Below are 55,443 nucleotides of genomic sequence, written 5' to 3' on the forward strand. Positions count from 1 at the left end.
TGTTCCAGTCGTGCACGTTCGACCCGGTGGGAGAAGTTCCCGTCGGTGCGGTGGAGCCACTATCCAGCTCGTCGTCCATACCCCCATTCTCTCACGAATCGCACCTATATGCGAGGAATTGTCAACAAGAGCTTGAGCAAATATCGAACACAGTTCTGGGCCAAAAGGGACGGGCAGCGACGGTCTCGACACGCTCGACCGACGGGATGGGCGCGCACTCAAGGTAGGCACTCGGGTTCGAATCCGGCATGGTCACCGCGAAATCGACAGGCACGACAAGCGGGGATGGAACACTGCAGCGCCCGACCAGCGCTCGGACCTCGCGCGCGGGCCGACGCCCTAGAGCTTCTTGCCGGGGTTGAGGATCGAGTGCGGGTCGAAGGCGGCCTTCACCCGCAACTGCAGGTCGCGCAGCACCGGGCCGAGCTCGTCATCGAGGTGTGCCCGCTTGAGCACACCGATTCCGTGCTCCCCCGACGCCGACCCGTCGAGCGAGATCGCCAGGTCGATCACCCTGGCGAACGCCGCGTGCGCCTTGTCGATCTCACCCGGTGCATCGGGGTCGTAGCCGATCACCGGGTGCAGGTTGCCGTCGCCGACGTGGCCGCCGGTGCTGATGGGCACGTCGAGTTCCCGGGATATCTCGGCCAGCCCCTGCAGCAGGGCGCCGAGTTGGGAGCGTGGCACCGTGATGTCCTCGTTCAGGCAGCCGCCACGCACGGCCTGCACGGCCGGGTGCAGCAGACGCCGTGCGCTCATCAGCCGCTCGAGCGACTCGGCATCGTGCGCGATGGTGACCTCGCCGGCTCCGGCGGTTCGCAGCACCTCGGCGTAGACCTCGACGTCGTCGTGGGCCTGGCCGATCTGGTCCGACTGAACGAGCAGCAGCGCGCCCGCCCCGGTCGGCAGAGTCGAGGCCGGATCGAACGCGTTGATGGCGGCGATGCAGGCACCGTCGAGGAACTCGACAACGCTCGGCCGGCGGTCGCCGGCAACGATCGTGTTGGCGGCCGCCAGCGCGTCCGCGGTGTTGGCGAAGGTCGCCGCCACGCCGGAGGGGCTGCCGGGTTTGGGCAACAGGCCCACGGTGATCTCGGTGATGATGCCCAGGGTTCCTTCCGAGCCCACCAGCAACGCGGTGAGGTTGTAACCGGCGACGCCCTTGATGGTGCGCTGTCCGGTGCGCACGATCGACCCGTCGGCGAGCACCACGGTGAGTTGGCGCACGAAGTTGCCGGTGACGCCGTACTTGACGCAGAGCATCCCGCCGGCGTTGGTGGCCACATTGCCCCCGATGGTCGAGGCGCGCCACGAGCCGGGGTCCGGCGGGTAGAACAGGTCAACAGCCTCGGCCGCACGGGCCAGCGCGATGGTGCGCACGCCGGCCTGCACCGTGGCGGTCTGGTTTGCAGCATCGACGGCCAAGATCTTCTTGAGCCGGGTGGTGCTCAGCACGATGGCGCCGTCGATGGCGTTCGCCCCGCCGGCCAGCCCGGTGCGAGCTCCCTGCGGCACGATCGGGATGCGGTGGGCGGCTGCGATGGTGACGACTGCCGCGACCTCTTCGGTGCTGGCCGGAAAGACAACGGCCAGCGGCTCGCCGCTGAAGGTTCCTTCGGACTGGTCCCGACGGTTGCTCTCGGTGCTGGGACCCGTCACGATCTGCGCGGCGGTGAGCACGGCGGAGAGCTCGGTGACAACTGTGGACGCGACGTGGGTCTCGGTCATGAATACCTCTGCTGGAATCGCACCGTCGACCGGTGCCTCATCGACGCGCTCACTCGTCAGACCGCGCCCGGGGCCACAATTCTATGCAGGTGATTTCACCGTGACCGGCGCTTTGGCGAAGCCGGTCCGGTAATTCTGGGCGTAGACACCGCTTTGCATATCTCACCCTCGCCGCGGGCGCTAGGGGCCTTGTGCGCGCATTGTGACCCGGGGAACCGGTTCCGTCACACCCCGAGTTCCGCGCGCAGCGCCCAGGCATTCCGCACCGCGTTGCCGTCACCGTCGTTGTTGAAGTAGGCGAACACCTCCCGGCCCTGGGCCGACCACTCGCGGATGCGGTCTGCCCACCACCGCAGGTCGGCATCGGAATACGACCCCGCGTAGAGGGAGTCATGCGCGGGGCCGTGCAGCCGGAGATAGACGACGGGCGCGGTCGCCCGCAGCACGCAGGGCAGCCCCGCCCCGCTCATCACGCAATACGCGGCTCCGTGCCGCTCCAGCAGGGCGAAGACCTCGTCGGTGAGCCAGCTGTCGTGCCGAAACTCCACCGCCACCCGGATCCAGCGCGGAAGGGAGCCGAGGAAGTAGTCCAGGCGCGCGTCGTCGCGGGTCTGGCCCGGGCCCAGTTGCACCAGAAGAACGCCGCGCCGGTCGCCCAGCTCGTGCCAGCCCGCGCCGATCCGTTCTGCCCAGACCTCCGGCGCATACAGCTTCTTCGCGTGGGTCAGGCCCCGGGGTGCCTTCACCGACATCTGAAAGCCCGGGGGCAACCGGCGGTTCCAGCCCGCGAACACCGTCGTGCGGGGCCACCGGTAGAAGCTCGCATTGAGTTCGACGGTGTCGAAGGCGGCCACGTAGTGCGCCAACCGCTTCGCTGCGGGCAGGCCGACGGGATAGAGCACGTTCTCCCAGTGGTCGTAACTCCAGCCCGAGGTACCGATGTGAATCATCGGTCCGGTCATAACACCGGGTCTGTAGTATTTCAAGTCACGGTCCGGCGACACGACCGGCACGTCTACGCAGCGGGGGTGGCTCGGATTTCAGGGGATGTTCGACACACGTCTCGCCCACGCCTGCCACCGGCGCGCTGGGCGACGGGCCACCGCGCCCGGGTGATCGTGGCCGCGATCACCCTCGTGCTGGTGCTGGCTGTCATCCTGGTCGTACGGGCGGTCTCCCTGGCGGCGGCCCAGAGCGAATACGATGCCGCCGCTGCCGCCTTCCAGAGCGATCAGGCCGCGGCCGTGCGAACCGTCACCGATGGCGAGACCGCGCTCGAGGACGCCATCGCCACCCTGGCCGCCAGCGAGGGCAAGGTCTTCACCGAACAACCCAGACTCGAGCTGGCCGACGCCATCGATATCGCGACCACGCGCCTGAGCGCGGCCGCCCAGGAGCTCACGACGGCGGAGAGCACCGCTGCATCGTCGGCCGCCTCGACCACCCTCTTCGAGATGGGCGTCGGGGTGCGCGATGACGCCCGCGCCCTTTCCGCGTTCGACTTCGGTGCCGCGAACGGCGTCGACGGCGTCGCCGAGGACCTCGCCGTGCCGGTGGCGGCCGTCACCGCCGCCATGGCCGAGTGGCAGGCCGAGCAAGACCGGATCCTGCGCGAGAGGTACACCAACAATGTGCACGCCACGGGCTGGACGCCGGAGCTCGACCAGTGCATCGGCTCCGTGGACGTGACCGCGCACTACCAGGACGTTCCCACCATCGCCGAGCATTGGTCGTGCGGCGGCAAGGACTTTCCGGACGACGCCGGCACCGTGATCACCCTCACCGGGGTGCACGCCGGCACCTACCGGGTGGACGGCATCGTGGTCATGCTCAACGCCGACCGGGACAGCACCGCCGACATTCCGCGGGGCTACGACCTGCTCTATCAGACCTGCCAGAACGGGCAATCCTCGACCATGTCGTTCACGGCCCTGACCAAGATCGCCTAGGCCGGACAGGGATCGGTCGGGCTCAGCTGCCCTGTGGAAGCAGGTCGGTGGCGACCATGTCGATGCTGCGTTCCCAGAGCGCCGTCGCGAGGCCGGCATCCGTCGCCTGATGGTTCGTCGAGTGCACCTTGCGCTTCTCGTAGTACTCGCCCGACTGCCAGTCGACGCCGGCGGCCGTGCTCGCCAGCCAGACCAGGGTGTCCGCGCCCTTCTCCGGCGTGATGAGCATGCGCTTGAGCGCGGTCTGGTAGACCAGCCGCATGATGCTCGTGGAGTCGGTGGAGAAGCTCGTGGCGACCACACCCGGGTGGAACGCCGCCGTGACCAGGCCGCGCGAACTGTAGCGCCGGTGCAGTTCGCGGGTGAAGAGGATGTTGGCGAGCTTCGCATCGCCGTAGGCGTTGTTGGGCGAGTACTTGCGGTCGTTCTCGAGGTCGTCGAGGTCGATTCGACCGAACCGGTTGGCGGTGCTCGACGTGTTGATCACCGACGCCCGGCTGGAGAGCAGGCGATCCATCAGCAGAGTGGTCAGCAGGAACGGCGCCAGGTGGTTCACCTGGAAGGTCTTCTCGTGGCCGTCGACGGTGATCTCGCGGTTGCCCATGATGCCGCCGGCGTTGTTGGCGAGCACGTCGATACGCGGATAGCGCTGCAGGAGTTCGGCGGCCAGGGTGCGCACCTCGGCGAGCCGGCCGAAGTCGGCGATGAAGTGGTCTGCACCGAGCTCGGCGGCGATGGCCTCGGTCTTCTGCGGCGAGCGCCCGACAATCACGATGCGCTCACCTGTCGCTGCCAACGCTCGGGCGGCTGCCGCACCGATGCCGTCGCTGGCGCCGGTGATCACAATGGTTCGGTCGGTCATCTGGTGCTCTTCCGCTCATTTCGGGGCGAGGCATCGTCGACTCACAGTGCCTGAACTCTACTGCGGGCGGCCGGGACGCCGTCAAACGAGCCGCAGCCGAACCGCCGCCGAACCCTGTTGAGGTTATTGATGCATTTATCAGCCCGGTTTCTCGGTACGATGAGGGAATGCAGTTATCGGCACACTCCCACCCGGTCGGCTCCTCGGCCGTGGACCGCGCGTACACCCACGTGGCCGAGGCGATCATCTCCGGCGAGCTCGCAGCGAGCGCCCTGATCACCGAGGGTGATGTCGCTGCCTCCCTCGGACTCAGCCGCACCCCGGTCCGAGAGGCCTTTCTCGCACTGGAGTCGGTCGGCCTGCTGCGGCTCTTCCCCAAGAAGGGCGCCATCGTCACCGCGGTCGACGACACCGAGACCGCCGAGCTCCTGCAGGTGCGCATCCTGCTCGAGACCAAGGCCGTGCAGCTCCTCGGCGAGCGCCCCAGCCAGATCGACGCCGTCGACGCCGAGCTGACTGCCCTGATCCAGACGCAAACGGATGCCGCCGCCGCCGGCGACCTCCTGGCCTACGCCCGCGCCGATCACCGCTTCCACGCGCGGATCGTCGACGAGACCCACAACAGTGTCATCGACGGGATCTACGCCCGCCTCGGCCCCCGGCTCGAACGTCTGGTGCACAGGGTGGCCGCCCGTGACCCCGACAGCATCGACAGGCTCATCGCCGAACACCGCCTCCTGGCCGAGCATCTGCGGGTGGGCGACACCGTCGCCTACGACCACGCGCTCCGGGCCCACCTGGAATCCGGGCACCGCCTGCCCCGGATGCTCTAACAACCGGAAAGAACCATGACCAGCCGCCGTACTCCCCGCTCCACTCCCCCGTGGCACCTCGCCGCACCCGCCCTGTTCGTCATGGCCTGGGGCGGAAACCACTTCACCCCGTTGCTGCACATGTACGAGACCCTCGGCAACTACTCCACGGTGACCGCCGATCTGTTCCTCGGCTTCTACGTCGTCGGCCTGGTTCCCGGTCTCCTGCTGGCCGGGGCTCTCTCCGACCGCCACGGACGCAAGCCCCTCATGGTCGCCGGGGTCCTCGCAGGCATCACCGCGAGCATCCTGCTGGGGCTCGGGTTCTCCAGCGAGGTCGTCATCTGCCTGGGCCGGTTCCTCGCCGGCCTGAGCGTGGGCGTGGCAATGTCGGTCGGCACCGCGTGGATCAAGGAACTCTCGAGCGCCCCGTTCGACCTCGTGGCCCGACCGACCGCCGGCGCCCGGCGTCCCGCGCTCACCCTGACCGTCGGCTTCGGCCTGGGCGCCGGGGTGTCCGGCCTCCTGGCACAGTGGGGCCCGATGCCGACGCTGCTCCCCTACGTCGTGCACATCGTGCTGAGCCTGCTGATCCTGCCCCGCCTGCTGCGCACCCCGGAGACCGTGCCGCACAGCCGGGCACACGGGTCGCTGTGGCTCGACCTGCAGGTGCCGTTGGCCGGCCACCGCCGCTTCCTGCGGGTGGTGCTGCCGACGGCGCCGTGGGTGTTCGGCGCCGCCGGCATCGCCTACGCCATGATGCCCAAGCTCGTGGAGTCGCAGCTCGGCGAGCTCAACCTGGCCTTCGCCACCCTCCTGACCGTGGTCACCCTGGGCACCGGAGCCCTGGTGCAGCCTCAGGTCTCCAGGCTCAACTCGATCACCAACGGCCGGGCTCTCCTGGTAGGCATGGGCCTCATGCTCACGGGCATCCTCAGTGCCGTGGGAACAGCAGTCACCCTCTCCCCGCTACTGGCGCTGATCACGGGCATCGTGCTGGGCGCGGCCTACGGCATCACGGTCGTCGCCGGCCTCGTCGAGATCCAGCGGATCTCCACCGCCACCGACCTGGCCGGCATCACCGGCGTCTACTACAGCCTCACCTACCTGGGCTTCCTGCTCCCGGTGGCCTTCGCCAGCCTGACCGAGTTCGCGAACTACCCGACCATGCTCTCGCTGCTAGCCGCCGCGTGCGCCGGCTGCCTGGCGCTGACCGCGGTGGGACTGCGCCGCGCGTAAGCGGTGAGCGCCGGCTTCAGGATGCTGTCAGGGCGTCGGGCGCGCGGTCGTGCCTCGCTTGTCCTTCGCCTCACGCAGGAACACCAGCGGAAGCAGGAGAGTCGCCACGGCCGTGGTCAGCCAGACCACCAGCGCGGCCAGGATCCAGGTCTGCCAGCCCTCGATGGTGAGGCCGCCCGGGAACAGCGAGGCGATCCACAGCGCGACGAACGTCGACAGCAGGCCGATGCCGCCCAGGAACGCCGGCGCTCCCCGCGCGACGACCTTGGCCAGGAATGGCGAGAGCACGCTCTGGGTCACCGCGAAGACGACCACCGCGGTCACGAATCCGCTCGGGGTGACGGTGAGGTCGGGCAGCACCAGCGACGCCACCCACAGGCCCAGGGCCGCCGAAAGCAGAAAGACCAGCGCGCGCAGCAGGATGCGAATCATGCCGCGATGGTAGCGCCGCCACGGGTCCGCGTCATCCCCGGCCGCCCTGTGGCTGCTCTACCTGCTGTGGGAGGCTCCGCACCGCGAAACGGCCGGCCCGCGGGGCCGGCCGTCGCACTGCGGTGAGAGTCTCGGTCAGCGAGGTCCGCCGGCAGCGCCGCCGCCCATGGTGCCCGTCGCGGCCTCGCCGGCCGTGACGGTGGTCGTGTTCGTCGCCGACGCGTAATCACCGTCGGCATAAACGCCCGGGGCGATTTCGCCGGACGCCGTGCCTCCCACGTGGACGCTGTAGGTCTCGCCCGCGACCAGTTCGTCGGAGGAGAACACCACGGACTGGAAGTCCTTGGCCGACTGGTAGGCCACCACCACGTCACCGGCGCTGTCCACGAGCTGCACGACGGTGCCGGCAGCCGGCGTCGAGTCGAGGGCGATCGCCACGAAGGTCTGCGCTGACCCGGCGTCCGGCGACACCGCCATTCCGGCACTGCCCGCGGCCAGCAGGGCGCCGCCGGTGACGGTGAAGCTACCGTTCACGTCGAGTGCCCCGTTGCCGTTGTCGGTCGGCCCGTTCACGACGAGGATGCCGTCGCTCATGGTCGCCGACCCGTTGGAGTCGAACCCGTCTCCGCCGGCGTCGATCGTGGTGGTGCCGCCGCTGATGGTGATGGTCTCCCCGCCGTCGGCGTCCATACCGCCAACGCCCTGTGCCTCGGTGCCGGTCCCGGTGCCGCTGGACGCGTTGATGCCGTCGTCGCTGGCGGTGATCGAGACCGTGCCGCCGCCGATGCTGATGGCGGTGCTCTCCAGGCCCTCATCCGAGGTCGTGATGGTGGTGTCACCGCCGATGACGTCCAGCGCCGTGTCTGCGTGCACACCGTCGTCACCGGCCGCGAGTCTCACCGTTCCGGAGGCGATCCGCACGGTGCCGTCCGAGTGCAGCGCGTCGTCCGCCGCGTCGACGGTGAGGGTGCCGCCGTCGACGACAGTGACCACCCCAGACTTGACGCCCTTCGCCGACGCGTCCTCCGACACCGCGGTGGTGTGGCCGCCGCCGGATTCGACCGTGACGGTGGCCCCGGCGAACACCACATCGGTGAACGCCTGCAGGCCGTCGCCGCCGGCGATCACCTCGACGGCGCCGCCGATGAGAGCGAGGTAGCCGCGGCTGTCGTCCTCGTCATTGTCGGACTTGAGGCCATCGCCGCCGGCGGTCACCCTGACGGTGCCACCGTCAACCACCAGATAGTCCTTGCCCCGGATGCCGTCGTCCACCGCCGTCACAGTGACGGTGCCCGAGCTGATGATCAGGCCATCCGTGCTCGTGATGCCGTCGTTGCCGTTGCCGGTCACCTCGAGCGACCCACTGCCCGTGATCGTGAGATCGGCCGCGCTGTAGAGCGCCGCGTTCGCGTCGGTGTCCTCGGCGTAGGAGTCGGTGTCGGCCAGGGTATTGGCAGACCCGTCGGGGAGAACGATGATCGCTTCGTCGGCCTCGGTCACCACGAGTGCTGCCCCGGTGGAGTTGCTGACCTCGACGCCGTTGAGGATCAGGCGCACGGTGCCCTCGCCCGAGGAGGCGACGACGATCTGACCGTCCTCCAGGGTGCCGCTCAGTTCGTAGGTGCCGGCCGCGGTGATGGTGACCGTGCTGCCGGCGACGGTCACGGCACCGCCTTCTGCCGACACGCTGTCGCCGGCCAGGGTGATCTGCACCACGTCGGCGGCGTCCCACTCGTCGTCGTCGTCGTCGGCGTGGGTCGCCTGGTTGGCGGCCAGCACTTCGGCGGCCGTGGTGGATTCGTCGATCGCGACCGCGGCGGTGCCGGCGGACGTGGTTCCCGTCGAGTCCGTGGTCGCGGTGACGGCCGTACAGCCGGTCAGCAGTGCCGCGGTGACGAGGAACGGCAGCACCCGGTGGGAGGTCCGGGGAGAGGGGGTCTGGGGAGATTTCTTCATGGGGTACTCACAATCGGTGGGGTCGAACAGGATCAAGGAGTGCGGGGCCGGCTAGCGGAAGTACCGGCGAAGCACCGGCGCCCATTTGTTGTCGGGCAGGTCACTGCGGAGGGCGGCCAAGCCGGTGCCGTACTTCGAGATGGTGGCCGGGCGATGGCCGTGGGCCCAGAGAATCCGGTCAACGGCGGATGCCCGGGAGCCGGACTTGGTCTCTACTATCGACAGCCCCGGCCGGTCAAGCCGGAGCTGCGGGGTGCTCCCCCGGCGAACCGTCGACCACGACAGTCCGGTGTCGATGGTGGCGCGACTGCTGGATTCCGGGAGGAACAGGGTCGTCCGCCGATACCTGGTCGTGAGGGTCGGCACGAGGTCCTGCCCCTCGGCGCCGGTGATGTCGGCCTCGTCGAGCACGGTGTCGGTGTACCGGCGCCCCTCGGTGGTGAGCGTTGCCCTGTCGCCGATCGGATACGGCAGGCGGTCCTTGACCGTCACGCCCCGGCCGCCGCGGGTCTTCACCTCGAGGTAGCTCTGGGCCGAGTCGACGTAGGTGCGGGTGCGGATCTTGAAGCGGCGCCGGCGCGGATGCGCCGCCATCAGGAAGCTGGTGAGATCAGGGGTGTCGAAGTACACCGACTCGTAGGCGCTGGAGCGCACCCCGTCGATGTCGAGCACCCGCACACCGGGGTCCAGGTCGCCCAGGACCGCGTCCAGCTCCGAGCGGGGCACCACGTACTTGCGGTCGATGCGGGTGAGCAGACCGGCCCGGTCGGTGAGCTCGGCCAGGCCGATGGTGCCCAGGCCCGCGAGCGGCACGTCCAGCACCACGCCGGTCGGCACGGCACTCATCGGCACGGCACTCATCGGCTCGTCTCCTGCAGAACCGGCGCCGGCGTGGCAGTCGGGGCACGCCCCGCACCCACCTGGTACCGCACGTCGACGAGGGTGGTGTCGTTCACGAGGTCGAGACTGCGTACGTGCACCCCGTGCACCCGGGCGCCGAGCAGCCCCTCGAGGTGAGCGATGAGAGCGGACTCCTCGGCGAACGCGGCATCCAGCACCACGCTCTGCTGCCGGTAGCTGCGGAACAGGCGCGGGTTGTCGCCGACGTAGACCACGGCGAGGATCAGGGTCATCAGCACCACGGTGAGCACCGTCGGTTCGGCGCTGAGGCCGGCGAGCAGGCCCAGGGCCAGCGCCGCGAAGTAGTAGGCCACCTCGTGCTGCTCGATCTCGCTCGAGCGCAGGCGGATGATCGACAGCACGCCGAACAGGCCAAGGCCGAGGCCGACGCCGACGGTGCTGGACGCGAGCACCTGGGCCACGGCCAGCACGCCGACATTGACCACGAGGTACGCGACAACGAGGTCCCGGCGCCGGTGACGCGGAAAATACAGCCCGAACGTGAGCAGGCTGATGAAGAGCAGATCGATCAGGATGATCGTGGCCTGCAGCATGGTGTCCTCCAAATGAACAATCGGTAACGCAACGTTGTCCATCTAGCCGGACACCCCTATGAGTCGGCTATGCGGCGGTTATGAGCCGCAGTTGAGTCGGCCTGCCGGGTCGGTGATCACCCGAAGCGTCATTCGCACCGGAGGCAACCCGATCTCGCATTGTCAGACCCCGAGGAGTAAACTTCGAACATATGTTCTAACTGTTGAGGTGATGTGCCATGAGTCTGATTAACGAAACCGTCGCGGTCTGGGTATCGCCGGAGGGTTCTCCGGTTCGCCTGGTCTGGCGTGCCCGCCGGTTCAGGGTGACCGACACCCCCACGCCGTTGACGGCGTCGGTGTCGCTGCCCAACGAGCTGCTGTACTTCCTCACCCATCCGCCCAAACCGGTGGCCGCCTGGCGCTGCCAGGGCACCGCCGAGGACGGCACCTCGCTCGTCTTCGACATCCAGCACGACGACGGCGGCGGCCGCTGGCAGCTGCTGCGTGCCTATGACTGAGGGTCCGGTCCGGTTTGACGGTCCATTCCGCAGGCCGGATTGCGGCGCTAGGCTCCCACCGACAAGGGAGGCGCCGTGAGCGACAACAACAGCGAAAACCCGGACCCAGGACCCAAGCCGAGCCTGACCGACAGCCGGTGGGAGGCGCGGATCACCTTCCTGCGCAGCCGGGCGGCGGTGGCTCGTGCCGAGGTGTCCGCGATCGAGGCCATGCATCGCGATCCCGACGTTCTCGAGGACCTACTGGCCAACGCCTCCCCGGACGAGGTGGCGATGGCCGAGGCCGTCGAACACCGGATCAGCGAGCGTGTGATCGCGGCCCGGCAGGTCGCCGACGCCGCAGAGGCCGACTACGAACGTGCCGTGCTCGACGGTGCGGATCTGCGTGGCAACGAGGACCTGGACTAGGTTCGCCGCCTGGCCTCGTCAGCCTGGCTTCGTCACCCTGGCGGGTTGGGGCCATTCGCCGGCCGCCCCCGCCGTCTCGGCCTCCTTGATGCGGTGCACGGTCTTGAGGAATGAATCCGGGTTGAGCGAGATCGAGTCGATACCCTCGCCCACCAGGAACTCGGCGAAATCGGGGTAGTTGCTCGGTCCCTGCCCGCAGATACCGATCTTGATGCCGGCCGCGTGAGCCTTGTCTATGGCCTCGCTGATCATCCGCAGCACCGCCTCATTGCGTTCATCGAAGAGCGCCGCCAGGTCGCCGGAGTCCCGGTCGACACCGAGCACCAGCTGGGTGAGGTCGTTGGAGCCGATCGAGAAGCCGTCGAACCTGGTGGCGAACTGCTCGGCCAGAATAACGTTCGCCGGGATCTCGCACATCATGTACACCTGCAGCCCGTTCTCGCCGCGCACCAGGCCGTTCTCCGCCATCACCGCGAGCACCCTGTCGGCTTCGGTGGTGGTGCGGCAGAACGGCACCATCACGATCACATTGCTGAAGCCGATCCGCTCGCGCACGCGCTTGAGCGCCCGGCACTCCAGCGCGAAACCCTCGGCGTACTTGGCGTCGTAGTACCTTGATGCGCCGCGGAAGCCCAGCATGGGGTTCTCCTCCGCCTGCTCGAAGACGTCGCCGCCGATGAGGTGCGCGTACTCGTTCGACTTGAAGTCGCTCAGCCGCACGATCACCGGGTGCGGGTAGTACGGCGCTCCCAGCTTCGCGATACCCAGAGCCAGGGTGTTCACGAAGTACTCGCCGAGGTCGGCGTAACCGCGGGTGAGCTCGGTGATCTGGCGGAGCACGGCCGGGTCGGTGACCCGCTCCGGATGCACCAGCGCCATCGGGTGGATCTTGATGAGGTTGTTGATGATGAATTCCATCCGCGCCAGCCCCACACCGGCGGTGGGCAGTCTCCACCATTCGAAGGCCGCCGCCGGGCTGGCGATGTTCACCATCACCTGGGTGCGGGTGATCGGCACGGCGCCCAGGTCGATCTGTTCGGTCTCAGAGGCCAGGATGCCGGCGTAGACAAATCCTTCGTCGCCCTCGGCGCAGGAGATGGTGATGGGCGAATCCTCGGTGAGTACCTCGGTGGCATTGCGGGTGCCGACCACCGCGGGCACGCCGAGTTCGCGGCTGACGATGGCGGCGTGGCTGGTGGGGCCGCCGTGATCGGTGACGATGCCGGCCGCCCTGGTCATGATCGGCACCCAGTCCGGGTCGGTCATCTCGGTGACAAGGATGGCGCCGTCGCGGAAGTTCTCGATGTCGGCGGGGTCCCGGATGACGCAGGCCGTACCCGACGCGATGCTGTCGCCGATGGCCACGCCGGAGACCAGGAGCGGTCCGGTCTCGGTGAGGCGGCTGACCGAGAACCGGGTCAGGCTCTTCTGCGAGTGCACGGTCTCCGGCCGAGCCTGCACCAGGAACAGCTCACCCGTGAGGCCGTCCTTGGCCCATTCCATGTCCATCGCCCGGCCGTAGTGGTCTTCGACGATGGTCGCCCACCTCCCGAGCTGCACGATCTCGGTGTTGCTGAGCACAAACGCCCGGCGTTCCCGCTCCGGGGTGTCGATGACCCGGGTGCGTGCGCTGCCGCCCTCCGCGTAGGTCATCTTGCGGTCCTTCCGGCCCAGGGTCTTCTCGATGATGGGCTCGTAGTCTTCTTCGTCCAGCAGTGCCTTGAAGACCAGGTACTTGTCGGGGTCGACGGCGCCCTGCACCACCGTTTCGCCCAGGCCCCACGCCGCGCTGATCACGGCGGCGCCGGGAAAACCGGTGTCGGTGTCGATGGAGAACATCACGCCGGAGCCGGCGAGGTCGCTGCGCACCATCCGCTGCACCCCGATCGACAGGGCCACGTCGAGATGGTCGAACTTCTTCACCTCGCGGTAGCTGATGGCCCGGTCGGTGAACAGCGACGCGTAGCAGCGGCGGCAGGCGTCGAGCAGGTCGCGTTCGCCGCTCACGTTCAGGAAGGTCTCCTGCTGGCCCGCGAAGCTGGCGTCGGGCAGGTCCTCGGCGGTGGCGCTGCTGCGCACGGCGACGGGCAGGTTGGGCACCTCGGCGTCCTTGGACAGGGTGCGGTAGTACACCCGGATGTCCTCAGCGATGGCCGCTGGGAACTCGCCGGCCAGGAAGGCCTCGCGCAGGTTCTGGCCGGTTTCGCGGAGTGACGCAGCGCCGGAGTGGTAGCGGTCCAGCTGCTCACGGATCACCGGTTCCAGGCCGTTGGCCTCGATGAACGCGCGGTAGGCATCCGCGGTGGTGGCGAAGCCGTTGGGTACTCGCACGCCGCGCGCCGAGAGCGAGCGCACCATCTCTCCCAGGGAGGCGTTCTTGCCGCCGACCTGCGGGATGTCCGTCAGGCCGATGGAATTGAACCAGACCACTTCGCGACCACGCATGATTCCTCCTGGCATTGGTGCAGCGCCGCACTCCCCAGCCGCAACTTACTGCTCTGCGGCGGATGCGGCTAGAGTGCCGCGGCCTGCGGGGCCGGGCTCAGCGGCACGTACCGGCGACGGCGATCTGCTCGTCGGTGGGGCGGCCGTAGGCCTCGATGCCCGACCCAGGTTCGTCGAAGCCCTGGCTGATCGACCAGGCCGTGGCCCAGGCCTCCTGATCCTGGCTGAAGGCGGAGCCCGAGAAGAGCGGCCAGCAGTTCTCCCGGTAGACCTGGGTGTGCCCCACCTCGTGGGCGACGACCGCGTGGGCGTCCGAGCCCTCGTACCAGACATTCTCGATCGTGTAGTTGAGGCTGATGATCGACCAGCCGCCGTCGGAATCGTAGGTCTCTGCGGTGCCGGAGAGCCAGTCCGCGCCGAGACCGGACACCTCGGGTGCCCAGATGAACTCCAGGGCGATGCCGTTGCTGAGCGAGCGGGCGTACGCTTCGATCTCCCGCCGCACCGCCCAGGCCGGATCGTTGGCCTCGGCCTGGTGGAGGGCCTCCGAGGAACGCACCTGCGCCTCGGCATCCGTCATCGAGGTCAGGAACACGGCGTCCCTGGCGCTCGACATGGCGGGATCCCGCGCGTACTCGATCAGCCGGATGAGCGGAATCTGCACCGAACGATTGGAGAGTGCGTTGTCAACGATCGTCTGCTCGGCCCGGGTCGCGGCCGCGGAGAAATATGCCGCCTCCGCCGCAACGAGGTCGTCCCGGCCGGTCGTGGCCGCCTGAGCCGACGCGCGAAGCCGGTCCTCGGCACTCTCTGAGTGCCCGGTCAGGCCCTCGATGCGCTCGGCCTCTGCCATGACCTGCCAGGGCAGGCTGTGGTCTGCGTCGCTGACGAGGTCGTCGTTCGCCGGGGGTCTGAGTGCTTCGGCGGTGTCGGAGGCCTCGATGACGGGTTCGAGCTCGGCCTGGAGGTCGCGTAGCACGGCGGCTTCGGGGAGTACGTCTGCAGCGAATGCCGGAGTGGCGGCCACAGCGCGGATTCGCTCGGCGAGCCAGGTCAGGTTGCGCGACCTGGCGTCGGAGGCGTTCCTGGCTTCGGTCTCCTCGCCGACTTGGGCGGTGAGCGCAGAGGTTGCCGTCTCGTAGCGGTCCCGAGCGACTGCGCCCCAACCCCAGAATCCGGCACCGCCCACAGCCACGGCGAGCACCACGGCCAGCGTCGTCAGGATGGTGCGGCGCGTTCTGGGACGGGGCGCGGGAAATGAGGACGACTCGACGGCGGGTGCCGCGAGCGTCGGGTCCTGCGTCACGGCTCCCCCTCGCGTCGGGATCAGCGTAGCGCCCGGCCCCCGTGCCCAGCGACCAGAGGAAACATCGATATCGTCAGAGAATGACCCCAACGCTGCCTCCGGTGTCCCTGCGTCCCTTTCTCGACACCGATTCCGCGCAGGTACTCGAGCTCAACAGCGCTGCGGTGCCCGCCGTCAACGACCTCGGTGCCGACGACCTGGCGGCGCTGATCATTGCGAGCCACAGCGCGATCGTCGTCGTGGCGGATGCCGAGCCGGACACTGTGCTCGGCTTCGCGATCCTGTTCGCGGCCGGCGCCGACTATGCCAGCGAGAACTACCGGTATTTCTCCGGCCGCGCCCGCACCTTCCTCTACGTGGACCGCATCGTCGTGGCGGCCGGCCACCGCGGCAGGGGCCTCGGCGCCAGGCTCTACGCGGCGGTCTTCGACACCGCGCGTGCCCTGCCCGCCGATGTGGTGTTCTGTGAGGTCAACCTGAGGCCGGCCAATCCCGAGTCACTGGCCTTTCACGGCCGGCTGGGCTTCACCGAGATCGGGCAGCAGTCCACCAAAAACGACACCGTGGTCGTGTCGCTGCTGAGCGCAGTGGTTCCGAAGGTGCGTTCGGCGTCTGGGCGGTAGCGGGTCCGGCTACGCTGAACCACATGAAGCACGCCAGCGCCGGCACCGGCATCGACCTCACCCCGGCCATCGACGGCTGGGTGGGCGCGCAGCGCTGGTTTGCCGGCAAGGCGCACAGCCCGGTGCTGCGGAGCATCGGCCAGTGGGCGCTGCCGACCGACGAGGCGGGGGTGCGCATCGCCTGCCACCTGGTGCTCGACACGGCCAGCAGGTTCTCCACGCTCTACCAGCTGCCGCTGACCGAGCGCACGGCGCCGATGCCGGACTCGTCGGCGCTCATCGCCCAGACGGTGGGTCGCGACGGGCTCCCCCGCTACGTGTACGACGCCCCGCACGATCCCGCCTACGCCGCCGCGCTGCTCAGGTTCATCACCTCGGCCGCGTCGCTATCGTCCGACGACCCGGGCGGTGTCACCGCGCGGGGTGAGCTGCTGCGGGTGGGGATAGGACCCGACGACGCGACCCTGTACAGCGTCACGGCCAGCCGGGTCATCAGCGGCGAACAGTCGAACACCTCGATCATCGTCGACGTCGCCGACGTCGCCGGCCGGCCCGGCCGCCCGGTGATCTGCAAGGTGTTCAGGGTGGTCGCAGCCGGGTCGAACCCGGATGTCTCGGTGCAGTCGGCCCTGGCCGGCGCCGGATCCAGGTTTGTTCCCGAGCCGATCGGCGCCGTGTCGGGCGAGTGGACGAACCCGCTCTCGGCCGCCCGGCACAGCGGGCACCTCGTGTTCGCTCAGGAGTTCCTGCCCGGGGTCGACGACGCCTGGCGGGTCGCCCTGGCCGCCGCCGCGGCCGGTGACGATTTCAGCGTCCCCGCCCACGCCCTCGGAGTCGCGACCGCCGCGGTACACCGGGACCTCGACAGGGTCTTCCCCACCGTGGCGTCCACCCCGGATGTGATCAACCAGTTGTGCCTGACCATGCGGGAACGGTACCGTCTGGCCGCCCGCGAGGTACCGGAGCTGGCCGCGCACCGCGAGGCCATCGAGGCCGTCTTCGCCAGGGCCAAGGCGGCGCCGTGGCCGCGGCTGCAGCGCATCCACGGCGACTACCACCTCGGCCAGGTGCTTGATGTGCCCGGGCGCGGCTGGGTGCTGATCGACTTCGAGGGCGAACCTCTGCGCCCGCTCGCCGAACGCTCACTGCCGGACATCCCGCTGCGCGACGTGGCCGGCATGCTCCGCTCGTTCGACTACGTGGGCGCGACCATCGCCATGCGGGACCCCGCTGGAGCGCCCGCCGCGATCGAATGGGCCATGACCGCCCGGGCGGCCTTCCTGCTGGGCTACCACGCCGGGGACGGCGACTCCCAGGGCGGGACCGCCCAGGCGGGGCAGGAGGCCCTGTTGGCCGCGTTCGAACTCGACAAGGCCGTCTACGAGAGCATCTACGAGATCCGCAACCGGCCCACCTGGTTGCCGATTCCGCTGCGTGCGGTGCGGCGCCTCGCCCAGGAGGCCCACGCCGCCGCCCACAGCCCGGGCTGACCCTCCGCGAGTTGCCCCGCTAGGACCGCTTTTTCAGCTCGGGGAACTGGTCGTCGCGCCACTCATCGGCCAGACGCACGTTCGCTGCCGCGGCCTCGGTCTCCCGCGCCCGCAGTTCCACCCGGCGGATCTTGCCCGAGTTGGTCTTGGGCAGCTCGAAGAACTCCACCCGGCGCACCCGCATGTACGGCGGCAGGCCGTTGCGAGCGTGCCGCAGCACCGCCAGGGCCGTCTCGGCATCCGGCGCCCAGCCGGCCGCCAGGGCCACATAGGCCTTGGCGATGTTCAGCCGGGTGTCGTCGGGGGCGGGCACGACGGCGGCCTCCATCACGGCGGGGTGCTCGATCAGCACGCTCTCCACCTCGAACGGCGAGACCTTGTAGTCGGAGGACTTGAAGATGTCGTCGGTGCGACCGATGAAGGTAAGGTAGCCGTTTTCGTCGCGGACGGCGACGTCGCCGGTGTGGAAGTACCCGTCGCGCAGCACCTCGGCGCTCCGCACGGTGTCGCCGTGGTAGCCGGACATCAGGTTCGCCGCGGGCGTGCTGAGGTCCAGGCAGATCTCGCCCTCTTCGGTGAGGGCCCCGGTGACCGGGTCGACGAGCACCACGGCAACACCGGGCAGCGGCAGCCCCATCGAACCGGCCTTGAGGACCGAGCCGGGCACGTTGCCCACGATCGCGGTGGTCTCGGTCTGGCCGTAGCCGTCGCGGATGGTCAGACCCCAGGCGCGCTGAATCTGGTTGATAACCTCGGGGTTGAGCGGTTCACCCGCCGAGAGGATCTCGCGCAGGCTGTCCGGCTTGGCGCCGACATCCGCCTGGATCAGCATGCGCCACACCGTCGGCGGCGCGCAGAAGGTGCTGACGGCGGCGCGGTGCAGCTGGTGGGCCAGCGCGGCGGGGTTGAATCGCGAGTAGTTGTAGATGAACACCGTGGCCTCGGCGATCCACGGCGAGAAGAAGCAGCTCCAGGCGTGCTTGCCCCAGCCCGGTGAACTGATGGCCAGGTGCACGTCATCGGGACGGAGGCCCAGCCAGTACATCGTGGTGAGGTGCCCGACCGGGTACGAGGTCTGGCTGTGCACCACCATCTTGGGCTTGCTCGTGGTGCCGGAGGTGAAGTAGATCAGCGACGGGTCGGTGGAGGACACCGCGACGTCGACCTTGTCGGCTTCGGCGCCGTGCGACTCGGCGTAGTCGGTCCAGCCCACTGCCGGCTCGCCGACGCAGATACGGGAGTACTGCCCGGGCACGTCGGCGAACTTGGCGGTGTCCTCGGCGTTGGCGATCACGTGCTGCACGCCGGCGCGCAGCACCCTGTCGGCCAGGTCATGGCTGCCGAGCACCGTCGAGGTGGGCAGGATGACCGCACCGACCTTCAAAATGGCGAGCATGGTCTCCCACAGCTCCACCTGGTTGCCGAGCATGAGCATGACGTGGTCGCCCCGGGTGACGCCGTGCTGCACGAGCCAGGTGGCGACCTGGTCGGAGCGGGTGACCATCGCATCGAAGCTGACCTTCAGTTCGCGGCCGTCTTCCTCGACGATCCACAGGGCGGTCTTGTCATTGCCGGTGGCGATCACGTCGAACCAGTCGGTGGCCCAGTTGAAGCTGTCGCCCACGTCCGGCCAGACGAAGGCGGCGGCGGCGCCCGGGTGGTCGGCCCGCAGCTCGAGGAGCTGGTCGCGGGCGCGGCGGAAGTTGGTCGTACTCGGGCGCTCAGTCATGATTCCATCTTCCTCACCCTGGATGCCTCCACAGGCATGGACACCCATCCGGCTGGGAATATGTGCACGAAGGGGTGTTCGGCCAGGCCGAAGCGGGCCAGACTGCGGGCATGGCAGTCGCAACAGCCGTCTCCCCCATGCTCGCCAGGGCCGTCGACACGGTTCCCGAACCGGACAGCGTGCCCGGCGGGTTGAGCTACGAGCCCAAGTGGGACGGCTTCCGCAGCATCGTCACCTTCGACGGCACCAGCAGCACGATCGCCAGCCGCGGATCCAAGATGCTCACCCGGTACTTCCCCGAACTCACCTATGCGTTCGAAGACCTGCTGCCGGAGCCCTGCGTCCTCGACGGCGAGATCGTGCTGCGCACCGGGGACCCGGGCAGCGAACACCTCTCCTGGGAGCAGCTGTCGCAGCGCATCCACCCGGCGGCCAGCCGGGTGCGTCGGCTCGCCGACGAGACCCCGGCCACCTTCGTCGCCTTCGACCTGCTCTCCCGCAATGGTCACAGCCTGCTCGACACCCCGTTCGTCGACCGCCGGGCGGCCCTCGAAGACCTGGTCGGCGACCTCGGTGACCCCATCCACCTCACCCGCACCACGCGGGACGTCGACCTGGCCCGAAGGTGGCTGGTCGAGTTCGAGGGCGCGGGCCTGGACGGCATCGTCGCCAAGCCGCTCGCGGCCGTGTATGCGCCGGGCAAGCGGTCGATGTTCAAGGTGAAACACCACCGCTCGGCGGATGTCGTGCTGCTGGGCTACCGCACGCACGTGAGCGGCAGCGGTGTGGGATCGCTGCTGCTCGGCCTCTACGGCGACGACGGTGAACTGCACAGCGTCGGCGGCGCATCCGCGTTCAGTGATGCCTCGCGGCTGCGGCTGATCGACGAGTTGGAACCGCTGGTGCGCCGCGACGAGGAGGGCGCCGTGATCACCGGGGAGACCGAACGCAACCGGTTCTCGGCGAACAAGGACACCTCCTTCGTGCGGCTGCAACCCAGCCGGGTGCTCGAGGTGCGGTACGACCACATGGAGGGCGAGAGGTTTCGGCACACCGTGCAGTTCGAGCGCTGGCGCCCGGACCGGGACGCCCGGTCCTGCACCTTCGACCAGCTGGAACGGCCGATCGACTACGACCTCGGCGACGTGTTGGAGTGACGGGCCCGATGACCTGGTGTGACGTGGCCCTGGCGCACCCCAACCGAAGGAGAACCCCGTGAGCACGGTGGTCATGTACAGCTCGGTGTCGGTGGACGGCTTCATCGCCGACGAGAACGACCAGCCCGGACCGCTGTTCGACTGGCTGTCCGGCGGTGACGTCCCGGTGGACGAGAGCGGGGCCGTGACGGTGTCGCAGACGTCCTTCGACTACATCCGGCCCTACTGGGACCAGATCGGGGTGACGATCGTCGGTCGCCACGTCTTCGACATCACGGACGGCTGGGACGGGACGCCTCCGGGCGGGGTCGACCACGTCGTCGTCGTGACGCACCGGCCGCGACCTGCGGGCTGGGATCCCGAGGCGCCGTTCCACTTCGTCGAGGGGGTCGAGGCAGCCGTGGCCATGGCGCGGGAGCTTGCGGGTGACCGTATCGTCGAGGTCGCGGCCGGCGACGTCGGCGGCCAGGTGCTCGCCGCGGGCCTGGTCGACGAGGTACGCATGGACGTCGTCCCCGTCGTGTTCGGGTCCGGCAAACGTTACTTCGGGTCGGTGCACGCCCAGCACCTGTTGGAGGATCCGGACGTGGTCATCCAGGGCACCCGGGTACTCCACCTGCGCTTTCGGGTGCGCCGCTGACCGATCGCCGACGCCGCGGGGTCACGGTCGCTCGCCGGCTAGTCCTTGCGGCCGGCGATGAAGTAGGCGATCGGGCCGGCGTAGTTGATCGAGATCACAGCGGCCCAGACCCCCTTGGGTCCGTTGACCTTCTTTGCCGGCCGGTGCGCCAGGTCGCTCCAGGCGAGGCCGGCCAGAATCAGCTGCACGAGACCGCCGGCGATGACGCCGGATTTCTGGCCTCCGGTCATCTCGCTCCACTTCCGTGATGCCATGGTTTTCTCCCATCGTTACCGCGCAGGCACCGGAACTGGCGGCGCGCGTTAGTCGCATCATGCCACCAGCGCACCGCCCGCGCGACGCGCCGGGAAATTGAGCTGTCGGTGCCGCTTATGCTGGTGTTCCCCTCTCGCGCGCGTAGACGCGGGCGCCCGCGTAAGAAAGCCACCATGATCGCCGATATCGACACCCTTCCCCCGCTCGTGTTCGGTGAGCCGAGTGAGTTCCGCGAGCTGATGGTGGCTCTGGTCATGACCGGGGCGAAGACGGGGTCATCCAACCTGCGGGTCGCCTACGAGATGACCGACGAAGCCCTGCCAACCGTGGGGTCGTTCTACGCTCTGGTCGACTCCGCCAACACCCGCGTCGCCGTGCTCGAAATCCTCGAGGTGGTGGAGACCACGGTTCGTGAGGTCACCCTCGAGCAGGCGCAGCACGAAGCGCCGACGCTCGAGCACTGGCGCACCGTGCACCGCGACTACTGGGAGACCCTGGTTCCGGCCGTCCGCAAGCACCTCGGTGAGCCCGACTGGCAGCTGACGGATGATGAACCCGTGATCAGCAAGGTGTTCAGGGTCGTCTAGCTCGTCGGGCCGGACCTGCGCGCGGTCCTGGGGCATCATCAGCCGGCGCGACGGGAGGCGGCGATGATGCCGGCGACCACGAGCAGGAGCCCGATGCCCACGACGGCCGTGAGAAGCCAGGTGACCAGGTCGAACCCACCCGGCACCAGCTCACGGGCCGCCATGAACGCCGCGAGCGCGAGCATCAGGGCGCCCCAGAGGATGGTCGCGAAGAGCGGTCGTTGCCTGGGCAGCCGGTCCGGCGTTGTCGTGGCCGCGTCAGGCGCCGGTGTGGTCTTCAGCGGCGTGGTCTTCAGCGGCGTGGTTTCGGTGGGGCTGTTCGGGTCGGTCATGGTGTTCTCCTCGCAGGCTGTAAGTAAGCGCAGTGCCGGTTAGCGCAGTGCCGGTTGATCGATGGTGACCTGGCCGAAGAGCGTCCAGACCCGGACCGTCGTGACGCCGGTGCCGCGGCCCTCGGCCACGACGCGGGAGTCGTGGAACAGCACGCCGCCCCGGTCGAGGTCGTCCATTCCCGTGTAATCCACCCCGCCGGCGAGGCTGCTGGCCTCGACGGCCACGGTGCGGTTGTCGGGCAGCAGCAGCTCCACGTCGCCGAATGCGATCCAGACGTCGACGGTGTGGTCGGCGCCGGCCGGCGCGGTGTCGACATCCGTCAGATCGATCACGGGAGCGCCGGCGAACATCGCGAAGCCGTTGGGGCTGCTGGTGCTGTACTGCCAGGTGGGATCGCCGACGGGGACCACGTCGGTTCCCACCGGGATGACGGCGGTCCAGGCCATGGCGCCGGCCAGGACGATACTGAAGAAGTTCAGCCAGCCGCCCTCCTTGCCCCGCACGCCGGCGACCACGATGCCCAGGGCGATCACGGCGAGCGCGGCGGAGGCACCCACCAGGAAGGCGCTGTTCGACCAGGCCCCGTCGGCAACGAAGGATGCCGCGACGGCTCCCGCGCTGAGGGCGAGACCGGCGACGACGGAGATGAAGCCGGCGCCGAGGAGCTTGCGGCGCTGGATCGCCCGGTAGCTGTGCGGGTCGAAGGTGGACGCCGGGGCAGACTGGCCGGGGTCCGTCCCGTAAGGGGCGGCGGACCCGTAGGGCGCTGATCCGTGCGGCGCTGATCCGGCCGCGCTGGTTTTGCCCGTCAGGTCGTCCCAGAGTGACGGGCCGGCGGCGGGCGGCTCCGGCACCGGCGGAATCGGCGGGATGAAGGTCGCGGTGGGGGTCGGCTGGGACGCACCAGCTGACTCGGACTGAGCGGTCGGCTGAGCCGCGGTCGGCTGAGCCGCGCCAGGCTGCGCTGTGCCCGGCTGCGGCGCGGTGCTGGGCTGGTACCCCCCGGCGGTCTTGCCCCCAGCCGGCTGGTTACGCGGCGACGGCACTCGCTTGGCGATGTAGATCACCAGCACGATGATGCCCGCGGTGAGCCCGATGGCCCAGCTGGTGCGCAGCAGCACCTCCAGCCAGCCGGGCATCCCCCAGACCTCCGGCGGTCCCTGCCACCAGATTCCCTGCATCCACGGGACGAAGGTGAGAAACAACAGCACACCGACGGCGATCATGGCAGGTTCGAAGATCTGCCGGGCGGCTTGCTCCACCAGGCTGCGACCGGACTCATCGGGCATCAACGCCCAGCCCACCGCGTACAGGAAGAAGATCGGGCCACCGAGGATGGCGACCACGACGGCGATGCCGCGCACGATCAACGGGTCGAGACCGGTACGTGCCGCGACGGCCCCGCAGACGCCGGCCAGCCAACGATCCTGTCCACGCACGAAGCCGAGGCCACGCACCCAGTCGAAGAACGCGGCGCCGCCAGGGGCCTGGGGCGGCCGGGTGGCGCTTGGAGCGCCGTACGGGGTCGGCGGCGGGTTGCAGGACGGTGTCTCGGTCATGACTCCATCTTGCTGCCGTGCGGCGCGGCCGACCATGGGGGAAGACCCTGATTGCACCCTGACGAAGCGGTTCGGGGTGCGAGCGAGCAGCCCATGGGTGCTTGGATGGTGCTGTGACCGACCTGCGTCCCACCGACACCCGTTTCACCGGGCACCTCGTGCGGCCACGCCTGCGCATCGTGGCCGGCGTGTGCGCGGGGTTCGCCCGGCACTCCGGCCTGCCCGTCACCTTTGTACGCACCGTGACCTTCGTACTGGCCCTCTGCGGCGGCGCCGGGGTGCTGCTCTACGGCTGGCTGTGGGCCACGACCCCCGACGAATCGGCGGATGGCGCGGCCGGCATTGCCCCGCACCGGGACCCCCTGCCCAAGGCCGCGCTCACCGGCTCCACCGTGACCCTGCCCGATGCCCGCACCCCGCCGGGCGCCCCGTCCGCCGGTGCGACGTCGGGTCCGGCCGTAGCAACGGCAGGGCCGGAGGCGGATGCCGGCACCGCGGAGCCCCGTCGCGCGCCGGTCACCGAGATCCTGCTGGGGCTCGCGCTGGTCGGTACGGCCGGCGCGTTGATCGCCAACCGGCTCGGCGCCGACCTGCCGCTGGACGCCATCATCCCCGCGATCGTGGCACTGGCGGGCGCCGGGCTGGCCTGGCGCCAGTTCGCCGAGCTGCGCAGCGGCGCCGGTCCCCGCAGCTCCGGCATGCTGGTGCGAGCCCTCGGGGCGCTGGTCCTGGTGGCGCTGGGCATCCTGCTGTTCTTCGTCACCAGCGAGAACCCCAACGTCTGGACCGTCGTCGTGGCGGCCATGTCGGTGCTCGTCGGGGTCGCCGTGGTCGTGGCCCCCTGGGCGGTGCGGCTCACCCGCGACCTCTCCGACGAGCGGGCGGCACGCGAGAGGGAGGCCGGCCGGGCCGAGATGGCCGCGCACCTGCACGATTCGGTGCTGCAGACCCTTGCTCTCATCCAGCAGAAGGCGGGCCCGCACTCGGATGCCGCCAGGCTCGCCCGCGCCCAGGAACGCGATCTGCGGGACTGGCTGTTCACCGGGGCCGCGAACGGTCCGGTCGACCTGGCCGCGGAGCTGCGCGGTATCGCGACCACCGTCGAACGCGACTATGCGGTACACGTGGACGTCGTCGCGGTCGGCTCCGTCGACCGGGAGGTGCCCGAGGCCCTGCTCGCGGCCGCACGCGAAGCAATCCTCAACGCCGCAAGGCACGCCGGCGGCAGTGTGTCGGTGTACGTGGAGTCGTCGCCGACCGCCATCGAGGTCAGCGTCACCGACCGCGGGCCGGGCTTCACGATCGGTGACATCCCAGCCGACCGCATGGGTGTGCGCGAGTCGATCCTGGCCCGCATGCAGCGGGCCGGCGGCGCCGCCTCGGTAAGCCCAGGCCCGAGTGGTACCGGCACCGAGATCCGGCTCTCCCTCCCCCTCGACATCCAGGAAGACACCCCATGAATGACCTCACCGTCGTGATCGTTGACGACCACTCGATCTTCCGGTCCGGGCTGCGCTCGGAGCTGGACCCGGCGCTGCGGGTGCTCGGCGAGGCGGCGACGGTCGACGAGGCCATCGCGGTGGTCGTCGCCACCCAGCCGCGGGTGGTGCTGCTCGACGTGCACCTGCCCGGTGGCACCGGCGGTGGCGGCGCCGAAGTGATCCGGGCCGCCGCGCCGCTGGCTCCGTCGACGCTGTTCCTGGCCCTGAGCGTGTCGGATGCGGCCGACGACGTCGTCACGGTCATCCGTGCCGGTGCCCGCGGATACATCACCAAGAGCGCGTCAGGGACCGAGGTATCGGAAGCCGCCCGCCGGGTGGCCGGCGGGGACGCCGTCTTCTCGCCGCGCCTGGCCGGTTTTGTGCTGGATGCCTTCGGCGCGGTCGCCGGCGAGACCGCGGCGACCACCGACGAGCTCGACAGGCTTTCGGCCAGAGAGCAAGAGGTGATGCGGCTGATCGCCCGCGGTTACGCCTACAAGGAGGTCGCCAGTGCGCTCTTCATCTCCCCCAAGACCGTGGAGACCCACGTGTCAGCGGTGCTCCGCAAGCTGCAGCTCTCAAGCCGGCACGAGCTCACGGCGTGGGCCACGGCGCGCAAACTGCTCTAATGGGTTAGGCCGTGCCGAACCGCTCCACGAAGGCCTTCATGATGGTGGCCGGCTCGGTCACCGTCGAGGCATCGATGGCGGCGATGACCTCGTCATAGGCATCCGGCTCGAAGTAGCCGTTGTCGTGGTAGACCCGCAGCCTGGTGAGGATGCCGGCCTGGGTGAGTTCCGGGTGGAACTGGGTGGCGTAGACGTTCCGGCCGATCCTGAACGCCTGAACCGGGCAGTCCTCCCCCGTGGCCAGCAGAACCGCACCGGTCGGCAGCACCGTGCAGGCCTCCTTGTGGCCGACGAAGGCTTCGAAGGTCGGGGTGATCCGGCCGAAGAGCTGGTCGGCGCTGCCCTCGGGCGTGAGGCTCACCACGATGGGTCCGGCCACCTCCGACCAGGTGTCGTCGACGACGCCGTCGAGGTAGCTGGTGAGCAGGCCGATGCCGTAGCAGGCGCCGAGGAATGGGAAGTCCTGGGCCACCACGGCGTCGAGCAGGCCGGCGAGTTCACCTTCGACGCGGTGCTGCACCGCCGACTTGGTCTCGTCGGGGTCGCTCGCGTTGAACGGGCTGCCGCCCACGATCACGCCGGAGTAGTCGGCGAGGGTGATCGGCGGCATCGGAGCGGCCTCGAGGCGTACCCTGTGCAGCTGCTCGGGCAGCAGGCCGCCGGCCGCCAGGAAGCCGGCGTATTCGTCGTCGGCGGCTTCATCCTCGGAACGGGTCGCCAGCAGTAGAAAGGGCTTCACGGAGCCATGTTACCGATCATGTGCACCGTACGCGGGACACCACGCATCCAGCGACGACGGAAGCCGCTCCCTGATATGGCGGGGAGCGGCTTCCGTGTGTGGGACGGTGTTCCTAGTACCGTTTCAGCGATCGGCGGCGACCGATGACCAGCAGGACGGCGCCCGCGGCCACCAGAGCGAGCACGGCACCGATCGTGCCAGACGGATCAACGCCGGTAGCCGCGAGGTCCCCGGACCGACTCTTCGTGGTGGCGGCTGTGGGCGTTGCCGACGACGGTGCGGCCGGTGAGGCCGAGGGTGTTGCTGTCGGGGACGGCGGGATGACCGCCGGTGCCGTGGCACCGGGTGTCGGCTCTGGTTCCGTTACCGGATCCGGCCCGTTGTTCTCCACGAGCCCCGCGGCCCGCACGTGGTCCGAATGCATCCCGAAGGAGTCCGCGATGCGCGGAACCCAGCAGGCGTCGTTGTGGCGGCCCTCCGGGTAAAGCGCGTACGTGTGCGTGACCCCCTTGCCGGTGAGGAGCGTGTCGAGGGACCTCGCGGCATTGTCGAAGGCGTAGTCGTCGAATTCGCAGGCGTCGAAGAAGTAGTCGTACCGCGACAGGGCCTCGGTGGACATGCCAGCCACGACGGTCAGCGGGGATGCCGACTGCCCCTGAGGTCCGCCGGGTGAGGTGACGCCCACCTGAGCGGGCGCCAGGTTCAGCGCCCCCATGTGCGAGGCCATCGACGAGAACAGGTCGGGGTAGGCGAGCCCGAGCGAGTACGCTCCGAATCCACCCATCGAGACCCCGGACAGACCCCGGTACTCGCGGGACGCAAGCGTGCGGTACTGCTCGTCTACCTGCGGGATCATCTCGGTGGTGAACATGGTCCGCCAGGGAGTGCCGCCGTCGTTGTCGACGTACCAGAGGGACTCTGCGTCGGGCATGATCACGATCGATTCGGCCAGACCACCCGTCGTGTACAACTCGTCGAGCTTGGTGCCGAAGTCACGCGGCTCCCACTCGCGGCTGCCGCCGTTGAAACCGTGCAGCAGGTAGATCACGGGGAATTCGCGGTCGGGCTGGGTGAAGTACGACGGCGGTAGGTAGGTGATGTACTCGCGACGGGCGTCCTCCACGGTCGACTCCACATAGTCACGGAAGAACCTGGAGTGGTTCCCCTGCTCGGTCCGGGTGTCTCGGTTCAGGGTCAGGAATTCCTGGGTGGTCGGCTGGAAGTCATACGGCTGGCCGTCGCGCATCCCGCTGATCGTGCGGTTGGTGTCGACCACGAGCCGACCGTCGGAGCTCTCCACGATCTCCACGCTGGCGTCGGTCAGGGTCAGACTGCCCGACTGCGCCAACCACTGCCTCAACTCGTCTTCCCGGCGGGCGAGGTCGCGACCGTCGTGCACATAGTCGTCCGACAGCGTGGCGAGGTACGCATCGATATCACCCGACGCGAGCGCGCCGGCCTGTGCGGCCAGCAGGTCTTGGACCCACCCCGTGGAAGCGGGGTCGGCCAGCGGACCCGAGATGCCGAGCACCTCCTGGCGCAGGGCGTCTTTCGAGTAGAGCCCGACGGGGCCCTGGTACCAGCCGCCTCCGCCGGTCATGTCGTACAGGCGCACGGCGAGGGTGTTGCTCCCACCGAACACAGGGAGGTCGGCGGGCACCGGGTAGAGCCTCTGTTCGAACCACTGGCTCTTGGCGTCCGGCGGCAGCGAGCCGGAGCCGTTGATCCGGGTGCCGTTGAGGTAGACCTCGTCGACATCGTCCATGAAGCCCATCGAGGCGACCAGGTTGGTGCCCGCCGCGTCGGTGGGCAGGTCGAACGACAGACGGTACCAGGCGTACCCGTCGTAGTCGTCGAACTCGCGACCACCGCCGACCTCCGGTACGGTCACGGCCGACCAGGCCGAATCGTCGAAGGCCGGGTCGGCCCAGGCGAGATCATCGCCCAGCGTGAACTGCCACTGACCGGTCAGATCGAGATTGACCGAGGCGCCCGTTGCTGCGATGGACGGGGCCGCCGGCGCCAGAGCCAGCAGCGGGGCGGCCGCGATCGCCACGGCGGCGATGGATGCGATGAGCGGGCGGCGGGCGGTGTTCCGCGTCGCCCGGGGATGGGTGAGATTGAGATCCATGCGCTCCAACTTCATTGTTGTGCCAACTTCATTGTCGAGTACGGGAACATGGGTCTGTGCACGTTCCCAGCATCGAAGAATAAGCAGTTGACCAGCTCTTCCCCGACCCCGACAGACGATACTGTGAACGTGCACACAAATCAAGCCTTCTGAGGTCACACCGTTGCGAATCCGCAACACGGCCGATTTCTGCCCCGCGAACCGTTGCTCCGTCAACGGCCGGCACCGGGTAGATTTGATCTGATGAACAGTCAGCCGGACCCTAGCCCGAGCGACGCCGACGCGATCGCGACCCCCTACGAAGACCTGCTGCGCCTGGTGCTGGAAACCGGGGCAAACAAGGCCGACCGCACCGGAACGGGCACCCTCAGCGTGTTCGGCGCCCAGCTGCGCTTCGACCTCAGCCAGGGCTTCCCGCTGATCACCACCAAGCGAGTGCACTTCCCGTCGCTGGCCTACGAGCTGCTCTGGTTCCTGCGCGGTGAGAGCAATGTGGGCTGGCTCAAGGAGCACGGCGTGCGCATCTGGAACGAGTGGGCCGACGAGCAGGGTGAACTCGGCCCGGTCTACGGCGTGCAGTGGCGTTCCTGGCCCACCCCGGCAGGCGGTCACATCGATCAGATCGCCCAGGTCATCGAGACCCTCAAGACCGACCCGGACTCCCGGCGGATCATCGTGTCGGCCTGGAACGTCGCCGACATCCCCGAGATGGCCCTGGCACCGTGCCACGCCCTGTTCCAGTTTTATGTGGCTGACGGCAAGCTCTCCTGCCAGCTCTACCAGCGCAGCGCCGACCTGTTCCTCGGCGTGCCGTTCAACATCGCCAGCTATGCGCTGCTCACCCACCTCGTCGCCGCGCAGACCGGCCTCGAGGTCGGCGACTTCATCTGGACCGGTGGCGACTGCCACATCTACTCCAACCACCTCGAGCAGGTCACCGAGCAGCTCAGCCGCGCTCCGTACCCGGCACCGCAACTGAAGATCACCACCTCGCGTGACAGCATCTTCGACTACGAATTCGAGGACCTCGAGGTCCTCGATTACGTGCACCACCCCGCGATCAAGGCTCCCGTTGCCGTCTGAGGATGCCCGGATCGGGTTGATCTGGGCGCAGGCGGTCACCGGGGTGATCGGTGACGCCGGCGGCATCCCCTGGCGACTGCCCGAGGACCTGGCCCGGTTCAAAGAGCTGACCCTGGACGGCGCGGTCATCATGGGCCGTCGCACCTGGGACTCCCTTCCGGAGCGGTTCCGCCCGCTGGCCGGGCGGCACAACATCGTCATCACCCGGCAGCCGGACTGGGCCGCAGAGGGTGCCACGGTTGTGCACTCCCTGGTTGAGGCGCTGGACGCTGCGGCGCCCGCAGCCGTCTGGATCATCGGCGGTGGCGACATCTACCGGCAGGCGATGCCACTGGCCGACCGACTTGAGGTGACCGAGGTGGACCTCGATACGGCCGGCGACACCGTGGCTCCCGCCGTCGACGCCGCGTTCGGGCAGATCGCCGTCACCGACTGGCTGACTTCCCGCACCGGGCTGCGCTACCGCTTCGTGAGCTACGAGCGCGTCACGGCATAGCGGACGGCATCCCCTGGTGAATGGCCAGTTGACGCTCGCTGGATCCACCTGAACGGGCCGCACGTGTCAACTCGCGAGCTCGTGCGCCAGCATCCGTCTACCGGGGTGCCCGACGCTGCAGGGCCGGCTGAATCCGGAACTGTCCGCTGAGCGCGAGCACCGCGATGACCGCGGCCATCACGATCCAGGCCACCCAGCCCAGCGGGCCGAGCGCCACAGGGTCGGCGGCGGTGCCGTCCACGGCCACCAGGAACAGGAAGCCAGCGGCGGCGTTGAAGGCGCCGTGCGCGAAGACCGCCGGCCACACCGAGGCGGTGCGAAGCCGCAGCCAGCCGATCAGGACGCCGTAGAACATGCAGCCCCCGATCATGAGGGCGACGCCGAGCAGGTTGGGCTGGGCGAAGTTGTAGCCGAGCAGGATCACCGGGCTGTGCCAGAACCCCCAGACCGCGCCGCTGATCAGCAGCGCCGGCCAGGTGCCCAGCGGGCGCAGGGACGGCAGCAGCCAGCCGCGCCAGCCGATCTCTTCGCCCAGCGCGAAGAGACCGTTGAAGATCGCGGCCACTGGGATCGTCAGCAGCTGCAGCAGGACGATGAGCCCGACCGGAATGGACGACGGCGAGGCGGCGGGATTGGCGTTCTGCAGCACCTGCGCGAAGCCGGAGAAGGTCACCAGATCAAGCTGCACGAGCCCGAGCGCCGCGGCGAGGAACACACCCACCATCACCAGCAGAGCACTGCCGAGAAGGCCGAAAACGGTCATCCACAGGGTGCGTTTGAGCGGGCGGAGCGGCCACAGGCCGAGGTACTCCGGGATGGATCGGGGGCGCGGGCGCTGTACCGCGAGCACCACAAAGAGCGCAGCGATGCCGGGAGTGAACATCATGACCGGCAGCAGGAGGGCGGCGAGTGGGTTGGCCAATCCACTGCCGTCCAGCCAGAGCGGGAGGGCCACCAGCCAGGCGAGGCCGCACGCCAGAATCACGAACACCGCCACCGCGGTCCACGGCACCCGACCCGGAAACGGCGGCACCGCCACGGTGGTCGAGGGTTGTGGATCGCTGAGGGTTGGTGTGCTCATGGCTGCAACGCTAGTCAGCATCCGGCCGGTCGGCATCCGTCGCACGGCGGAGCTGCCGGGAGCTGCGCTAGGGGTCGTGCCTGGCCCGGCTGGGCTGCACCCGGGGCGGCTCACCGGGCATCTTGGGATAGTCCGGCGGGAATGGCAGCTCGCCCAACCCCGCGGCCAGGTCGCGTTCCCACCACTCCAGCAGCGTGTCGATGCGGCCCGGCTGCTCGTGCATCCGCGCCCAGGGATCGCCGGTGCTCTGCAGGCGCTTCGGCACGGTCAGGATGGTGTGCGCCTTGGGGTCGGTGCTCCCCAGTTCGTCCCAGGTGATCGGGCACGACACCGGAGCATGGGCGAGCGCCCGCGGACTGTAGGCGCCGGCCATGGTGCGGTCCCGGTTCGCCTGGTTGAAGTCCACGAAGATGCGGGCCCCGCGCTCTTCCTTCCACCAGGCAGTGGTGACCGTCGTCGGCATCCGCCGTTCGACCTCGCGGGCTGCCGCGATCACCGCGTGCCGCACCACCTGGAACTCGCGGGTGGGCTCGATGGGCGCGAAGACGTGCAGGCCGCGGTTGCCGGAGGTCTTGACGAACGCGGTGAGGCCCGCCTCGGCGAGCACGGCGCGCAGCTCGATGGCCACCGGGATGGCGTCGTCGAAGTCGGTGCCGGGCTGCGGGTCGAGGTCGATGCGCAGTTGGTCGGGGTTGTCGGTGTCCTCTGCCCGCGATGGCCAGGGGTGAAAGACCACGGTGTTCATCTGCACCGCCCACACGGCACCGGCCGGTTCGTCGATCACGAGCTGCCGATGGGTGCGCCCACTCGGATAGACCACCGGCACCGCCCGCACGAACTCGGGGGGGCCCTTGGGCGGGTTCTTCGAGAAGAACTGTTCACCGTCGATGCCGGCCGGGAAGCGCTGCAACGACACCGGGCGGTCGCCGTTCGCCGCGACGAAGGACTCCCCTACGGCCACGATGTATTCGGCCAAGTCGAGCTTGGTGATGCCCACCTCCGGCCAGAGCACCCGGCTCGGGCTGGAGACGCGCATGGCCCTCTCGCCGTGTGGCCCGTGGACAACAAGCTCCGTCGCTTCACTCGCCATGCGCCCAACCTAACCCGGATCCCTTCCGCGAACAGTGAGTGGAGCCCCAGAAATTCGCGATTTCTGGGGCTTTTCTCACAGCTCGCGGATGTCTTCGCGCCGCGCCGAATCCGACCTGATGCCCGGCGTCGAGCTCGGCGGCGTCGCGACATTCCTCGGCGAAGCCTCCGAGTCGGCCACGACGCTGTTCATCTGAGTCAGGTCAAACGCCGTAGTCCTCGGCCGGCGAGGAGATGCTGGTGATGGTGCGCTCAGGATTGTCGGTCCACACCCACACTGAGATCGACGAGTTGTCTCGTGGATTCGCGTCGCTTCGGGGAATATCGACTCCGCCGACGAACACTGCGAAGCTGTCCTCGTCGGTCAAGGTGTGCGGATACTGGTCGGCGAGGGTAAGCGCCGAATCGCCGATCTGGATCCCGTCTATCGTCGCCAGTGACACGCCGTTCAGTTCCGGCGCCTCGAGAACGACGTAGTAGTTCGAGTCCAGCGGCGCGGCGGCCGGCCAGTCCTCGTCCACTATCCGCAGCCCCGGCCACTCGTAGAGGGTCTGGGGGCCGGGCTCGACAGTCGGATACTCCCGGCCCACGACCGGGTCGGCGCCGAAGGCCGCAGTCAGGGCGGCGACGACGTCCTCGATCGGATCGTAGTAGCTGAAGGACACCACGCTGTCGTCGCTCGAGGTCACCTGCATGGCCTCGGGCGTCAGCACGATTCCGGTGACAGTGGCAGCCGCCGCGGGTGCGGGTGTTTCCGTCGGCACCGGCGTTGCGGTCGGGCTGGCGACGGATGTCTGTGACGGCTCTGGCGAGGCCGCGGTGCCTGCCGATCCCTCCCCGGCGCAGCCCGTGAGTGCCACCGCCAAAGCCCCGATCAGCAAGAATGACCGTGCACGAACCATGAATCTCCCCCGAGATGCTCTCATGTGCTCATGCTAGTGACGGCACCCCCAGAACAACCAGAACCGACCACCCCAGTCCCGGGGTGGTCGGATCGGTCGGGCCTATCGCGCAGCCTCTTGCGCAGCCCCCGCGATGTTGACCATCCAGGCCACTCCGAACCTGTCGACGCACATGCCGAAACTGTCGCCCCACGGCGCGACCTCCAGCGGCATCGTCACCGTTCCGCCGTCGACAAGCCGGTCCCAGTAGCCGCGCAATACTGCGGCGTCGTCACTGTCGCCGCTCAGCGAGACCGAATAGTTGTTGCCGGGCGTGTACTCCATGGCGTTCGGGGTGTCCGCCGCCATCAACGACAGGCCGTTCGGGGTGGTGAGCGCCGCGTGCATGGTCTTGTCCTGCTCGCTCGGGTCCTCGCTGGCCTGGTATTCCGCGAACGTGCTGCGCGTCAATTCGCCGCCGAAGATCGAGTGGTAGAACTCCATCGCCTCCTTGGCGTTGTCACGAAATCCGAGATAGGGGTTGAGCTTCGTGCTCATGATGTCTCCTCGCTGCCCGGACCTCGCTGCCCGTGCCATCGGTGGTGGAAGGTGCGTCTGCGTACGCTGCCGATTATCAACCGGACGGCGCAGATGCGCGAGTTGTGCGCCGGCTCAGGCCGTTCGGGTCAGCACGGCTGCGCCACCGGCAGCAGCTCGGCGGGCACGGGCCGCGAGATCAGGTAGCCCTGTGCGGTGTCGCAGCCCATGGCCCGAAGCAGGTGCAACTGGCCGGGACGTTCCACTCCCTCCGCGGTCACCCGCAGGCCCAACGCGTGGGCCGTGTCGATGACCCCACCCACCAGAAGCGCGTCCTGGGGCGAGTCCTCGATCGTGTCGATGAAGGTCTTGTCGATCTTCACGGTGGTCAGTGGGAGGTCACGCAACATCGCCAGCGACGAGTACCCGGTTCCGTAGTCGTCGAGCGCGATGCTCAGGCCCGCGTCCCGCAACGCCTGCAGCTGGCCGATCGCCCGCGGCAGGTCGGTGATCGCGGACCCCTCGGTGATCTCCACCTGCAGCAGCTCCGCGGGCACCCCGTGGGCGGCGAGTGCCGCGAGCACCTGCGGAACCAGGGTGCGGGCGGCCAGCTGCAGCGGAGACACGTTGATCGCGATGCTGCGTGGCTCACCCGCATCCAGCCACTTCCGCGCCTGCGCGCACGCCTGGTCGATCACCCACTCACCGATGCGGTGGATGTCGCCGGACAGCTCCGTGATCGGGATGAACTCGGCCGGCGACACCTCACCCAGTACCCTGTCGTTCCAGCGCAGCAGAGCCTCGACGGCGGAGCAGTCCCCCGTGACGAGGTCCAGTTGCGGTTGGTAGTTCAGCGCGAAGGTGCGGGATTCGAACGCCGCCGTGAGCCGACGGCGGATGAGCGCGTTCCGGGTGATCGGCGCGGCGCCCTGTCCGTCGAGCCTGGCCACTTGGCGTTTGCCGGACTGCTTGGCCTTGATCATTGCACCGTCGGCGTGTCTGAGCAGTGCGTCGAGCTGGTTCAGCTCCAGTTCGTCGACCACGTCGACGGCCATCGAGACACCGACCGACGCGGATACGTGCAGAAGGTGGCCGTCGCTCGGGAACGGTGCGGTGGCACTGATCAGCACCCGGTCCGCGACGTCGAGGGCCTGGGCCTCCGTCACGTTCACCAGAAGCGCCGCGAATTCGTCCCCGCCCAACCGGGCCAGAACATCCGTGGGACGCACCAGCCTGCGCAGCCGGTCGGCGAATTCGACGAGGACCTCGTCACCCGCCCGGTGACCGAAGGTGTCGTTCACGGCCTTGAACCCGTCCAGGTCGATGAACAGCACGGCCACGCCGGCCAGGTCATCGGCGGTGAACGTCGAGCCCCGCTCCTCGAGCTGGCGCCGGTTGGCCAGTCCGGTGAGGGAATCGTGCAGTGCGGCGTAACGGAAGTCGGACGACAGCCGCTCGAACAGCTGGGAGACCGCGACAACACCGGGCCCGGCATCGGTGAGTACGAGCACGTCCCGATAGCGGGACTCCTCCGGCAGGGCGAGGATGCGCTGGGCGGCGTGGCCAAGTTCGAGGTTTCCCGGCAGCGAGAAGGAATTCTCCGCCACCATGTGCGCCGCGGTCGACCTCACGTGCAACCCCCGTCCGAAGCCGAGTCGCCCGGTGAGCGTGTATTCCACGTGCTCGCGCGACAACAGCGCGTATCGTTCACCGTCGTGCACGACCAGGGAGCGGAGCTGGCGCTCGGCCCGGAAAGCCCGGTCGATGTCGGCCAGCGGGGTGTCTCCCGGTACCAGTCGGGCGGGTGTGGCCAGTTCGCCGAGGCTGACGGGCCGGTCAGCACGCAGTTCCCGGGCTACAGGCGGAAATTCTAAGCTCATACAAAATCAATACCGGAGCCCGTGGGTGTCACAAAACCCGCTCGCCGCCGTTTGCCGCGCGTTAAGGTTCCGCGCACCCCCAGAACGGCCACATCGAGTGCCGCAGATCACCGGGCCGCTCGGCGATGACCAGGGAGTGACACCGACATCCGCAGTTGCCGAAGGTCGGTTAAGCTGACGCTGAACAGGCAGCGCCTGTGCGTGTCGTTATCGAAGGACCCCCATGGACCACGTCGCCAGCATCGTCGCCGATATTCACCTGACCAAGCCCGAGGCGCTGGCCGTCATCGCCGCGACGCTGGATGCCCCGGTGCAGGGGGCGCGGACGGCATCCGCCTTCGTCGCGCTACCGCAAGGCGGCTGGGTGGAAGTGGACATCCCCAAATTCGGTGAGGCCCCGCCCCTCACCCTCGACGTGCACGATCCGCGCGGCCAGGCTGAGGCCCGCGCCTCCGCCCAGTCGCTGCTGGACCTGCTCGCCCACGTTGCCGGCTGGCCTGTGCACCACCTGCGCGAATGAGGGCAACTCTATGCGTACGCACGGGTTCTTTCCCGTAGCGTGGAGCCATGAGCAACGAGACCCTCACCCCCAGCACGCTGCGTCCCAGTTACGTGGAGCCCGGCAAGGACTTCGATCGCGACACCAACTACATCGAAGACCGCATCACCCTCGACGGACGCGACGGCTGGCCGGTGGAACCCGGCCGCTACCGCCTGGTAGCCGCCCGCGCCTGCCCGTGGGCGAACCGCACCGCCATCGTGCGCCGGTTGCTCGGCTTGGAGCGGGTCATCTCCCTTGGCCTGCCCGGCCCCACCCACGACAAAAACAGCTGGACCTTCGACCTCGACCCGAACGGGGTCGACCCGGTGCTGGGCATCGAACGCATCCAGCAGGCCTACTTCGCGCGCTTTCCCGACTACCCCCGCGGCATCACGGTGCCGGCGATCGTGGATGTGCCCTCGGGCAAGGTCGTGACCAACAACTATCCCCAGATCACTCTGGACTTCGAGACCGAGTGGGCGGACTACCACCGGCCCGGCGCGCCCGCCCTCTATCCGGTCGCCCTCCGCGCCGAGATCGACGAGGTCGCCAACCTGATCTTCCACGACGTCAACAACGGCGTCTACAAGTGTGGCTTCGCCGGCAGCCAGAAGTCCTACGAGCGGGCATACGGCACCCTCTTCTCGAGGCTCGACTGGCTCGAAGAACGCCTGACGAACCAGCGTTACCTGGTGGGCGATACCATCACCGAGGCCGACATCCGCCTGTTCACCACGCTCGCCCGGTTCGACGCGGTTTATCACGGTCACTTCAAGTGCAACCGCAACAAGCTCAGCGAGATGCCGGTGCTCTGGGCCTACGCCCGCGACCTGTTCCAGACCCCGGGCTTCGGCGACACCATCGACTTCGAGCAGATCAAGAAGCACTACTACGTGACCCACAGCGACATCAACCCCACCGGCATCGTGCCCGCTGGGCCGGATGCGTCGGGGTGGCTGACCGCGCACGGCCGCGAGGCCCTGGGCGGCCGCCCGTTCGGCGACGGCACGCCGCCGGAGGCGCCGCTCGAAAGCGAGCGGGTACCGGCGCTCTAGGCTGCACCGAGGTGCGAAAATCCCCCCTTGACTGGCAACAGGAAGGGGGGATTTTCGCAGTTCAGTCGCGCCTAGCGGGCCAGCCAGCCACCGTCGACGGGCAGGGTGATGCCGTTGATGTAGTCGGATGCGCTGCTGGAGAGGAAGACGGCGGCACCGACGAGGTCGGAGGCTTCGCCCCAGCGTCCGGCGGGGATGCGATCGAGGATCGCCTTGGACCTGTCGGCGTCAGCCCGCAGGTCCTTCGTGTTGGCGGTGGCGATGTAACCGGGTGCGATGGCGTTCACGTTGACACCGGACGCAGCCCATTCGTTCGCCAGCGCCTTGGCCAGGCCGACGATAGCCGACTTGGATGCCGTGTAGCCGGGAACGTTCACGCCGCCCTGGAAGCTCAGGAGCGAGGCGGTGAAGATGATCTTGCCGTGGCCGCGCGCCACCATGTTGGCGCCGACGGCGCGACTCAGCACGAACTGCGACGAGAGGTTCACGGCGATCACTTCGTCCCAGAACTCGTCCGAGTGCACGGCGGCCGGGGCCCGGCGGATGGTGCCGGCATTGTTGACGAGGATGTCGGCGTTCAGGGCGGCCAGCTCGGTGCCGAGGGCGGTGATCACTGCACGGTCGGCGTAATCGGCGTCGTAGGGGGTGAAGGTGCGGCCCAGTGCCTCAACCCGCTGGGAGACCTCGCTGCCGGTCATCGGCATGTTGACGCTCACGCCGACGATGTCGGCTCCGGCCGCGGCGAGTCCCTCAGCCATGGCGAGCCCGATGCCGCTGCTGGCGCCCGTGACGATGGCCACCTTGCCGGTGAGGTCGAAGGGGTTCGCGGTCATGTTGGTGCTCCTTTGTGAGTGTGCCGGGTCGCGTTCGATGTTCTGCTGGGCGGAACATCGTTCCGCCTAGTGACTACTCTACGGGGTGATCACGCCGCCGGGCGACCCGACCTGCGGATTGGACGGGCCCCGCACGGCCGCGAGTACCCTCGTATGGTGCACATCTCTCCCGCGACCGCGCTCACAGCGCTCACCGCCGGCGACTGGCGCGAACTGGAACGTCGGCACCAGGATCGGGCCGACGCCGCCACGCTGGGACGCCGGCAACGCGCCGGCACCGTAGACACGCATCCGGTGGACGACTTTCTGTTCACCTACTACCCGTTCCGTCCAGGGTTGTTGCGGCGGTGGCACCCCGGTGCCAACGTGGTCCTGCAGGGCGCGGCGACCGAGGAGCGCGCCGGGTGGAAATGGTACCGCTCCGAGCGGGACGACCTGGTCGTCGACCACGCCGCCTTCATCGAGAAGAACGCGCGGAGCATCCGCTTCATCGTGACACTGCTGGGCCGCACCGCCCAGCGAGCCGGCGATTTCGGCTGCTTCGGCCTGCACGAATGGGCCATGGTGTACAAACAGGGCGAGCACCGCCATGAATCGCCGCTGCGGCTCAGCCAGGGCGACACCGACACCGTGGTGGAATCCCACCGGATCGCCTGTACGCATTTCGACGCGTTCCGCTTCTTCACCCCCGCCGCCGTGGACCTCAACTCGGAGCAGGCCCGCCCCGTACTGCCGAGCCGGGAGAACCAGCCGCGTCTGGAGCAGCCCGGTTGCCTGCACGCTGGCATGGACGTCTACAAGTGGGCCATCAAGCTCGGTCCCCTGATTCCCGGGGACCTGCTGCTGGACTGCTTCGACCTCGCCCGCGACATCCGGGAACTCGACATGCAGGCATCCCCCTACGACCTCTCCGAGTGGGGCTACTCCCCTGTCGCCATCGAGACCCCGACCGGCAAGGCCGAGTACGTGCGGCGGCAACGCGGGTTCACCGAACGGAGCAACGGCCTGCGCGCCCGGGTGATCGCCGCGGTCGGCGCGCTGCCGGAGCCTGTGCTCCCGGCGCGTTAGCCCAGGTCACGTCGGCGGATGCGCTCCAGCTCGTCACCGATACCGATGTCGGCCACGACGACCCGGCCGACATAGTCGGCGGCCGGGCGGGTGACGAGCCCGGTCTTGCAACCGCCGAAGGTCACCGTCAGGTCGGCCGGCAGCACCGTGGGGTCGGGCACGCTGCCATCGTCCACGCCGATGCCGCTGGGCAGGTCCACGGCCACGACCAGGGGCGGATGCTCACCGGCGAGGGCCGGCAGAAGAGCCGCCACAGTGCCGCGCGCCACTCCGCGCAAGGCGGGATTGCCGGTGGCCCCGGTGCCCAGGATGCCGTCGAGGATCAGGTCGGCCGAACGAGCGAGGCCTGTGACGACGTCGGGAGGTTCGTCCATCGGGCGCAGGTCAGCTCCGTGCGCGAGGGCCGCCTCGAGCGCTTCCCGGTGTGGGCGGTCGCTGGTAGGCAGGATGCAGAGGGTGGCGCCCCAGCCGGCCAGCATCTCCGCGGCGTACAAGGCGTCTGCCCCGTTGTTGCCCGACCCGGCCAGAACCAGCACGCGCGCATCCTCAACCGCTCCGCCATCCGATCCGCCGCGCCGCGCCGTGAGAAGGGCCGCTGCCTCGGTTGCGAGCGCACGGGCCGCCCGGGCCATGAGGGGTACTCCCTGCTCGAGGAACGGGGCTTCGGCCTCGCGCACCTGGGCTGCGGTGTAGGTCGGCACGGGTGAGGGATGCACGCCGCCACCCTACGCCGCCGGGGCGGCCCGACCCCGCGACGCTCAGCATCCGGTCAGAGAAGTGGATACCCCATGGGGTATTGTTGGGTCCTCCAGGCCGCCCGGCCTGGCCAACCAGAAGGAGTCCCCCGTGTGCCGAGCCGTGACCTGTAGAACCTGCGGAAAGACCACCTGGGCCGGCTGTGGTCAACACGTCGACCAGGTCATGCGGGGCGTCCCCCGAATCGATCGCTGCGCCGGACACCAGAAGGAGCCCTCCGGGGGAGGCTTCTTCACCAGGCTGTTCTCCCGCCGCTGACCGGCGAAAAGCGCTCACAGTCCTACGCTGGGGTCATGGATGTTCCCAGGCCGACAACGCTGCGACCGATACTCACTCTCACGGTCAACCCTGCCCTCGACGTCAGCACCTCGACGGAAAACGTGGTCGGTGAGCACAAGATGCGCTGCGGACTCTCCAGGCTCGACCCGGGTGGCGGCGGCATCAACGTCTCCCGCGTCATCCAGCGTCTCGGTGGCCAAACCCTGGCCATTTATGCAGCCGGCGGGCCGACCGGCGACGCCTACCGCAAGCTCATCGAAGCCGAAGGCCTCCCCACCGTGGTGGTGCCCATCGCGGGCAGCACCCGGGAGAGCTTCACGGTTGACGAGACGACCACCGGCAAACAGTTCCGCTTCGTGTTGCAGGGTCCGGAAATCACCGAACCCGAGTGGCGTGCCTGCCTCGCCCGGGTGGCGGAGTCGATCCCGCACGGCGGCTACGTGGTGGCCAGCGGCAGCCTGCCGCCGGGCGCGCCCGACGACTTCTACGCCAGGGTCGCCCGCCTGGCCCGCGAGCACGACGCGCGCTGCATAGTGGATGCGTCCGGGCCGGCCCTGGCCGCAGCCCTCGCGGAAGGGGTCTTCCTGGTCAAACCCAGCGGACGTGAACTGGGCGAGCTGGTGGGCTCGACGCTCGACACCGAAGAGAGCCAGATCGCCGCGGCAAGCACCCTCGTCTCCCGGGGATCCGCCGAGTTCGTGGCCCTCACGCTCGGCGGCAAGGGTGCCGTGCTCGCCTCGGCGGCCGGCGTGATGCGCTTGGCCGTTCCGCAGGTCACGGTGCAGAGCACTGTCGGCGCCGGCGACAGTTTCCTCGGCGCGTTCGTGCTGCGCATCGCACAGGGCCACGACCCTGCCGCGGCCTTCAGAGCGGCGGTCGCGGCCGGCAGCGCCACCGCGATGACACCGGCCACCGAGCTCTGCCACCGGGCCGACGTGGAACGACTGGAAGCCGAACTCGCCCTGGTCCCGGCCTGAGCGCCTCGGGCGGCGAGATTAGTGTTGTTCCCATGAAGCTGACCAGAATCGACCCGCCCGGTCGGAGCTTTTCCCGCTGGCTGACCGACGAAGAGGTGGGCCAGGTGCTGGCCGCGAGCCGTGGCTGGCGACTCGGGAGCGACGGCAGCGTCGTTGCCGGCACTCTGCGCAAGACCGTCATCGCCCCTTCCCTGGTCGCCCTGGGCGCCGCGGCAACCGCCAATCGGTGGATCAGCCGCCCCGCCAGGGCGGGTAGCGATGGCAGCGGGCCGACCCACATGATGTGGGGCGTGTTCGAGGCCCGCACCGACGCCGAAGTGGCCGAACTGGTGGCCGCCGCCCCGCGGTAGGCCGAGTCATTGACCCAGTGATCAATGTAGGGTGGGAGCCATGACCCTCCTCGCCTCGCAGAAGACCCGCGCCACGATTGTCCGCACAGTGTTGCGCCTGGTGCTCGGCGCTTTCCTGCTGCTCGCCGGCATCAGCCACCTCACCGTCAACCGGGAGGCGTTCCTCGCCCAGGTACCTACCTGGCTGCCGCTGGAGGGCGACTTCGTGGTCGTGGCCTCGGGAGTCGTCGAGATCATCCTGGGCGCGGCGCTGCTGGCGCTGGGCCGGTTCCGTGTGCAGGTCGGCTGGATCGTGGCCGCGTTTTTCGTCGCGATCTTTCCCGGCAACATCTCCCAGCTCGTCACCCAGACCGACTCATTCGGGCTGAACACCGACCTCGACCGCACCATCCGGCTGCTCTTCCAGCCCGTGCTGGTGCTCTGGGCGCTCTGGTCAACGGGCGCCTGGAAGGCGTGGCGCGAGTATCGCACCGGCCGGCGCACCGACGGCGGCAACTGACCCATGGGCGGACCCAAACTGCCCGAACAGGAACGCTGCGACGCCATCCTGACCGCCGCCTACCAGATCGCCCTCACCGACGGTCTTGATGCCGTCACCGCCCGACGCGTCGCCACCGCAGCGGGCATCTCCCCTGGCCTGGTGTTCTTCCACTTCCAGTCCAAGGACGGCCTGCTCCAGGCCCTGCTCGCGGTGCTGCTCGACGGCACCCTCGACGCGCTCACCGACCCGAGCCTGGCCGCCCTGGCACCGTGGGACCGCCTCGAACGGATGGTCAGGGTCGAGCTCGAACGCCTGGTCGAGCACCACGCGGGCGTGGAGTTGCTCTTCGCGTTCTACTTCTCCCGCCACGCCGACCTGTTTCGCGACCGCATCGAGGCCTCATTCGGGCGCTACCTGGAGGCGTTCCTGCCGGTCTGCCGCGAGGCGGTCGGCGCGGCCGGGTCCCCTGCCGGCGGGGAGGGCGTCTCGGGCGTCGACCTCGCGGCCACAGTCGTGGCGCTCATTCAGGGCGCCTCCATCCAGGCGATCCGCAACTCGGCCTTGATCAATTCCGAAGCGCTCCTCGCGACCATCAGGGCCCTGCGGCCGCGCGCCGCCTGACAAGCCGTCCTGAGGAGGCCGGCGCCGAGGCAGGCAGAGCGACCCGAGACAGGTCTCCCCCGACGTGCCTCAAAAACCCCTTCTGCACGCGTGAAGGGGACTAGTGCCCGGAGTGGGCGACGTCGGTGCGGCGAGGCAGCGCAGCCGGACGCTAGGGCAGGTCGCTCAGCCCGGCGGGCAGCGGACCGTCGCTCACGAGGTACAGGCGCTGGGTCGCGCGGGTCATGGCCACGTAGAGTGCTCCGGCTCCGCGTTCGGACGCCGCCACGATGGCGGTGGGGTCGACGACGATCACGGCGTCGAATTCGAGACCCTTGGAGTCGTGCGGGGTGAGCAACGCCACATCCCGCAGCAGACCGAGCGCCCCGCGGCCGACGATGTCGCCGAACTCGGCGTCGAGAGCCTCTGCGAGGGCATCGATGTGCTCCTCCACCACGATCACCGCGACAGTGCCGCCCACGCCCAGGGTGCGCTCCCGCCGCAGGGCGTCCAGGGCGTCCGTCACGATAACGACCGGCCAGTCGCTGGCGCGCACCGTGCGTGACGCCGTGATCGGCAGGCCGTGCGCCACCGCCATCTTCTCGGCGGCCTCGGCGATCTGGCTGGGGGTGCGGTAGTTCACCGTCAGCTCCTCCAGGCGCCACCTGTCGGCTTCGAACGAGGCCTCGAGCACGGGTGCGAGGGCCTCCCGCCAGCTGTCCGCCGCGGCGGCCGCGGCGGCCTGGGCGATGTCGCCGACGATGGTGAACGAGCGGCGCGGGCCGCGGCGCATGAGCAGCCGCCACTGCATGGGCGAGAGCTCCTGCGCCTCATCCACGATCACGTGCCCGTAGGTCCAGCTGCGATCCAGCGCCGCCCGTTCGGCCGTGGTGGCGCGGTCGCCGAGTTCGGCGAAGTTGTCGGCGAGGGCCTTCGCATTCACGAGTCCCTTGACGTCCATGTTCTTGATCGCCAGCTCGGCGTTCTCAATGTCGCGCTTGCGCTGTTCCTTGGCCTCACGCTTCTGGGCCGCGTCGACGGCGCTGTACTCGCCGAGGTGCTCGGCCGCCTCATCGAGCAGCGGGATGTCGGCGATGGTGAACTCGGCGTCACGCGGTCGGTGGAGCAGCGCGCGCTGCGCGGCCCGCCAGCGCGGCGTGAGCTCTTCCAGCCACTGCGGCCGGGCGTAGAGGTCCTGCACAAGCTTCTGCGGGGTGAGTGGCAGCCATGCGGTGTTCAGCGCCACCCGTACATCGTCGGCCAGCCGGAGGTCTTCGCGCAGCATCGGAAGGTCGGTGTCGTCCATCGACCGGCCCTGGCGCTGGAGCTGCTCGAGCCACTCGCGGGCCAGCGCGTTCAGGGCGTGCTTGACGAAGACGACGCGGGCCTCGTTGTGCGGCTTCCCGCCGGAGCGGGCGCGGTGGATGGCTGCCTCGATCAGCTGGGGCTTGAGCACCAGGGTGTCGCCGTTCACGAGCAGCTTTTGGGCGGCGGCCGGCACCTTCTGCCTGCTCTTCACGGCCCGAGCGATCAGGTCGGCCATGAACGTCTGGCCCTTGAGCGCGGCGACGGCGGGCGCGTCCTCGTGGCCGGCCTCGACGCCGGGGAACAGCTGGCCCACCGAGGCGAGCACCACCCCGGTCTCTCCGAGTGACGGCAGCACCGCCTCGATGTACTGCAGGAACGACGTGGACGGTCCGACGATGAGCACACCGGCGTTCTGCAGCCTGTCGCGGTGCGTGTAGAGCAGGTAGGCGGCGCGGTGCAGCGCCACGGCGGTCTTGCCGGTGCCGGGGCCGCCCTGCACGACAAGCACACCGTTCAGCTCCGAGCGGATGATGCGGTCCTGTTCGGCCTGGATCGTCGAGACGATGTCGGACATGTGCCCGGTGCGCTGGGCGGTCAGCGCCGAGAGCAGCGCCCCCTCGCCCTGATGCAGGTTGGCGGTGTCGCCCTCCAGCAGCGCCGCATCCAGAATCTCGTCTTCGATGCGGATGATGCGCCGGCCGTTGGAGAGCAGGTGCCGGCGGGAGCGGGCACCGAGCGGCGTCGCGGCGGTGGCCTGATAAAAGGCGCTGGCCTGCGGTACCCGCCAGTCGAGCAGGATCGGCTGCAGGTTCTCGTCGCGGAGGCCCACCCGGCCGATGTACCTGTAGACGGGTGCGCCGTCCTCCTCCGGGGCAGTCTCCAGCCGGCCGAAGGCCAGGCGGTCGTCCACCTCGCGCAACTGCACGATGCGGTCCTCGTAGGTGCGGGCAAAGGTGTCGCGCTCGGACCGGGACTGGTGGTTACCACCGACGTCGAGAATCCGCACGGCCTTCAGCTGGGCCTCGGCCTCCCGCTGCAGCGCGTCGAGGCGCGCGTACAGCGTGGCGACATAGTCCTGTTCGCGCGCGAGCTCCGTATCAACCACTCAAACACCCCTCAAATCAAACGACCAGTTTAGCCGCTGACGATGCTGCTGGGTTTCGACCCCCAACCGGGAGCACCGGCAGAGCGAATCCGTCACGCGGCCGAAATGTCCCCGGCATACACGCTCCCTAGGTTTGGGCTACCGGATTCCGCACCCCGTCGCGGACAGAGCCCGAATAGACCCGAATAGAGGGGTAAACCATGAGTGGAAATGCCATGCGCCTGCAGGCGATCAGGGATGTCGAGGCCTATGTGCCCCCGGCCGTCAGCTTCACCGACGCCGAAACCCCTGGCCAGATCTTCGGTGAGAACGTGTTCAGCAGCGTCGTCATGCAGAAGCGCTTGCCCAAGCTCGTCTACAAGTCGGTCATGGCCACCATCGAGCACGGTGCGATGCTGGATCCCCTGGTCGCCGACGCCGTCGCCTCCGCCATGAAGGACTGGGCGATGGAAAAGGGCGCATCGCACTACGCGCACGTGTTCTACCCGCTCACCGGCCTCACCGCCGAAAAGCACGACAGCTTCCTCGAACCCGTCGGCGACGGCACCGCGCTGGCCGAGTTCGCCGGCAAGACCCTCGTGCAGGGCGAGCCCGACGCCTCCAGTTTCCCCAACGGCGGCCTGCGCAACACCTTCGAGGCCCGCGGCTACACCGGATGGGACGTCACCAGCCCCGCCTACGTTCTGGAGAACCCGAACGGCAACACCCTGTGCATCCCCACGGTTTTCGTCTCGATGACCGGCGAAGCCCTCGACCACAAGACGCCGCTGCTGCGCTCGCAACAGGCGATGGGCGAACACGCCGAGCGTATCCTGCGCCTGTTCGGCCACGTCGAGCCGGCCAAGGTCGTCGCGTTCTGCGGCCCTGAGCAGGAGTACTTCCTCGTGGACCGGCACTTCTTCCTGGCCCGCCCCGATCTGCTCAACTCCGGCCGCACCCTGTTCGGCGCCAAGCCGCCCAAGGGCCAGGAATTCGACGACCACTACTTCGGTGCCATCCCCGAGCGGGTGCTCGGTTTCATGATGGACACCGAGCGGGAGCTGTTCAAGCTCGGCATCCCCGCCAAGACCCGGCACAACGAAGTCGCGCCCGGCCAGTTCGAGATCGCGCCGATGTTCGAACGCGGCAACATCGCCGCAGACCACCAGCAGCTGCTGATGACCACGTTCAAGACCATCGCCAAGAAACACGGCATGGAGTGCCTCTTCCACGAGAAGCCCTTCCAGGGAGTCAACGGCTCAGGCAAGCACGTCAACTTCTCGCTGGGCAACAACCAGCTCGGCAGCCTGCTCGTCCCCGGCGACAACCCGCACGACAACGCCCAGTTCCTGGTTTTCTGCGCCGCGGTCATCCGTGCCGTGCACAAGTACGCCGGTCTGCTGCGGGTCTCCGTCGCCTCGGCGACCAACGACCACCGTCTGGGCGCCAACGAGGCCCCGCCGGCGATCATCTCGATCTTCCTCGGCGACCAGCTGGCGGATGTCTTCGAGCAGATCGCCAAGGGTCCCGCGACCTCCTCGAAGGACAAGGGCACCATGATCATCGGCGTCGACACGCTGCCCCAGCTGCCGACCGATCCCGGCGACCGCAACCGCACCAGCCCGTTCGCCTTCACCGGCAACCGGTTCGAGTTCCGCGCGCCGGGCTCGATGCAGACCGTGAGCGGCCCGATGGTGACGATCAACACGATCATGGCGGAGTCGCTGGACTACATCGCCACCGACCTTGAGGCGGCCGTCGCGGCCGGCACCGACTTCGACACCGCCGTGCAAGCCCTGCTGACCCAGATCATCACCGAGCACGGCGCCATCGTGTTCAACGGCGACGGCTACGCGGACTCCTGGCCCATCGAGGCCGAAAAGCGGGGGTTGGCGAACCTGCGGACGACGCTGGACGCCCTGCCGGAGCTGATCACCGAGTCCGCCCTGGAGCTGTTCGAGAAGTACCGGGTGTTCAACCACCGGGAGATGCACAGCCGCTATGAGATCGGTCTGGAGCAGTACGCGCTCACCATCGGTGTTGAGGCCCGCCTCACCCTCGAGATCGGCTCGACGCAGATCCTGCCGGCCGCGATGCGGCACCAGACCGAGGTGGCACTCAACATCGGCGCCGTCAAGGCCGCCGGCGGGGATGCCGACATAGCCGCCCTGTTGGAAGTGAGCGCTCCGATCGCCAAGCTGCGCACCGCCCTGGTCGTGCTCAAGGACGTCCTGGCTGCCGAGTCCGGCAGCGCGCTGGCCGAGGCAGAGCACGCCAGGGATGACCTGCTGCCGGCCATGAGCGCCGTGCGCGCGGCGGCCGACGTGCTGGAGGGCATCGTGGCCGATGACCTGTGGCCGCTGCCGACCTACCAGGAGATGCTCTTCATTCTGTAGCTTCCACGAACAGGCCGAACGCAGAAACGCCCCGGCCGGACCCGTCAAGGTCCGGTCGGGGCGTTCTCATCCGCGGCTACGCCGCCAGCGGCATCCGTGCCGGTTCGGACGCCACGTGCAGGGCACCATCGGCCACGGTAACGGCCACCACTCCCGCGACGCCGAGCTCTGAAGCCACCAGCAGGTCGGCGATTCTGTCGTCGAGCTGACGCTGGATGACCCTGCGGAGCGGCCGCGCGCCGTACTCGGGCTCGTAGCCGTTCTCGGCAATCCAGTCCACGGCCGCGTCGCTCACGGTGAGCGCGTGTCCCTGGGCGTGCAGCCTGGCCTCGGTCTGGTTCAGCAGCAGCCGCACAATCTGGCGGAGCTGGGGCTGATCGAGCTTCCGGAACAGCACGACCTCGTCGATGCGGTTGAGGAACTCGGGCCGCATGGCCTCACGGAGCTTGGCCATCACCCGGTCCCGCAGGGCCTTCTCCGACCCGAAGCCGTTGTGCGCTCCGTCGAGGTCGGCGGTGAAGCCGAGCGCGCCGCTGCGGCTGGCGAGCACCTCGGAGCCGATGTTGGACGTCATGATGATCACGGTGTTGCGGAAGTCCACAGTGCGGCCCTGGCCGTCAGTGAGGCGGCCGTCGTCGAGCACCTGCAGGAGCAGGTTGAAGACGTCGGGGTGCGCCTTCTCGATCTCGTCCAGCAGCACCACCGAGTAGGGGTTCCGCCGCACGTGTTCGGTCAGCTGGCCGGCCTCGTCGTAGCCGACGTACCCCGGAGGAGCACCGACCAGGCGGCTCACGGTGTGACGTTCACCGAACTCGCTCATGTCGAAGCGCAGCATCGCCTTCTCGTCACCGAACAGTGACTCGGCCAACGATTTGGCGAGCTCGGTCTTGCCCACCCCGGTGGGGCCGAGGAACAGGAAGCTGCCGACAGGCCGGGAGGCATCGCCCATTCCGGTGCGGTTGCGCCGTACGGCCTTGGCGATCACGGTCACCGCGTCCTCCTGCCCGATGACCCGCTGGTGCAGGTCGTGCTCGAGCGTGGCGAGGCGTTCGCGGTCGCCCGCGGTGAGGCGGCTGGCCGGGATGCCGGTGGCGCGGGCGATGATCGCGGCGATCTCGGCCTCGTCCACCACGGCGGACGGTGCCGGCTGTGACGCATCCTGGGCGGCCTCGGCCGCGGTGATCTGCTCCGCCAGCTGCTCGGTCTCGTCCCGCAGGCGGGACGCCTCCTCGTAGGCCTCGGCGGCGACCGCGATGGTCTTGGCCGTTTCGAGGCCGGCCCGCTGTTCGCGCAGGCCTTCGATGTCGACCCTCGAGCCGAGCGCTAGACGCGCTCGGGCGCCGGCCTGGTCGATCAGGTCGATGGCCTTGTCGGGCAGGAACCGGTCTGGAACGTACCTGGCGCTCATTTCGACGGCCGCGCGGATCGCGGCATCCGTGTAACGCACCGAGTGATGCTCGGCGTAGCGGCCCTGCAAGCCGGCGAGGATCTGCACCGCGTCGTCGATGCTGGGCTCATTCACCCGCACGGGCTGGAAGCGCCGTTCGAGGGCGGGGTCCTTCTCGACCTTGCGGTATTCGTTGAGGGTGGTGGCGCCCACGACGTGCAGCTCACCGCGCGCCAGGCGCGGCTTGAGGATGTTGCCGGCGTCCATTCCGCCCTCGCCGGCACCGCCGGCACCGACCACGGTGTGCAGCTCGTCGATGAAGACGATGATCTGATCGCTGCGCTCGCTGATCTCGTCCATGGTCTTGGTCAGGCGTTCTTCGAAGTCGCCGCGGTAGCGGGTGCCGGCGAGCATGGCGGGCAGGTCGAGCGCGATGACGCGCTTGCTGCGCAGCTGTTCGGGCACCAGGCCGTCGACGATGGCCTGGGCCAGGCCCTCGACCACGGCGGTCTTGCCCACGCCGGCTTCGCCGATCAGCACCGGGTTGTTCTTGGTGCGGCGGGAGAGGATCTCAACGGTCTGTTCGATCTCGTCGCTGCGGCCGATCACCGGGTCGAGCTTGCCGGAGCGGGCACGCTCGGTGAGGTCGATGCCGTAGGTGTCGAGCATCGGGGTGTCTGAGGCACTGTCGGCGGCCGAGCTGCCGGCCTGGGCCTCGTCGTCCTCGGCCTGCTGGGCGCCGGCCTGCAGTGACTCGGCCGTGACGCCGGACTCGGCGAGCACGCGGGCGGCGGGTGAGTCCTGGTTCACCACGAAGGCGAAGAACAGGTGCTCCGGGTCGATGTAGGTGGAGCCGAAGGCGCGGGCCACCTGGTGAGCATCCAGCAGGGCGCGCTGTGCCGAGGGCGTCAGACCGGGCGCGGACTGGGACTCACGGTCGCCGGACTCCGGCAGGCGTTGGTCGGCGGCGGCCGCGATGGCGGCGGGGTCACCACCGGCACGGCGGATGGCCGAGGCGGCGGGTTCCTGTTCGACCATCACCCGCAGCAGGTGCAGGGCGTCAACGTGGGCGTGACCGTGGGCGACGGCGAACTGGGCCGCCTGCACGAGGATCTCGTGGGTGCGGCGGCTGAGGAGCCGGGTGATCTCGATGGGGCGGCCGGACTGCGCGGCGCGCTGGCCTTGCAGGTAGCGGGCCAGGAACTCGTCGAACGAACCGTTGTCGGAACCGGTCGGGCCGAAGTATGTAGGCAAGGAAACCTCCTGGGAATCTGAACGAGGAGGAAACCCAAAACTTGAGTGACCTCGACTCAAGTCAACGTTTGGGCGCGCGTTTCATTCCCGCGGCATCCTGAGATTTCCCTGAATCCGCGCTCGCAATGCGTCCGGCGGACGCCGAAGTCACTGCCGCCGGGCGCACGACACACGGGCCGGGTCACCGGGTTTCAGGAGGTGAGGTCGGCGCACTCGGGTGCAGCTCGGAAGGCCTGGCCGAGGGTGCTGGAGGTGTCCTGGGTTGCCGTGGTGATGGTCTGAGCGGCGGCACCCACGTCGGAGAGCACTGTACCGGTGTCACCGACGAGCGTCGCCAGCGCATCGACCAGGGTGGCCCCGCTGGTGCCCTCCACCGCACTGGCGCTCGCCCGCAAGGTCGTGAACGACTGATCGACGGTGTCGATCGACTCCTGCACGGCCAGGAGCTCCGGGTCGTCCCCGAGATTCTCCGGGGGTGACTTCACAGTGTCGACCAAGGCGCTCACCGAGGCCGACACGGTATCCATCTGGTTGGACACCGCGGTACCCACCGAATCGCCCCCGGTGACCGCCGCCGTCGCCAGCCCCTGAACGTCGGTCTGCACGGTCGATACGTCGCTGCAGACCGTGCCCGCCCAGGTGATCTGTGCATCTGTCGGAGGTGACGCCGTCTGACCGGGTGACGGGGTGGCCGTTGCGGCCGATGGCGACGAACTGCTCGGTGTCGGATCGGTGCCGTCGGCGGGCGCGCATCCGGCAAGGAGCACCAGCAGGGCCATGAAGACGATGGGCTTTCTCACTGGGGGTGCTCCTCACTGGATCTGCCGCACGACGCGGCTGCGGTGGACTCTGGGCGTTACTGGGTGTCGCCCTCGGAGTCGAGTTGGATCGCGAGGTCGAAGGCCTCGACGATCTTGCGAGCCGATGACAGCAACCGTGGCGTGCCCACGATCGGGGCAACGGCGATGAGAACGTCCTCGATGTCGCCGGCGGTCAGCCCGACCTCCGCTGCCGGTCCGACGTGCATGAGGTATGAACCGACCGGTGCATCCACGGCCACCAGGGCCGCGATCCGGGCGATCATCAGCGTGCGCGGATCGAGGTCGGTGCGGGCCAGCGAGACAGCGTTGATCTCTGCCGCCGCATCCAGTACCGGGGTTGTTCCTGTGGCCATGGGTATCGCTCCATTTCCAGGGTTGGACCCTGTTGGTGTTCGCGTTTTCCGGATTCTTCGGTGTTCGACGGGCGCACCACGACGGCACGCCGGCCTCACGCCGCAGACGGTAGCAACCAATCCGCGTCCCGCCGATGGCGCCGTTCCGGAATCGTCCGAAACGGATGAGGCGTGCCCGACCCCGCGCTGGCCTGGCGGATCAGTCCCGCTCGAGCTCCCGGGCCAGGGACTCCAGTTCCGCCCCGCCGGCCATCAGCCGGGTCAGCTCGTCGATGGTGATGCCTTTCCGGTCGAACTCGCCCAGGCTGGCCCCGCGGTTGAGCACCAGGAACCTGTCCCCCACCGGGTACGCGTGGTGCGGGTTGTGGGTGACGAACACCACGCCGAGGCCGTGGTCTCTGGCCTGCGCCACGTAGCGCAGCACCACCCCGGCCTGCTTGACGCCCAACGCCGAGGTGGGCTCGTCGAGGATGACGACCCTGGCACCGAAGTAAATGGCCCTGGCGATGGCGACGGATTGCCGTTCGCCGCCGGACAGGGTGCCGATGGGCTGGTCGACGTCACGCAGGTCGATGCCCATCCGGCCCAGCTGCGCGAGCGTGATCGCGCGCATCTCGGCAACCTTGAGGCGGGAGAACGGGCCGATCCCGGCGCTGAGTTCGGCGCCGAGGAAGAAGTTGCGCCACACCGGCATCAGCGGCACGATCGCCAGGTCCTGGTAGACCGTGGCGATACCGGCGTCGAGGGCGAGGCGCGGACCGGTGAAGCGGACCGCCACCCCGTCGAGCAGGAGTTCACCGGAAGAATGCGGGTGCACACCGGCGAGGACCTTGAGCAGGGTCGACTTGCCCGCGCCGTTGTCGCCCAGCACGCAGAGCACCTCACCCGCGCCGACCGAGGTGGAGATGTCGCTGAGCGCGATGACCGACCCGTAGACCTTGCCGACGCCGCGCACCTCGAGGATGGGCGTTGGCCGGGTTGTTCCTGCGGCGCTCATGCGCGCACCCCGGCTTGGCGGCGCACCGAGAGGTTCACCAGCACGGCGAGCAGCAGCATCCCGCCCAGGAAGGCCTTGAGCCAGTTGTTGTCCCACTGGGCGAACACGATGCCCTGCAGGATCATGCCGTAGATCAGCGCGCCGAGGGCGGCGCCGATCGCGGACCCGTAACCGCCGGTGAGCAGGCAGCCGCCGACCACGGCGCAGATGATGTAGATGAACTCCTGGCCAATGCCCGTGGTGGCTTGCACCGTGGCCACGTCGAAGAGCGAGAGCATGCCCACCAGCCAGCCGGCCGCCGCCGTGCCCATGAACAGGCCGATGCGGGTGCGCTTGACCGGCACGCCGGTCTGTACGGCGCTCTGCAACTGCCCGCCGATGGCGAAGATCCAGTTGCCGTACCGGGTGCGCAGCAGCAGCCAACTGGCCACGGCGGTGATGCCGAGCCACCAGAAGACCGACACCTTGAGGTTGACGCCGAAGACCGGGATCGTCGAGCCGAAGATCGCCTTTCCGGCGTCGAAGCCGGGCACCAGGGTCATGCCCTGGATGGCGACCTGGCCGGTGACGAGCTTGGTCCCGGCGAGGTTGAGCCCCTGCAGGATGAAGAAGGTGCCCAACGTGACGATGAAGCTGGGGATGGCGGTCTTCACGACCAGGAACCCGTTGAAGGCGCCGACGGCGAGGGCGATCAGGAGGGCGAGCAGCATCGCGAACCACAGGTTCATGCCCCACTGGGTGGTGAACGCGCCGACGAGCAGCCCGGTGGTGCCGGTCATGGCTCCGGCCGAGAGGTCGAACTCGCCGCCGATCATGAGCATCGCCACGGCGACGGCCATGATGCCGAACAGCGACGCGGAGTAGAGCCAGGTGGCCGCACCTGCCGGCGACAGGAAGGATGTCGTCGCCACGGAGAAGTAGCCGAAGATCACCAGGGCGGCGACGAGGGCGCCGATCTCCGGGCGACGCAGCAGCCGCACCATCGGATGCGTGCGCGTCAGGCGCTCGTCCGGCGACGCATCCGGCGCGGAGCCCGGTGCGGTCAGCATCGTCATCGGGTGCCGTTGCCGGCGAACGTCGCCACCTGCTCGGCGTTCTCCTTCGTCACGAAGCCCGGCCCGGAGTAGACCGGCTGGCTGCCGCCGACGACGTTGCCGTTGGTGTAGAACAGCTCGAAGAAGTCCACCGGCAGATAGCCCTGCAGGTACGGCTGCTGGTCGACGGCGAAGAGGATGCTGCCGTCCGAGATGAGGCTGGTGACGTCGGCGGAGACATCGAAGGTGCCGATCTGGGCGTCGCTGCCGGCCTCGGCCACGGCCTGCGCGGCAGCCACACCCACCGCGGAGTTGAGGGTGAGCACGCCGTCGATGCCGGGGTCGGCCAGCAGGGCGCTCGTGATGGTGCTCTGGGCCTCCGCGACGTTGGCGATGTCGACCTGCACGTTGGTCAGGCTGCCGTCGAGGGTGTCCGCGGCCCCACGGCAACGGTCCTCGAGCCCGGCGTTTCCGGCCTCGTGGATGACGCAGATGACCTTTTTCGCCGACGCCGCGGCGAGCTGGCTGCCGGCGCCCTGACCGGCCAGGTACTCGCCCTGGCCGATGTGGGTCATGGCGCCGAGCGCGGCGGACTCCTCGGCTCCGGAGTTGATGGTGATCACGGGAATGTCGGCGGCCACGGCAGCCGTGACGGCACCGCGCAGGCCCTCGGGGTTGGCCATGGACACGATGATGCCGTCGACCTTGGCGGCGATCGCCGTCTCGATCAGCTGGCTCTGCTTTTGCACATCGGGGTCACCCTGGTAGGTGACGGTGGCGCCGTAGCGGTTTCCGGCGGCCTCGGCGCCGGTCTTCACGACGTCCCAGAACGCGTCGCCGGGAACCGAGTGCACCACGAGAGCGTAGGTGCGGCCGGAGTCGTCGGCCGGGGCTGCTCCGGCCCCCGAGCCGGCTCCGGCGACGGGCTGGCCGGTGCAAGCGGTGAGGGCGAGCAGGGCGAAGCCGGCGCTCGCGCCCAGGAGGGTCCGGCGGGCAGAGATTCTCGACACGAGTGGCATCGTCCTTCGGGTTCGGGCGCGTAAACAGCTTGGCCTTTTCAGGCGCAGTCCACTTTAGGCGTCCGAACGGCGAATACCGCAGTCGGGCTGCAGCCCCACGGCCTCAGGCCGGGCGGGCGGCCTGCTCCACCCGGTTCCGGTAGCCGGCCCACCAGTCGGCGTCTCCCGACGGCAGGTTCTCGTTTCCGGCCCGCAGCCCGGCAGCCCCGTCGATCAGTTCGCGCACGATATCGGCGTGGCCGGCATGCCGGTGGGTTTCGGCGATCAGGTGCAGCAGGATGCGGTGGAGCGTGACCACATTGCGGTCGGCGGGCCACCAGGCCACCCGGCCGGTGGCAGCCAGCGGCACCTGGGTGATCGTGGTGTCCGAGTGCGCCCAGACCCGCCGGTACAGGTCGTCGATCGCGTCACGGGACTCAGCCGGGGTCGCCCACATGTCGGCGTTGTCCTCGGCGTCGTCGCCCATCCAGGACAGCTCTTCGGGGAAGGTGCGGCCGAAGGTCTCACCGAGGTACCCGGCCTCGACCCCGGCCATGTGCTTGACCAGGCCCAGCAGGTTGGTGCCGGTGGGCACCAGGGGGCGGCGAATGTCGTACTCGCCGAGACCCTCGAGCTTCCAGACCAGGGCTTCCCGGGCCTCCTGCAGGTAGCGGCGGAGATCTGCGGTCATGTCGGCGTCGGTCATGCCGACCAGCCTTGCAGATCGGCGAGAATGGAGCCATGAGTGCTGCCGGCGAGTTCATCGACGCCACCCTGCAGCGGGAGAGCTCCTGGGAGCGCGCCGACGCCGATCGGGCCCGGCTGGGCGGCAGCCTCACCTTCTACGGCGCATCCGTCGGCGCGATACGCGGCACGATCCGCGATGCTGGGCGGCGCTACGCCGGCCTTGGCCACGACGAGATCACGGCCCTGAGCTCCGAACTGTGGGCGGTGCGGGTCTACGAGCGCCGGCTGGCGGCCGTGGTGCTGCTGCAATCCCACGTGCGGATGCTGCGGGCCTCCGACCTCACCCGCATCGAGGGTTTCCTGCGGACCGCGCAGCTGCCCGCTCTCCTGGACCCGCTCACGGCGGATGTGGTGCGGCCGCTGGTCGATGCCCTGACCGGTCCGGCGCGCAGCCGCGCGCAGATCGTGCTCGACCGGTGGGCCCAGGATCCCAGCGCCGACCTGCGCCGTGCCGCCGGGCTGCTCGGCGTCGCCGGCGGCCCGGCCCGGCGTCAGGAGCACTAGTCGTCAGGAGCGCGTGCGTCAGGGTGTGACGATGACCTTGCCCCGGATGCTGCCGTCGGTGAGCCGGCGCATGGCTGTCGCGGCCTCGGCGAGCGGATACACCCGATCGATGACGGGCCGGATCGCGCC

General features: G+C 68.9%; 54 protein-coding genes (1 of these 54 only partly in view). 23 read left to right on the top strand and 31 right to left on the bottom strand.

What is annotated here, in order from left to right:
- Window positions 1-339: 339 nt before the first annotated feature.
- Window positions 340-1,728 carry an FAD-binding oxidoreductase gene (locus RCH12_RS06235; protein ID WP_327016346.1) on the bottom strand — a complete coding sequence of 463 codons (1,389 nt, stop codon included), beginning with the start codon at window positions 1,726-1,728 and terminating at the stop codon, window positions 340-342.
- A gap of 224 nt (window positions 1,729-1,952) precedes the next feature.
- On the bottom strand, window positions 1,953-2,690 hold the full coding sequence (locus RCH12_RS06240; RefSeq protein ID WP_327016347.1) for a DUF72 domain-containing protein: 738 nt from the start codon (window positions 2,688-2,690) through the stop codon (window positions 1,953-1,955).
- 150 nt (window positions 2,691-2,840) lie between these two features.
- On the opposite strand from RCH12_RS06240, the gene RCH12_RS06245 reads away from it, so the two are divergent.
- The gene (locus RCH12_RS06245; RefSeq protein WP_327016348.1) at window positions 2,841-3,677 is read left to right on the top strand and encodes a hypothetical protein; all 837 of its coding nucleotides are present in this window, start codon (window positions 2,841-2,843) and stop codon (window positions 3,675-3,677) included.
- A 22-nt stretch (window positions 3,678-3,699) separates the two neighbouring features.
- Here RCH12_RS06245 and RCH12_RS06250 read toward each other — a convergent pair whose 3' ends face one another.
- On the bottom strand, window positions 3,700-4,539 hold the full coding sequence (locus tag RCH12_RS06250) for an SDR family NAD(P)-dependent oxidoreductase (protein WP_103431598.1): 840 nt from the start codon (window positions 4,537-4,539) through the stop codon (window positions 3,700-3,702).
- 167 nt (window positions 4,540-4,706) lie between these two features.
- On the opposite strand from RCH12_RS06250, the gene RCH12_RS06255 reads away from it, so the two are divergent.
- The gene (locus RCH12_RS06255) at window positions 4,707-5,372 is read left to right on the top strand and encodes a GntR family transcriptional regulator (RefSeq protein ID WP_103431597.1); all 666 of its coding nucleotides are present in this window, start codon (window positions 4,707-4,709) and stop codon (window positions 5,370-5,372) included.
- 15 nt (window positions 5,373-5,387) lie between these two features.
- Entirely contained in the window at window positions 5,388-6,590 is a 1,203-nt protein-coding gene (locus tag RCH12_RS06260) for an MFS transporter (protein WP_088455926.1), read from the top strand.
- Window positions 6,591-6,617: 27 nt separating this feature from the next.
- On the opposite strand, the gene RCH12_RS06265 is transcribed toward RCH12_RS06260, so the two are convergent.
- The 4 genes from RCH12_RS06265 to RCH12_RS06280 form a co-directional block, all read right to left on the bottom strand.
- Complete coding sequence (locus tag RCH12_RS06265; RefSeq protein ID WP_327016349.1) at window positions 6,618-7,022, bottom strand: hypothetical protein; 405 nt, start codon at window positions 7,020-7,022, stop codon at window positions 6,618-6,620.
- 135 nt (window positions 7,023-7,157) lie between these two features.
- Window positions 7,158-8,978: a carbohydrate-binding domain-containing protein gene (locus RCH12_RS06270; protein WP_327016350.1), complete on the bottom strand. Its 1,821-nt coding sequence runs from the start codon at window positions 8,976-8,978 to the stop codon at window positions 7,158-7,160.
- 51 nt (window positions 8,979-9,029) lie between these two features.
- Entirely contained in the window at window positions 9,030-9,839 is an 810-nt protein-coding gene (locus RCH12_RS06275) for a polyphosphate polymerase domain-containing protein (protein WP_327016351.1), read from the bottom strand.
- Entirely contained in the window at window positions 9,836-10,432 is a 597-nt protein-coding gene (locus RCH12_RS06280; RefSeq protein ID WP_088457951.1) for a DUF4956 domain-containing protein, read from the bottom strand. The genes RCH12_RS06275 and RCH12_RS06280 overlap by 4 nt, the downstream gene beginning before the upstream one ends.
- Before the next feature lie 218 nt (window positions 10,433-10,650).
- On the opposite strand from RCH12_RS06280, the gene RCH12_RS06285 reads away from it, so the two are divergent.
- Window positions 10,651-10,932: a hypothetical protein gene (locus tag RCH12_RS06285; protein WP_327016352.1), complete on the top strand. Its 282-nt coding sequence runs from the start codon at window positions 10,651-10,653 to the stop codon at window positions 10,930-10,932.
- A gap of 75 nt (window positions 10,933-11,007) precedes the next feature.
- Window positions 11,008-11,340, top strand: a complete 333-nt coding sequence (locus RCH12_RS06290) for a hypothetical protein (protein ID WP_088455922.1) — start codon at window positions 11,008-11,010, stop codon at window positions 11,338-11,340.
- A gap of 18 nt (window positions 11,341-11,358) precedes the next feature.
- On the opposite strand, the gene ppsA is transcribed toward RCH12_RS06290, so the two are convergent.
- Window positions 11,359-13,785, bottom strand: coding sequence for a phosphoenolpyruvate synthase (ppsA, locus tag RCH12_RS06295; protein WP_088455921.1), 2,427 nt, complete (start codon window positions 13,783-13,785; stop codon window positions 11,359-11,361).
- Window positions 13,786-13,882: 97 nt separating this feature from the next.
- Window positions 13,883-15,091: a hypothetical protein gene (locus tag RCH12_RS06300; protein ID WP_327016353.1), complete on the bottom strand. Its 1,209-nt coding sequence runs from the start codon at window positions 15,089-15,091 to the stop codon at window positions 13,883-13,885.
- A gap of 80 nt (window positions 15,092-15,171) precedes the next feature.
- On the opposite strand from RCH12_RS06300, the gene RCH12_RS06305 reads away from it, so the two are divergent.
- Window positions 15,172-15,714, top strand: coding sequence for a GNAT family N-acetyltransferase (locus RCH12_RS06305; RefSeq protein WP_327016354.1), 543 nt, complete (start codon window positions 15,172-15,174; stop codon window positions 15,712-15,714).
- Window positions 15,715-15,737: 23 nt separating this feature from the next.
- A complete protein-coding gene (locus RCH12_RS06310; RefSeq protein ID WP_103431588.1) occupies window positions 15,738-17,204 on the top strand; it encodes a maltokinase N-terminal cap-like domain-containing protein in 1,467 nt (488 codons plus the stop codon).
- Window positions 17,205-17,223: 19 nt separating this feature from the next.
- On the opposite strand, the gene RCH12_RS06315 is transcribed toward RCH12_RS06310, so the two are convergent.
- Window positions 17,224-18,933, bottom strand: a complete 1,710-nt coding sequence (locus tag RCH12_RS06315; RefSeq protein WP_327016355.1) for an AMP-binding protein — start codon at window positions 18,931-18,933, stop codon at window positions 17,224-17,226.
- 110 nt (window positions 18,934-19,043) lie between these two features.
- Between RCH12_RS06315 and RCH12_RS06320 the strand changes: the two genes are divergently transcribed.
- Window positions 19,044-20,090 carry an ATP-dependent DNA ligase gene (locus tag RCH12_RS06320; RefSeq protein ID WP_103432098.1) on the top strand — a complete coding sequence of 349 codons (1,047 nt, stop codon included), beginning with the start codon at window positions 19,044-19,046 and terminating at the stop codon, window positions 20,088-20,090.
- 58 nt (window positions 20,091-20,148) lie between these two features.
- The gene (locus RCH12_RS06325) at window positions 20,149-20,730 is read left to right on the top strand and encodes a dihydrofolate reductase family protein (protein ID WP_327016356.1); all 582 of its coding nucleotides are present in this window, start codon (window positions 20,149-20,151) and stop codon (window positions 20,728-20,730) included.
- A 38-nt stretch (window positions 20,731-20,768) separates the two neighbouring features.
- On the opposite strand, the gene RCH12_RS06330 is transcribed toward RCH12_RS06325, so the two are convergent.
- On the bottom strand, window positions 20,769-20,984 hold the full coding sequence (locus RCH12_RS06330; protein ID WP_103431585.1) for a PLDc N-terminal domain-containing protein: 216 nt from the start codon (window positions 20,982-20,984) through the stop codon (window positions 20,769-20,771).
- A 174-nt stretch (window positions 20,985-21,158) separates the two neighbouring features.
- On the opposite strand from RCH12_RS06330, the gene RCH12_RS06335 reads away from it, so the two are divergent.
- Entirely contained in the window at window positions 21,159-21,572 is a 414-nt protein-coding gene (locus RCH12_RS06335; RefSeq protein ID WP_165789099.1) for an ASCH domain-containing protein, read from the top strand.
- Between the two features lie 38 nt (window positions 21,573-21,610).
- Here the strand turns inward: RCH12_RS06335 and RCH12_RS06340 are convergent, their stop codons facing one another.
- Window positions 21,611-21,904: a hypothetical protein gene (locus RCH12_RS06340; protein WP_327016357.1), complete on the bottom strand. Its 294-nt coding sequence runs from the start codon at window positions 21,902-21,904 to the stop codon at window positions 21,611-21,613.
- Window positions 21,905-21,943: 39 nt separating this feature from the next.
- Window positions 21,944-23,464, bottom strand: a complete 1,521-nt coding sequence (locus tag RCH12_RS06345; RefSeq protein ID WP_327016358.1) for a PspC domain-containing protein — start codon at window positions 23,462-23,464, stop codon at window positions 21,944-21,946.
- Window positions 23,465-23,577: 113 nt separating this feature from the next.
- Here RCH12_RS06345 and RCH12_RS06350 point away from each other — a divergent pair, with 113 nt between their 5' ends.
- Both RCH12_RS06350 and RCH12_RS06355 read left to right on the top strand, forming a co-directional pair.
- Window positions 23,578-24,924 (top strand): PspC domain-containing protein, encoded by a 1,347-nt coding sequence (locus RCH12_RS06350; protein WP_327016359.1) that lies wholly within the window; start codon window positions 23,578-23,580, stop codon window positions 24,922-24,924.
- Window positions 24,921-25,574, top strand: a complete 654-nt coding sequence (locus RCH12_RS06355) for a LuxR C-terminal-related transcriptional regulator (RefSeq protein ID WP_088455911.1) — start codon at window positions 24,921-24,923, stop codon at window positions 25,572-25,574. Before RCH12_RS06350 ends, RCH12_RS06355 begins: the two co-directional genes overlap by 4 nt.
- Before the next feature lie 4 nt (window positions 25,575-25,578).
- Here the strand turns inward: RCH12_RS06355 and RCH12_RS06360 are convergent, their stop codons facing one another.
- Both RCH12_RS06360 and RCH12_RS06365 read right to left on the bottom strand, forming a co-directional pair.
- Entirely contained in the window at window positions 25,579-26,313 is a 735-nt protein-coding gene (locus RCH12_RS06360) for a glutamine amidotransferase (protein WP_103431580.1), read from the bottom strand.
- Window positions 26,314-26,425: 112 nt separating this feature from the next.
- Window positions 26,426-28,444, bottom strand: coding sequence for an alpha/beta hydrolase (locus tag RCH12_RS06365; RefSeq protein ID WP_327016360.1), 2,019 nt, complete (start codon window positions 28,442-28,444; stop codon window positions 26,426-26,428).
- A 243-nt stretch (window positions 28,445-28,687) separates the two neighbouring features.
- Between RCH12_RS06365 and RCH12_RS06370 the strand changes: the two genes are divergently transcribed.
- On the top strand, window positions 28,688-29,527 hold the full coding sequence (locus RCH12_RS06370) for a thymidylate synthase (RefSeq protein WP_327016361.1): 840 nt from the start codon (window positions 28,688-28,690) through the stop codon (window positions 29,525-29,527).
- Window positions 29,517-30,023, top strand: a complete 507-nt coding sequence (locus RCH12_RS06375) for a dihydrofolate reductase (protein WP_327016362.1) — start codon at window positions 29,517-29,519, stop codon at window positions 30,021-30,023. The genes RCH12_RS06370 and RCH12_RS06375 overlap by 11 nt, the downstream gene beginning before the upstream one ends.
- Before the next feature lie 97 nt (window positions 30,024-30,120).
- On the opposite strand, the gene RCH12_RS06380 is transcribed toward RCH12_RS06375, so the two are convergent.
- From RCH12_RS06380 to RCH12_RS06400, 5 genes are all read right to left on the bottom strand, one after another.
- A complete protein-coding gene (locus RCH12_RS06380) occupies window positions 30,121-31,104 on the bottom strand; it encodes a CPBP family intramembrane glutamic endopeptidase (RefSeq protein WP_327016363.1) in 984 nt (327 codons plus the stop codon).
- A 67-nt stretch (window positions 31,105-31,171) separates the two neighbouring features.
- Window positions 31,172-32,194, bottom strand: coding sequence for a non-homologous end-joining DNA ligase (ligD, locus tag RCH12_RS06385; RefSeq protein WP_327016364.1), 1,023 nt, complete (start codon window positions 32,192-32,194; stop codon window positions 31,172-31,174).
- 202 nt (window positions 32,195-32,396) lie between these two features.
- A complete protein-coding gene (locus RCH12_RS06390) occupies window positions 32,397-32,906 on the bottom strand; it encodes a hypothetical protein (protein ID WP_327016365.1) in 510 nt (169 codons plus the stop codon).
- 291 nt (window positions 32,907-33,197) lie between these two features.
- The gene (locus RCH12_RS06395) at window positions 33,198-33,632 is read right to left on the bottom strand and encodes a VOC family protein (RefSeq protein WP_103479074.1); all 435 of its coding nucleotides are present in this window, start codon (window positions 33,630-33,632) and stop codon (window positions 33,198-33,200) included.
- A gap of 128 nt (window positions 33,633-33,760) precedes the next feature.
- Window positions 33,761-35,491 carry a putative bifunctional diguanylate cyclase/phosphodiesterase gene (locus tag RCH12_RS06400; protein ID WP_327016366.1) on the bottom strand — a complete coding sequence of 577 codons (1,731 nt, stop codon included), beginning with the start codon at window positions 35,489-35,491 and terminating at the stop codon, window positions 33,761-33,763.
- Window positions 35,492-35,714: 223 nt separating this feature from the next.
- Here RCH12_RS06400 and RCH12_RS06405 point away from each other — a divergent pair, with 223 nt between their 5' ends.
- A complete protein-coding gene (locus tag RCH12_RS06405; RefSeq protein WP_103431573.1) occupies window positions 35,715-36,011 on the top strand; it encodes a hypothetical protein in 297 nt (98 codons plus the stop codon).
- 47 nt (window positions 36,012-36,058) lie between these two features.
- The gene (locus RCH12_RS06410) at window positions 36,059-37,087 is read left to right on the top strand and encodes a glutathione S-transferase family protein (protein ID WP_327016367.1); all 1,029 of its coding nucleotides are present in this window, start codon (window positions 36,059-36,061) and stop codon (window positions 37,085-37,087) included.
- 71 nt (window positions 37,088-37,158) lie between these two features.
- Here the strand turns inward: RCH12_RS06410 and RCH12_RS06415 are convergent, their stop codons facing one another.
- Entirely contained in the window at window positions 37,159-37,920 is a 762-nt protein-coding gene (locus tag RCH12_RS06415) for an SDR family oxidoreductase (protein ID WP_103431571.1), read from the bottom strand.
- 153 nt (window positions 37,921-38,073) lie between these two features.
- Here RCH12_RS06415 and RCH12_RS06420 point away from each other — a divergent pair, with 153 nt between their 5' ends.
- Entirely contained in the window at window positions 38,074-38,988 is a 915-nt protein-coding gene (locus RCH12_RS06420) for a 3-methyladenine DNA glycosylase (protein WP_134480704.1), read from the top strand.
- Here RCH12_RS06420 and RCH12_RS06425 read toward each other — a convergent pair.
- Window positions 38,985-39,704 (bottom strand): NAD(P)H-hydrate epimerase, encoded by a 720-nt coding sequence (locus tag RCH12_RS06425; RefSeq protein WP_327016368.1) that lies wholly within the window; start codon window positions 39,702-39,704, stop codon window positions 38,985-38,987. The two genes, RCH12_RS06420 and RCH12_RS06425, sit on opposite strands and share 4 nt — an antisense overlap.
- Window positions 39,705-40,037: 333 nt before the next feature.
- Between RCH12_RS06425 and RCH12_RS06430 the strand changes: the two genes are divergently transcribed.
- The 4 genes from RCH12_RS06430 to RCH12_RS06445 are packed head-to-tail and all read left to right on the top strand — an operon-like array spanning window position 40,038 to window position 42,452.
- Window positions 40,038-41,000: a 1-phosphofructokinase family hexose kinase gene (locus tag RCH12_RS06430; protein WP_198418794.1), complete on the top strand. Its 963-nt coding sequence runs from the start codon at window positions 40,038-40,040 to the stop codon at window positions 40,998-41,000.
- Window positions 41,001-41,032: 32 nt separating this feature from the next.
- The gene (locus tag RCH12_RS06435; RefSeq protein ID WP_088455897.1) at window positions 41,033-41,350 is read left to right on the top strand and encodes a hypothetical protein; all 318 of its coding nucleotides are present in this window, start codon (window positions 41,033-41,035) and stop codon (window positions 41,348-41,350) included.
- Between the two features lie 40 nt (window positions 41,351-41,390).
- Window positions 41,391-41,849 (top strand): DoxX family protein, encoded by a 459-nt coding sequence (locus tag RCH12_RS06440; protein WP_327016369.1) that lies wholly within the window; start codon window positions 41,391-41,393, stop codon window positions 41,847-41,849.
- Between the two features lie 3 nt (window positions 41,850-41,852).
- Window positions 41,853-42,452, top strand: coding sequence for a TetR/AcrR family transcriptional regulator (locus RCH12_RS06445; protein ID WP_134480702.1), 600 nt, complete (start codon window positions 41,853-41,855; stop codon window positions 42,450-42,452).
- Between the two features lie 151 nt (window positions 42,453-42,603).
- Here the strand turns inward: RCH12_RS06445 and RCH12_RS06450 are convergent, their stop codons facing one another.
- A complete protein-coding gene (locus RCH12_RS06450) occupies window positions 42,604-44,844 on the bottom strand; it encodes a HelD family protein (RefSeq protein ID WP_088455894.1) in 2,241 nt (746 codons plus the stop codon).
- A 200-nt stretch (window positions 44,845-45,044) separates the two neighbouring features.
- On the opposite strand from RCH12_RS06450, the gene RCH12_RS06455 reads away from it, so the two are divergent.
- Window positions 45,045-47,219: a glutamine synthetase III family protein gene (locus RCH12_RS06455; protein WP_327016370.1), complete on the top strand. Its 2,175-nt coding sequence runs from the start codon at window positions 45,045-45,047 to the stop codon at window positions 47,217-47,219.
- Between the two features lie 76 nt (window positions 47,220-47,295).
- Here RCH12_RS06455 and RCH12_RS06460 read toward each other — a convergent pair whose 3' ends face one another.
- From RCH12_RS06460 to RCH12_RS06490, 7 genes are all read right to left on the bottom strand, one after another.
- Window positions 47,296-49,860, bottom strand: a complete 2,565-nt coding sequence (locus tag RCH12_RS06460) for an ATP-dependent Clp protease ATP-binding subunit (RefSeq protein ID WP_134409132.1) — start codon at window positions 49,858-49,860, stop codon at window positions 47,296-47,298.
- A gap of 191 nt (window positions 49,861-50,051) precedes the next feature.
- Window positions 50,052-50,660 carry a hypothetical protein gene (locus tag RCH12_RS06465; protein ID WP_088455891.1) on the bottom strand — a complete coding sequence of 203 codons (609 nt, stop codon included), beginning with the start codon at window positions 50,658-50,660 and terminating at the stop codon, window positions 50,052-50,054.
- Between the two features lie 56 nt (window positions 50,661-50,716).
- Window positions 50,717-51,034, bottom strand: coding sequence for a carboxymuconolactone decarboxylase family protein (locus RCH12_RS06470; protein ID WP_327016371.1), 318 nt, complete (start codon window positions 51,032-51,034; stop codon window positions 50,717-50,719).
- Between the two features lie 199 nt (window positions 51,035-51,233).
- Window positions 51,234-52,031 (bottom strand): ATP-binding cassette domain-containing protein, encoded by a 798-nt coding sequence (locus RCH12_RS06475; RefSeq protein ID WP_327016372.1) that lies wholly within the window; start codon window positions 52,029-52,031, stop codon window positions 51,234-51,236.
- On the bottom strand, window positions 52,028-53,086 hold the full coding sequence (locus tag RCH12_RS06480; RefSeq protein ID WP_327016373.1) for an ABC transporter permease: 1,059 nt from the start codon (window positions 53,084-53,086) through the stop codon (window positions 52,028-52,030). The genes RCH12_RS06475 and RCH12_RS06480 overlap by 4 nt, the downstream gene beginning before the upstream one ends.
- Window positions 53,083-54,075: a substrate-binding domain-containing protein gene (locus RCH12_RS06485; protein ID WP_243399192.1), complete on the bottom strand. Its 993-nt coding sequence runs from the start codon at window positions 54,073-54,075 to the stop codon at window positions 53,083-53,085. Before RCH12_RS06485 ends, RCH12_RS06480 begins: the two co-directional genes overlap by 4 nt.
- A 112-nt stretch (window positions 54,076-54,187) precedes the next feature.
- Complete coding sequence (locus RCH12_RS06490; RefSeq protein WP_327016374.1) at window positions 54,188-54,769, bottom strand: DinB family protein; 582 nt, start codon at window positions 54,767-54,769, stop codon at window positions 54,188-54,190.
- 35 nt (window positions 54,770-54,804) lie between these two features.
- On the opposite strand from RCH12_RS06490, the gene RCH12_RS06495 reads away from it, so the two are divergent.
- Entirely contained in the window at window positions 54,805-55,314 is a 510-nt protein-coding gene (locus RCH12_RS06495; protein WP_327016375.1) for a DNA alkylation repair protein, read from the top strand.
- 18 nt (window positions 55,315-55,332) lie between these two features.
- Here the strand turns inward: RCH12_RS06495 and RCH12_RS06500 are convergent, their stop codons facing one another.
- On the bottom strand, window positions 55,333-55,443 hold the 3' portion of the coding sequence (locus RCH12_RS06500; RefSeq protein WP_327016376.1) for an NAD(P)-dependent alcohol dehydrogenase. 858 nt of this gene lie beyond the right edge of the window; only the last 111 of its 969 coding nucleotides appear in the window; its start codon lies beyond the right edge, outside the window; its stop codon occupies window positions 55,333-55,335.

Origin of the sequence: Cryobacterium sp. MP_3.1, from assembly GCF_035984795.1 — a bacterium.
Taxonomy (GTDB): domain Bacteria; phylum Actinomycetota; class Actinomycetes; order Actinomycetales; family Microbacteriaceae; genus Cryobacterium; species Cryobacterium zongtaii.

What these genes read in the sequence shown, in the direction of transcription:
- RCH12_RS06275 (WP_327016351.1), bottom strand. Translation starts at nt 9,839, where the DNA reads ATGAGTGCCGTGCCGATGAGTGCCGTGCCGACCGGCGTGGTGCTGGAC.
- RCH12_RS06235 (WP_327016346.1), bottom strand. Translation starts at nt 1,728, where the DNA reads ATGACCGAGACCCACGTCGCGTCCACAGTTGTCACCGAGCTCTCCGCC.
- RCH12_RS06315 (WP_327016355.1), bottom strand. Translation starts at nt 18,933, where the DNA reads ATGACTGAGCGCCCGAGTACGACCAACTTCCGCCGCGCCCGCGACCAG.
- RCH12_RS06480 (WP_327016373.1), bottom strand. Translation starts at nt 53,086, where the DNA reads ATGACGATGCTGACCGCACCGGGCTCCGCGCCGGATGCGTCGCCGGAC.
- ligD (WP_327016364.1), bottom strand. Translation starts at nt 32,194, where the DNA reads ATGGCGAGTGAAGCGACGGAGCTTGTTGTCCACGGGCCACACGGCGAG.
- RCH12_RS06305 (WP_327016354.1), top strand. Translation starts at nt 15,172, where the DNA reads ATGACCCCAACGCTGCCTCCGGTGTCCCTGCGTCCCTTTCTCGACACC.
- RCH12_RS06355 (WP_088455911.1), top strand. Translation starts at nt 24,921, where the DNA reads ATGAATGACCTCACCGTCGTGATCGTTGACGACCACTCGATCTTCCGG.
- RCH12_RS06435 (WP_088455897.1), top strand. Translation starts at nt 41,033, where the DNA reads ATGAAGCTGACCAGAATCGACCCGCCCGGTCGGAGCTTTTCCCGCTGG.
- RCH12_RS06495 (WP_327016375.1), top strand. Translation starts at nt 54,805, where the DNA reads ATGAGTGCTGCCGGCGAGTTCATCGACGCCACCCTGCAGCGGGAGAGC.
- ppsA (WP_088455921.1), bottom strand. Translation starts at nt 13,785, where the DNA reads ATGCGTGGTCGCGAAGTGGTCTGGTTCAATTCCATCGGCCTGACGGAC.
- RCH12_RS06445 (WP_134480702.1), top strand. Translation starts at nt 41,853, where the DNA reads ATGGGCGGACCCAAACTGCCCGAACAGGAACGCTGCGACGCCATCCTG.
- RCH12_RS06280 (WP_088457951.1), bottom strand. Translation starts at nt 10,432, where the DNA reads ATGCTGCAGGCCACGATCATCCTGATCGATCTGCTCTTCATCAGCCTG.
- RCH12_RS06365 (WP_327016360.1), bottom strand. Translation starts at nt 28,444, where the DNA reads ATGGATCTCAATCTCACCCATCCCCGGGCGACGCGGAACACCGCCCGC.
- RCH12_RS06380 (WP_327016363.1), bottom strand. Translation starts at nt 31,104, where the DNA reads ATGAGCACACCAACCCTCAGCGATCCACAACCCTCGACCACCGTGGCG.
- RCH12_RS06405 (WP_103431573.1), top strand. Translation starts at nt 35,715, where the DNA reads ATGGACCACGTCGCCAGCATCGTCGCCGATATTCACCTGACCAAGCCC.
- RCH12_RS06260 (WP_088455926.1), top strand. Translation starts at nt 5,388, where the DNA reads ATGACCAGCCGCCGTACTCCCCGCTCCACTCCCCCGTGGCACCTCGCC.
- RCH12_RS06370 (WP_327016361.1), top strand. Translation starts at nt 28,688, where the DNA reads ATGAACAGTCAGCCGGACCCTAGCCCGAGCGACGCCGACGCGATCGCG.
- RCH12_RS06395 (WP_103479074.1), bottom strand. Translation starts at nt 33,632, where the DNA reads ATGAGCACGAAGCTCAACCCCTATCTCGGATTTCGTGACAACGCCAAG.
- RCH12_RS06415 (WP_103431571.1), bottom strand. Translation starts at nt 37,920, where the DNA reads ATGACCGCGAACCCCTTCGACCTCACCGGCAAGGTGGCCATCGTCACG.
- RCH12_RS06240 (WP_327016347.1), bottom strand. Translation starts at nt 2,690, where the DNA reads ATGACCGGACCGATGATTCACATCGGTACCTCGGGCTGGAGTTACGAC.
- RCH12_RS06455 (WP_327016370.1), top strand. Translation starts at nt 45,045, where the DNA reads ATGAGTGGAAATGCCATGCGCCTGCAGGCGATCAGGGATGTCGAGGCC.
- RCH12_RS06310 (WP_103431588.1), top strand. Translation starts at nt 15,738, where the DNA reads ATGAAGCACGCCAGCGCCGGCACCGGCATCGACCTCACCCCGGCCATC.
- RCH12_RS06400 (WP_327016366.1), bottom strand. Translation starts at nt 35,491, where the DNA reads ATGAGCTTAGAATTTCCGCCTGTAGCCCGGGAACTGCGTGCTGACCGG.
- RCH12_RS06410 (WP_327016367.1), top strand. Translation starts at nt 36,059, where the DNA reads ATGAGCAACGAGACCCTCACCCCCAGCACGCTGCGTCCCAGTTACGTG.
- RCH12_RS06340 (WP_327016357.1), bottom strand. Translation starts at nt 21,904, where the DNA reads ATGACCGACCCGAACAGCCCCACCGAAACCACGCCGCTGAAGACCACG.
- RCH12_RS06320 (WP_103432098.1), top strand. Translation starts at nt 19,044, where the DNA reads ATGGCAGTCGCAACAGCCGTCTCCCCCATGCTCGCCAGGGCCGTCGAC.
- RCH12_RS06250 (WP_103431598.1), bottom strand. Translation starts at nt 4,539, where the DNA reads ATGACCGACCGAACCATTGTGATCACCGGCGCCAGCGACGGCATCGGT.
- RCH12_RS06475 (WP_327016372.1), bottom strand. Translation starts at nt 52,031, where the DNA reads ATGAGCGCCGCAGGAACAACCCGGCCAACGCCCATCCTCGAGGTGCGC.
- RCH12_RS06270 (WP_327016350.1), bottom strand. Translation starts at nt 8,978, where the DNA reads ATGAAGAAATCTCCCCAGACCCCCTCTCCCCGGACCTCCCACCGGGTG.
- RCH12_RS06490 (WP_327016374.1), bottom strand. Translation starts at nt 54,769, where the DNA reads ATGACCGACGCCGACATGACCGCAGATCTCCGCCGCTACCTGCAGGAG.
- RCH12_RS06470 (WP_327016371.1), bottom strand. Translation starts at nt 51,034, where the DNA reads ATGGCCACAGGAACAACCCCGGTACTGGATGCGGCGGCAGAGATCAAC.
- RCH12_RS06330 (WP_103431585.1), bottom strand. Translation starts at nt 20,984, where the DNA reads ATGGCATCACGGAAGTGGAGCGAGATGACCGGAGGCCAGAAATCCGGC.
- RCH12_RS06255 (WP_103431597.1), top strand. Translation starts at nt 4,707, where the DNA reads ATGCAGTTATCGGCACACTCCCACCCGGTCGGCTCCTCGGCCGTGGAC.
- RCH12_RS06420 (WP_134480704.1), top strand. Translation starts at nt 38,074, where the DNA reads ATGGTGCACATCTCTCCCGCGACCGCGCTCACAGCGCTCACCGCCGGC.
- RCH12_RS06285 (WP_327016352.1), top strand. Translation starts at nt 10,651, where the DNA reads ATGAGTCTGATTAACGAAACCGTCGCGGTCTGGGTATCGCCGGAGGGT.
- RCH12_RS06440 (WP_327016369.1), top strand. Translation starts at nt 41,391, where the DNA reads ATGACCCTCCTCGCCTCGCAGAAGACCCGCGCCACGATTGTCCGCACA.
- RCH12_RS06430 (WP_198418794.1), top strand. Translation starts at nt 40,038, where the DNA reads ATGGATGTTCCCAGGCCGACAACGCTGCGACCGATACTCACTCTCACG.
- RCH12_RS06335 (WP_165789099.1), top strand. Translation starts at nt 21,159, where the DNA reads ATGATCGCCGATATCGACACCCTTCCCCCGCTCGTGTTCGGTGAGCCG.
- RCH12_RS06345 (WP_327016358.1), bottom strand. Translation starts at nt 23,464, where the DNA reads ATGACCGAGACACCGTCCTGCAACCCGCCGCCGACCCCGTACGGCGCT.
- RCH12_RS06265 (WP_327016349.1), bottom strand. Translation starts at nt 7,022, where the DNA reads ATGATTCGCATCCTGCTGCGCGCGCTGGTCTTTCTGCTTTCGGCGGCC.